General features: G+C 69.3%; 42 protein-coding genes and 1 pseudogene (1 of these 43 running past the window's edge). 28 read left to right on the top strand and 15 right to left on the bottom strand.

What is annotated here, in order from left to right; all coding sequences use genetic code 11:
- A protein-coding gene (locus OP79_RS36175) for a hypothetical protein (RefSeq protein WP_033326469.1) crosses the window boundary here: on the top strand, positions 1–587 show its 3' portion. The gene continues 187 nt to the left of window position 1, outside the view; 587 of the gene's 774 nt are visible here — the last part of the coding sequence; its start codon lies beyond the left edge, outside the window; the stop codon is at positions 585–587.
- Between the two features lie 211 nt (positions 588–798).
- On the opposite strand, the gene OP79_RS36170 is transcribed toward OP79_RS36175, so the two are convergent.
- A complete protein-coding gene (locus OP79_RS36170; RefSeq protein WP_425428655.1) occupies positions 799–1,683 on the bottom strand; it encodes a GntR family transcriptional regulator in 885 nt (294 codons plus the stop codon).
- Positions 1,684–1,837: 154 nt separating this feature from the next.
- On the opposite strand from OP79_RS36170, the gene OP79_RS36165 reads away from it, so the two are divergent.
- Positions 1,838–2,713: a (2Fe-2S)-binding protein gene (locus OP79_RS36165; protein ID WP_033326380.1), complete on the top strand. Its 876-nt coding sequence runs from the start codon at positions 1,838–1,840 to the stop codon at positions 2,711–2,713.
- Between the two features lie 322 nt (positions 2,714–3,035).
- Positions 3,036–4,085, top strand: coding sequence for a DUF2637 domain-containing protein (locus tag OP79_RS36160; RefSeq protein ID WP_033326378.1), 1,050 nt, complete (start codon positions 3,036–3,038; stop codon positions 4,083–4,085).
- A 69-nt stretch (positions 4,086–4,154) separates the two neighbouring features.
- On the opposite strand, the gene OP79_RS36155 is transcribed toward OP79_RS36160, so the two are convergent.
- Together OP79_RS36155 and OP79_RS36150 are read right to left on the bottom strand one after the other, a co-directional pair.
- Positions 4,155–4,646 (bottom strand): ATP-binding protein, encoded by a 492-nt coding sequence (locus tag OP79_RS36155; protein WP_078492218.1) that lies wholly within the window; start codon positions 4,644–4,646, stop codon positions 4,155–4,157.
- Positions 4,647–4,830: 184 nt separating this feature from the next.
- Positions 4,831–6,444, bottom strand: coding sequence for a protein phosphatase 2C domain-containing protein (locus OP79_RS36150; RefSeq protein WP_033326376.1), 1,614 nt, complete (start codon positions 6,442–6,444; stop codon positions 4,831–4,833).
- A gap of 202 nt (positions 6,445–6,646) precedes the next feature.
- Between OP79_RS36150 and OP79_RS36145 the strand changes: the two genes are divergently transcribed.
- The 3 genes from OP79_RS36145 to OP79_RS36135 all read left to right on the top strand — a co-directional run bounded on the left by OP79_RS36145 (position 6,647) and on the right by OP79_RS36135 (position 10,601).
- A complete protein-coding gene (locus OP79_RS36145) occupies positions 6,647–7,636 on the top strand; it encodes a helix-turn-helix transcriptional regulator (RefSeq protein ID WP_033326374.1) in 990 nt (329 codons plus the stop codon).
- 161 nt (positions 7,637–7,797) lie between these two features.
- Positions 7,798–10,170: a glycosyl hydrolase family 95 catalytic domain-containing protein gene (locus OP79_RS36140; protein ID WP_033326372.1), complete on the top strand. Its 2,373-nt coding sequence runs from the start codon at positions 7,798–7,800 to the stop codon at positions 10,168–10,170.
- Positions 10,171–10,232: 62 nt separating this feature from the next.
- A complete protein-coding gene (locus OP79_RS36135; RefSeq protein ID WP_033326466.1) occupies positions 10,233–10,601 on the top strand; it encodes a PPOX class F420-dependent oxidoreductase in 369 nt (122 codons plus the stop codon).
- A gap of 44 nt (positions 10,602–10,645) precedes the next feature.
- On the opposite strand, the gene OP79_RS36130 is transcribed toward OP79_RS36135, so the two are convergent.
- Both OP79_RS36130 and rsgA read right to left on the bottom strand, forming a co-directional pair.
- Positions 10,646–12,046, bottom strand: coding sequence for a DNA-3-methyladenine glycosylase 2 family protein (locus OP79_RS36130; protein ID WP_051745179.1), 1,401 nt, complete (start codon positions 12,044–12,046; stop codon positions 10,646–10,648).
- A 309-nt stretch (positions 12,047–12,355) separates the two neighbouring features.
- Entirely contained in the window at positions 12,356–13,519 is a 1,164-nt protein-coding gene (rsgA, locus tag OP79_RS36125) for a ribosome small subunit-dependent GTPase A (RefSeq protein WP_033326368.1), read from the bottom strand.
- 570 nt (positions 13,520–14,089) lie between these two features.
- Here rsgA and OP79_RS36120 point away from each other — a divergent pair.
- A complete protein-coding gene (locus OP79_RS36120; RefSeq protein ID WP_033326366.1) occupies positions 14,090–15,133 on the top strand; it encodes an alpha/beta fold hydrolase in 1,044 nt (347 codons plus the stop codon).
- 375 nt (positions 15,134–15,508) lie between these two features.
- On the top strand, positions 15,509–15,829 hold the full coding sequence (locus OP79_RS49965; protein WP_245685572.1) for a VOC family protein: 321 nt from the start codon (positions 15,509–15,511) through the stop codon (positions 15,827–15,829).
- A gap of 170 nt (positions 15,830–15,999) precedes the next feature.
- On the opposite strand, the pseudogene OP79_RS57365 reads toward OP79_RS49965, so the two are convergent.
- A pseudogene (locus OP79_RS57365) lies at positions 16,000–16,170 on the bottom strand (glycoside hydrolase family 43 protein); the annotation flags it as partial.
- Here OP79_RS57365 and OP79_RS36105 point away from each other — a divergent pair.
- From OP79_RS36105 to cas6, 10 genes are all read left to right on the top strand, one after another.
- A complete protein-coding gene (locus OP79_RS36105; protein WP_078492217.1) occupies positions 16,157–17,149 on the top strand; it encodes a serine hydrolase in 993 nt (330 codons plus the stop codon). The pseudogene OP79_RS57365 and the gene OP79_RS36105 overlap by 14 nt on opposite strands.
- A gap of 285 nt (positions 17,150–17,434) precedes the next feature.
- The gene (locus OP79_RS36100) at positions 17,435–18,688 is read left to right on the top strand and encodes an MFS transporter (RefSeq protein WP_033326362.1); all 1,254 of its coding nucleotides are present in this window, start codon (positions 17,435–17,437) and stop codon (positions 18,686–18,688) included.
- 981 nt (positions 18,689–19,669) lie between these two features.
- Positions 19,670–21,100 (top strand): hypothetical protein, encoded by a 1,431-nt coding sequence (locus OP79_RS36095; RefSeq protein ID WP_157857413.1) that lies wholly within the window; start codon positions 19,670–19,672, stop codon positions 21,098–21,100.
- Between the two features lie 272 nt (positions 21,101–21,372).
- Entirely contained in the window at positions 21,373–23,511 is a 2,139-nt protein-coding gene (locus OP79_RS36090; protein WP_033326359.1) for a TIGR03986 family type III CRISPR-associated RAMP protein, read from the top strand.
- A complete protein-coding gene (locus tag OP79_RS36085; RefSeq protein WP_033326357.1) occupies positions 23,508–24,986 on the top strand; it encodes a Cas10/Cmr2 second palm domain-containing protein in 1,479 nt (492 codons plus the stop codon). Before OP79_RS36090 ends, OP79_RS36085 begins: the two co-directional genes overlap by 4 nt.
- Positions 24,977–25,567: an RAMP superfamily CRISPR-associated protein gene (locus OP79_RS55505; RefSeq protein ID WP_051745177.1), complete on the top strand. Its 591-nt coding sequence runs from the start codon at positions 24,977–24,979 to the stop codon at positions 25,565–25,567. The genes OP79_RS36085 and OP79_RS55505 overlap by 10 nt, the downstream gene beginning before the upstream one ends.
- Positions 25,560–26,921, top strand: coding sequence for a type III-B CRISPR module-associated Cmr3 family protein (locus OP79_RS36075; protein ID WP_033326355.1), 1,362 nt, complete (start codon positions 25,560–25,562; stop codon positions 26,919–26,921). The genes OP79_RS55505 and OP79_RS36075 overlap by 8 nt, the downstream gene beginning before the upstream one ends.
- Positions 26,918–28,345, top strand: coding sequence for an RAMP superfamily CRISPR-associated protein (locus OP79_RS36070; RefSeq protein WP_033326353.1), 1,428 nt, complete (start codon positions 26,918–26,920; stop codon positions 28,343–28,345). The genes OP79_RS36075 and OP79_RS36070 overlap by 4 nt, the downstream gene beginning before the upstream one ends.
- Positions 28,342–28,794, top strand: coding sequence for a hypothetical protein (locus tag OP79_RS36065; RefSeq protein WP_033326351.1), 453 nt, complete (start codon positions 28,342–28,344; stop codon positions 28,792–28,794). The genes OP79_RS36070 and OP79_RS36065 overlap by 4 nt, the downstream gene beginning before the upstream one ends.
- Positions 28,795–28,859: 65 nt before the next feature.
- A complete protein-coding gene (gene cas6, locus OP79_RS36060; protein WP_051745176.1) occupies positions 28,860–29,600 on the top strand; it encodes a CRISPR system precrRNA processing endoribonuclease RAMP protein Cas6 in 741 nt (246 codons plus the stop codon).
- A gap of 526 nt (positions 29,601–30,126) precedes the next feature.
- Here the strand turns inward: cas6 and OP79_RS36055 are convergent.
- The 9 genes from OP79_RS36055 to OP79_RS56165 form a co-directional block, all read right to left on the bottom strand.
- A complete protein-coding gene (locus OP79_RS36055) occupies positions 30,127–31,599 on the bottom strand; it encodes an AAA family ATPase (protein WP_033326349.1) in 1,473 nt (490 codons plus the stop codon).
- Between the two features lie 804 nt (positions 31,600–32,403).
- Entirely contained in the window at positions 32,404–33,240 is an 837-nt protein-coding gene (locus tag OP79_RS36050) for an endonuclease/exonuclease/phosphatase family protein (RefSeq protein ID WP_033326348.1), read from the bottom strand.
- 72 nt (positions 33,241–33,312) lie between these two features.
- Positions 33,313–34,839 (bottom strand): cellulose-binding domain-containing protein, encoded by a 1,527-nt coding sequence (locus OP79_RS36045; protein ID WP_033326346.1) that lies wholly within the window; start codon positions 34,837–34,839, stop codon positions 33,313–33,315.
- 272 nt (positions 34,840–35,111) lie between these two features.
- The gene (locus OP79_RS36040) at positions 35,112–36,434 is read right to left on the bottom strand and encodes a radical SAM protein (protein ID WP_033326344.1); all 1,323 of its coding nucleotides are present in this window, start codon (positions 36,432–36,434) and stop codon (positions 35,112–35,114) included.
- A 108-nt stretch (positions 36,435–36,542) separates the two neighbouring features.
- Positions 36,543–41,021 carry a galactose-binding domain-containing protein gene (locus OP79_RS36035; protein WP_033326342.1) on the bottom strand — a complete coding sequence of 1,493 codons (4,479 nt, stop codon included), beginning with the start codon at positions 41,019–41,021 and terminating at the stop codon, positions 36,543–36,545.
- A gap of 261 nt (positions 41,022–41,282) precedes the next feature.
- Positions 41,283–42,368: a LacI family DNA-binding transcriptional regulator gene (locus tag OP79_RS36030; RefSeq protein ID WP_051745175.1), complete on the bottom strand. Its 1,086-nt coding sequence runs from the start codon at positions 42,366–42,368 to the stop codon at positions 41,283–41,285.
- A gap of 61 nt (positions 42,369–42,429) precedes the next feature.
- The gene (locus tag OP79_RS36025; protein ID WP_051745174.1) at positions 42,430–43,410 is read right to left on the bottom strand and encodes a hydroxyacid dehydrogenase; all 981 of its coding nucleotides are present in this window, start codon (positions 43,408–43,410) and stop codon (positions 42,430–42,432) included.
- Between the two features lie 413 nt (positions 43,411–43,823).
- Positions 43,824–45,593, bottom strand: a complete 1,770-nt coding sequence (locus tag OP79_RS36020) for a GMC oxidoreductase (RefSeq protein ID WP_033326337.1) — start codon at positions 45,591–45,593, stop codon at positions 43,824–43,826.
- A gap of 159 nt (positions 45,594–45,752) precedes the next feature.
- The gene (locus OP79_RS56165) at positions 45,753–46,526 is read right to left on the bottom strand and encodes a matrixin family metalloprotease (protein WP_169786237.1); all 774 of its coding nucleotides are present in this window, start codon (positions 46,524–46,526) and stop codon (positions 45,753–45,755) included.
- Positions 46,527–46,802: 276 nt separating this feature from the next.
- Here OP79_RS56165 and OP79_RS56160 point away from each other — a divergent pair, with 276 nt between their 5' ends.
- From OP79_RS56160 to OP79_RS35965, 10 genes are all read left to right on the top strand, one after another.
- Positions 46,803–47,711: a lipase family protein gene (locus tag OP79_RS56160; protein ID WP_033326335.1), complete on the top strand. Its 909-nt coding sequence runs from the start codon at positions 46,803–46,805 to the stop codon at positions 47,709–47,711.
- A 538-nt stretch (positions 47,712–48,249) separates the two neighbouring features.
- On the top strand, positions 48,250–49,533 hold the full coding sequence (locus tag OP79_RS36005) for a DUF7224 domain-containing protein (RefSeq protein WP_033326333.1): 1,284 nt from the start codon (positions 48,250–48,252) through the stop codon (positions 49,531–49,533).
- Between the two features lie 2 nt (positions 49,534–49,535).
- Positions 49,536–50,123, top strand: a complete 588-nt coding sequence (locus OP79_RS36000; protein WP_033326331.1) for a hypothetical protein — start codon at positions 49,536–49,538, stop codon at positions 50,121–50,123.
- Positions 50,120–50,869 carry an ATP-binding cassette domain-containing protein gene (locus tag OP79_RS35995; RefSeq protein ID WP_033326329.1) on the top strand — a complete coding sequence of 250 codons (750 nt, stop codon included), beginning with the start codon at positions 50,120–50,122 and terminating at the stop codon, positions 50,867–50,869. The genes OP79_RS36000 and OP79_RS35995 overlap by 4 nt, the downstream gene beginning before the upstream one ends.
- Positions 50,870–51,093: 224 nt before the next feature.
- Positions 51,094–52,338, top strand: a complete 1,245-nt coding sequence (locus OP79_RS35990) for an FAD-binding protein (protein WP_033326327.1) — start codon at positions 51,094–51,096, stop codon at positions 52,336–52,338.
- A 238-nt stretch (positions 52,339–52,576) separates the two neighbouring features.
- Positions 52,577–53,815, top strand: coding sequence for an ROK family transcriptional regulator (locus OP79_RS35985; RefSeq protein ID WP_033326457.1), 1,239 nt, complete (start codon positions 52,577–52,579; stop codon positions 53,813–53,815).
- Positions 53,816–54,003: 188 nt separating this feature from the next.
- On the top strand, positions 54,004–55,266 hold the full coding sequence (locus OP79_RS35980; protein ID WP_033326325.1) for an ABC transporter substrate-binding protein: 1,263 nt from the start codon (positions 54,004–54,006) through the stop codon (positions 55,264–55,266).
- A 20-nt stretch (positions 55,267–55,286) separates the two neighbouring features.
- Complete coding sequence (locus tag OP79_RS35975; RefSeq protein WP_033326323.1) at positions 55,287–56,249, top strand: carbohydrate ABC transporter permease; 963 nt, start codon at positions 55,287–55,289, stop codon at positions 56,247–56,249.
- A complete protein-coding gene (locus OP79_RS35970; protein ID WP_033326321.1) occupies positions 56,246–57,145 on the top strand; it encodes a carbohydrate ABC transporter permease in 900 nt (299 codons plus the stop codon). Before OP79_RS35975 ends, OP79_RS35970 begins: the two co-directional genes overlap by 4 nt.
- Positions 57,146–57,173: 28 nt before the next feature.
- Positions 57,174–57,671, top strand: a 498-nt coding sequence (locus OP79_RS35965) for a sugar-binding domain-containing protein (protein WP_033326319.1), incomplete at its 3' end; no start/stop codon positions are given.

Genomic DNA, 57,671 nt, shown 5'->3' with positions numbered 1-57,671 from the left:
GCTGGGCGGAGGCCGAGGACGCGCTGCGTACGGCGGAGGCGCTGGCACGCAGTGACGACGAGCGGGGTGCGGCGGCCTGCGAGCGCGGGCAGCTGGCGTACGCGGCCACGCTGCTCGGCGTACGCGACCGGGCGGACGAGGCGCGGGCCGCGCTCGGCCGGGCGGCGGCGCTGATCGCGCCGGGCGCTCCGGGCCGGGCCCTGCTCGACTTCCGGCGCGGGCTCCTCGCCGAGAACCTCGCGCACTCCCCGCAGGCGGCCCGCGCCGCATACCGTCGCGCCCACGCCGGCGCGACCGCTCAGGACGACGCGCTGCTGCTCTCCTTCACCTGGCGCCACCTCGCCGGACTCGCCCTGCGGGAAGGGGAGTTGGCGGAGGCCCGACACGGCTTCACCGAATCGCTGCGGATCCGCGAGGAGCTGGGCTACCTGGTCGGCACGGCGCCCGCGCTGGCCTCCCTCGCCGACGCCGAGATCGAGCCGGAAGCGTCCCGGCTGCGAGCCGAGGCGGCGCGCCTGTTCCGGCTCCTCGGGGGCGTACCGACGTGGCTGGCACCACGGTTGGCACCGCCGGCGGCTACGGCGTGAGGGTGCCGGGCTGCGCGCCCCTGAAAGGAGGCCGCAGGCCCTCCTTTCAGGGGCGCGGGACTGTGCCAATATGCGGCTCCGCCGCGTGGGCGCGACCAGCCACGACGAACCCGCAGCTTCGAACGCACCCCAGGCCACTCAGGGGCGCGAGGAACTGCGCGACCAGCCCCCACCGGCCCGCAGCCGAATCACTGCACCCCCAGCGGAGCGCCTACGTGCACGTGAAGTGATCCCGCACGAGGGACTGCGTCGTCGCCAAGTCCCTGTCGATCAACGCGCTGAGGAGCGCAGCGTGTTCGGCGGCGTTCGCCGTCAGGGCGGCCCGGCGGCGGGAGCCGGGGCCGGTGACGAGGGGCCACTGGGCGCGGCGGTGCAGGTCGTCGGCGATCCGTACCAGCTGCTCGTTGCCCGAGAGGGCGAGCACGGCGCGGTGGAAGGCGCGGTCGGACTCGACGTAGGTGGCCCGGCAGCCGGTCGAGGCGGCCCGTGCCGTCGCCTCGGCGAGCGGGCGCAACTCCGCCCAGCGCTCGGCGGGCACGCTCCGAGCCAGCCGCTGCATCACGGGCGCTTCGAGCAGCACCCGGATCTCGGCAAGCTCGGCCAACTCCCGCGCCCCACGCTCGACAACGCGGAACCCTCGGTTCGGCACCACCTCCACGGCCCCCTCGACCGCAAGCTGCTGCATGGCTTCGCGTACGGGCGTCGCGGAGACCCCGAAGCGCTCACCGAGCAGGGGGGCGGAGTAGACCTCACCAGGCACGAGCTCTCCGCCCATGAGGGCGACGCGGAGGGCATCGAGGATCTGCCCTCGGACGGAGGACCGCTGGACGACGGGGCGGGGGGCTGCCGCCCGGGGGGACGGGATCGGGATCTCGCTGTGGGTGTGCTCGCCTCGGGCGGAGTCCGAGCGTGCGGCAGCGTCCCGTGGCGTGTCCTGGCGACCGCCCTCACGCTCCCGGTCCGCATCCGCCGCCCCCTGCTGCGGGGGCACCCTGGCCGCCCCCGTCCTCGGGCGGGCGTCCGCCGCCGGGTGCGCCTGAGCCGACGTATCCCCCGCTTCCCCGGCGGAGCCGTCACGCTGGCCGGCCTGGTTCACGGGGGCCTCCTCCGGAGTTGGCGGTACTTGTGGTCATTGCGGGTGATGTGGCCGTACGTCCTGCACGATAGGCGGAGCGAGCGGCAGTTCAAACCTCGAACACATCGGCTAAGGTAAGCCTTACCTGTAAACGAGCGTGATCGGTGGTCTTTATATGTCCGTTCCCGCCCAGGCCGCAGCCTCGCCCGGCGCCCCCGCAAGCCCGACGCACTCAGTTGTCACGGAGGCGTACGACCGCCTGACCAAGGCGTATCCCTACCTGGGCATCACGGAACTCGGCCCCGAGGAACCGGCCCCGCAGGGCAACGGCTGGGTCACCGTCGACGGGCTCGCGGCGGGCGGAGAAGACCTCGACGCGTTCCTCGCGTGGGACGAGGCACAGACGCTCAGGGACTACGGACAGCAGGCCCGCCCCGACGTCATCGCCAGCTTCGGCCTGCACCGGTACGCCTGGCCGGCCTGCCTGCTGTTCACGTTGCCGTGGTTCCTGCTGCGCCGCGTGCCCCGTTTCCCCCTGGAGAACGTCTCCTACCAGCGCGAGCTCGGCCGCATGGCGGTGCGGGTCGGCGAGTTCGCCTGCCTGCCGGACGACCCGGCGGCCACGCTGCCCGGCGCCCGTGTCGTACCGGACGAGGAGGCGCTGCGCGAGGAGGTACGGGCGGCCGTCGCCGAGCACCTGGAACCGGTACTCGGCGGCTTCGGCCCCCGGATGCGCCGCCGTGGCCGCGCCCTGTGGGGCACGGTGACCGACGACCTGGTCGAGAGCCTCCACTACATCGGTCAGCAACTCGGCGAGGAGCCGCGCGTGATGGCCGAGTTGGAGCGGCTGCTCCCGGGCACGACCCGCCCGTACGTCGGCACGCCCGCGTTCCGCGAACTGACCGGCCCGTGCGGCGAGTCGCTGTCCACCCGCGACCGGGCCAGCTGCTGCTTCTTCTACACCCTGGTCCCCGAGGACACCTGCGCCAACTGCCCCCGCAACAGCGACGAGCTCCGCATCGAGAAGCTGACGGCGGCAGCGGCCGGCTGACGGCCCGCACGGTGCCTGGGCGGCGGCAATTCGGCTGCCGCCACGGCCGGTCGAGAGCCACCGAAGGCTGAAAACCACCCCGCGGGTTACAGGCGATTCACAACTTCCTCACTTGTCGCAGGAACTATCCGTGGAACCACCGATACGGGTAGTCTTATTCGCACTCAACCCTCGCCCCTCGCTCGAAAGTTCGAGCAGAACGTCGCCCTGCGCATCCCCTTGCACTCCCTTGGCGGCCTCTTGCGCCGAAACCCTCTGAGGGCCGACGGGATTGGGCCAATATGGCGGGCGTTACGCCCTATCCCAATGCAAGGGACCCCAGATGAGACTGACCGACATATCGCTTAACTGGCTGCTTCCGGGCGCCGTACTGCTCCTGGGCATGCTGGCGGCGGTTGCGGTGCTCGCGCGCGGCAAGCGTGCCGGGGAGAAAGCAGCAGAAGCGGACGACTCCTGGGAACGCAGCGAAGAGCGACGCCGGCGCAAGGAGGCCATCTACGGCACCGCCTCCTATGTGCTGCTGTTCTGCTGCGCCGCGGTCGCCGCAGCGCTCTCCTTCCACGGCCTGGTCGGCTTCGGCGAGCAGAACCTGAATCTCTCCGGCGGCTGGCAGTACCTCGTTCCGTTCGGCCTGGACGGCGCCGCGATGTTCTGCTCGGTGCTCGCGGTACGCGAGGCCAGCCACGGCGACGCGGCGCTTGGTTCCCGGATACTTGTGTGGACGTTCGCGGCCGCTGCCGCCTGGTTCAACTGGGTGCACGCCCCCCGGGGCATCGACCATGCGGGCGCCCCGCACTTCTTCGCGGGCATGTCGCTGTCGGCCGCGGTGCTGTTCGACCGGGCACTGAAGCAGACCCGCCGGGCGGCGCTGCGCGAGCAGGGCCTGGTGCCCCGCCCGCTGCCGCAGATCCGGATCGTCCGCTGGCTGCGTGCTCCCCGTGAGACCTACAGCGCCTGGTCGCTGATGCTCCTCGAAGGTGTGCGCAGCCTGGACGAGGCCGTCGAGGAAGTGCGCGAGGACAAGCGGCAGAAGGAGACGAACCGGCAGCGCCGGCGCGACCAGGAGCGGCTGGACCGGGCCCGTATCAAGGCGCTCACCCGTGGCCACCGCGGACTGATCGGGCGCGGCGGCCGGCAGGTCGAGGTGCAGGCTGTGCAGGCCGCCGCGGCCCCCGCCCAGGTGACCGCGGAGCCTGCCATATCGACGCCGGAACCACTGCCCATGCGCGCCGCCCGTCCCTCCCTCGCCCCCGCTAGAAGCGGCGCCGAGCCGGTCACCGTCGACCTCACGGCCGAGGACGACACGATGGCTCTGCCTCGGCTGGACTCCTTGGAGCGCAAGCTCAAGGACCTGGAGCAGCAGTTCGGCTGAGAACTGATCTCCCTTTAGGGTCTCCCCCACCTCGTGGCCTTATTTCGTACGGCGGCGTGGCCTGCTCAACTAGGCCGCGCCGCCGTTCAGTTCGAACCACACCGACTTGCCCACGTCGTGCGGCCGTACGCCCCACTCGTCCGCGAGTGACTGCACGAGCAGCAGGCCCCGGCCATGCGTACTCTCTTCGGCGTTCGCCGACCGCAGACTCGGCTTGCGGCCCAGGAAGTCCCTTACCTCCACCCGGAGTCCGCGCGGGCCGACGGTGGCCGTGAGCACCGCGTCGCTGTCGGTGTGGACGAGGGCGTTGGTGACGAGTTCGCTGGTCAGCAGTTCCGCTATCTCGGACCTTCCGGGCCTTCCCCAGCGGGAGAGCAACTCCCGCAGCGCTCTGCGCACTTCGGGCACGGCCCGCAGATCGGCCCGCCGCAGCCTGCGCCTGAGCTGCGGACCGTCCTGCCGACCCGTCGCGCTGTCCGCCGGTTCCTCCGCCGCCTTCACCGTCTTCGCCGAGAAGGCCCCGGATACCACGGGACCGCCTCCTCGTACCTGCCTCTTCATGACCCCCGCCCGCACGTCGTTGTCGCCCCCTCCGGCTCGAACACATTCACGGAATGCATGCCCGGCACGGAGTGCGCCAGTCATGTCGAATGGTCAACTACCTGCGATAGGCCACGAGTTCCCCGCACCGAAGGGGACATTCCGACAAAATTCGGCCACCCCCAGTTCGCTCCGCGCGGAGTCGTCACTCCTCCCAGACCGCCGCTGCTGTGCGGTCGTCGGCGTATCCCTTGACCCTCACCTGGATGTCGGCGAGGAAGGCCGCCAGGCCCGGTGGCTCGGTGTCCGTCCAGCGGTCCGTCAGGTGGTGGGCGAGTTCGGGTTCGCCGCGGAGCGGTTCAGCCAGGCCGCCTGTGCACAGGAGCAGTGCATCGCCGGGGCGGGCGACGGAGGCGCGGAAGCGGAAGGGCGGCCGGGGCGGTCGGGGGGCGGGTTCGTAGGGGCTCGGGGGTGTCGTGATGCCGAGGTCCATGGTGAGCCGGTCGCCCTCGGGGGTCTCGGAGGGCGGCGAGCCGAAGCCGACCACGGCCTCGCCGGTGGTCTCGGCGACCCGTGGCTCGATGTCCTGGAACTCACCGTCACGCAGCCGGAACAGACCGCCCTCTCCGACGCCGAAGAAGACGCGCGTACGGCACTCGGGGTCGGCGGGGAGCAGCAGGCAGCGCAGGCTCGCCGTGTACTCCTCCGGGTCGATGCCCTGCTCGGCGGCGGTGGCCCGGAGTTTGCCCAGGCTGCGGTCGGTGAGCCGGTGCAGCCCTGACTTGAGGTCGCCGCGCCGGGCCGCCCTGATGTCCTCGACCAACCGCGCGTGGCTGCGGCCCACGGCCCGCCCGATCCACTGGCAGGCCTCGGCGGCGGCCCGATGCGCACCGGGAGTGGCCCGCGCTCCGGTCGCCATGGCGACCAGTACCAGCGCCTGCTCCCCCGTCCCGAACCGCGCGGTCAGCAACGAGTCGCGTCGCGGTTCGCCCCGGTACCGCGCGGAGTCCCCGCGCACGGAAGCGGCCCGCAGCGTGGAGGTCCCGTAGTGCGCCCCGTCCAGCACGGTGTCGGCGACCAGGTCGTCGAGATCGTCGGGGTCCGCGGGCGGCAGGGCGGTGGGTTCGGGGTCGTAGGTGGGCGGGCCGGAGCCTACGTGGTCGACGGTGGGTCGGGCGGGGGTGTGAGGGGCGTACGGCGTGTCCGTGAAGGTCGCTGACGGGGCATCGGACGGAATGTCGTCGGATGGGGTGCCCTCGGGCGGGGTGCCTGAAGGGGCGTCGATCAATGTGGCGGGGCCGCCGGCCGGCGACTCAGCCCCCTGGTCGTACGGGACATCCGCCGAGGTCTCGGCCTGCTCGGCCGCGGCGGAGGCGGAGGCGGAGGCCGAAGCGGAAGCGGAAGCGGCCGGCGTCGCCCCCGGCGTCTGAGTGGACGTATCGCCGCCGGAAACCTCCGTACGGAACCCCGACGGCTTGGGACCCGGTGGAAAGGAGGCCGGCCCCGGCGGTTCAGGAGGCGGCGCCTCCCAGGGCGCCCGCTGCCGCTGGAGCCCACTGCGCCGCAACGCGTCGGCGCCCGGCGGCACCGAGGACTGCGGCATCGCGGACGGCGGCCCCGAGGCCGGCGGTTTCGCGGGGGCGCCCCCGCTGGACGGCCCCTGTCGCGGAACAGCTCCGACCGTTCCCGCCGCCGAGGCGAACCGGTCGTCGAGGGAGTCGGCCGCGGCCGCCGGTCCCGTGTCCTCGGTGGAGTCGTCGTACAACTGCCGCCACCAGTCGTCGTCTTGACCGGTGGGCGTCTCCCCCTGCTGGCTCATGCCCTCAATTGTCCACTGGACGGGCCGGATGAAAACGGTGCATCCGGAAAAACCGGCCCATGGCGCGGATGCCGTACGGCGGTTGACGCCACAGTGACGCAAGCATGGTAGAGAGGCTGGTGGTACGAGAATATGTGCGGCGGCAGGTTTACGCCGTGGCTGTTTTCCGCCACGGCCGGTCATCGAGGAGGGGCGTCGCCGGATGCTGGGAGCGATCGGCCTGGACGAGACGCATGAGTCGGCGTACCGGGCGCTGGTGTCCGTGGGCGCCGCCGACGTGCCGGACCTCGCGCGGCGGCTCACGCTCGGCGAGCACGACACGGAGCGGGCGCTGCGCCGACTGGAGCGACATGGTCTCGCGGCCAAGTCCTCGGCCCGGCCGGGGCGTTGGGTGGCGGCGCCGCCCGGGGTCGCCCTCGGCGCGCTGCTCACCCAGCGGCGTCAGGAGCTGGAGAAGGCGGAGCTGGCGGCGGCGCGGCTCGCCGAGGAGTACCGCACGCAGGCCGCCGAGCCCGCCGGGCACGACCTGGTCGAGGTGGTGACGGGCGCGGCATCGGTCTCGCAGCGGCTGCTGCAACTCCGGCTCGGTGCACGCGAGGAGGTGTGCGTGCTGGCCACCGCCGACGCGTCCTTCGTCACCGGGGCCGGGAACGACACGAAGGAGAAGGCCACCCGCTACCGCGTGGTCGCCGAGCGCGCCGTGCTGCACCGGCCCACCGGCATCGCCGAACTGTCCGAACTGTCCGAGGCGCTCGGCCGCGACGAACGAATACGGGTCGTGGACAAGGTGCCGACCCAGCTCGTGATCGCCGACCGGACGCTCGCCATGGTGCCGTTGGCCTCGGGCGCCCTCGAACCCGCCGCACTCGTGGTGCACGCGAGCGGGCTGCTCACCTCGCTGTCGGCGTTGTTCGAGTCGGTGTGGCGGGACGCGCTCCCGCTGCGCCTCGGCGCGGCCGGCACGCTCACCGAGCAGGAGCCGGACGGACCCGACACCGCCGACCTGGAGATCCTCTCCCTGCTCCTCGCCGGTCTGACCGACGCGAGCGTCGCCAAGCAACTCGACCTGGGCCTGCGAACCGTACAACGCCGGGTGAAACGCCTCATGGAACTGACGGGCGTGACCACGCGACTCCAGCTCGGCTGGCATGCGTACGAGCGGGGCTGGGTCGCCCGGGAGCGCGAGGACTGACCGCCCCTGACACACCGCCTCCAACACAGCGGCTAACACATCGGATCTCTCCCGACTTATTGACGATCTCACGCGTCATCTCTAACTTGCGCACTGGGATAGCTCCGATGAATCCATGAATCCCTCGCATCCCTGTGCCATGCGAGCCGCCAGGAGGCGCCATGCCCAACCCGTCCAGCCGTCGTTCCCGCCACCCGTCCAGACGTACCGTGCTCGCCACCGGCTCCGCGCTCGGCGGGACACTGCTCGCGGGCGGCCTGCCCGCACCGGCCACGGCAGCCACGGCGGCTTCCGGCACAGCGGCTTCCGGAGCCGACCCATACCACTCCTCCGACCCCTGGCGTACCGTCCTCGACGACGCCGACCTGGTCTGGCAGCGGATGCCGAAGACCTGGTACGAGGGCCCGTTCCTGGGCAACGGCTTCCTGGGATCCGGCATCTACGCCGAACCGGGCAGGGAGACCGAGGCCGTCCGCTTCAATGTGCAGCACTCCGAAGTCCAGGACCACCGCCCGGAGTTCGGCTCGCTCTTCGGGCTCGCGCGGCTGCCGATCGGCCACTTCACCCTGGAACCGGTGGGCACGATCACCGGCCTGGACTGGCGCCTCGGCCTGCGCGACGCCGAGCTGACCGGCACCCTCACCACCGACAAGGGCACGCTCACGATCCGCGCCCTGGTACACAACTCCCGCTCCATATTGGCCATAGAGGTGACGCCGAGCGAGGGCGAGCGCGACTTCAAGTGGGTCTTCCACCCGGCGGAGGCGATCAGCCCGCGCGCCGCGTTCCGGCCACTGCCGGAGGGGTACGCGGCCAACCCGCCCGCCGAGACCGGGGAACACGACGGCATCTCCACCGCCGTACAACCGCTGCTGTCCGGCGGTCAGCATGTCACCGCGTGGCGGGAGCGCACCCGGGGCCGTACGCGGACGCTGTACGCGCATGTCGCGCACTCGTACCCGAAGTCGACGGCGCTCGGGCGGGCGACAGCCGCCGTCCGCAACGCCTCACTCCTCTCGTACGATCTCCTGGCGGTGGCGCATCGTACCTGGTGGCGGGCCTTCTACCGGAAGGGTTTTCTCTCGCTGCCCGACGCGCGCATCCAGCGTTTCTACTGGATCCAGCTCTACAAGACGGCGTCCGCGGCCCGCCGCGACGCGCCTGTGATGGCCACGTGCGGCCCCTGGGTCGAGTCCACTCCGTGGCCGGCGACCTGGTGGAACCTGAACGTGCAGTTGGAGTACTGGCTGATCCACGGCTCCAACCATCTCGAACTCGACGCGGTGACAAGGGCGTTGAGCGAGTTCCGCGACAACCTCACCGCCGAGATGGCGCCTGCGTACCGCGCCGACTCCCTCGGCATCCCGCGCACCACCGACGCCTCACTCGTCAACGGCGGCGCCACGAACCCCGTACTGGGCTACGGCGTCGGCATCCCGGGCCAGGACCCGCCGACTCCCGAGGTCGGCAACCTCACCTGGGCCCTGCACAACGTCTGGCTCAGCTACCGCCACACCATGGACGAGTCGATCCTCCGCGACGTCCTCTTCCCCCTCCTCCGCAAGGCCATCAACTACTACCTGCACTTCCTGGAGCCGGGCGCGGACGGCAAGCTGCATCTGCCGGCCACCTTCTCACCGGAGTACGGCGGCAACTCGAGGGACTGCAACTACGACCTGATGCTGCTGACATGGGGCTGTCGTACGTTGCTGGAGTCGGCCGAACTCCTCGGCATCGACGACGAGTTGGCACCGCGCTGGCGCGAGGTGCTGGCCAGACGGGCGGCGTATCCGACCGACGAGAACGGCTTCATGATCGGCGCGGACATCCCCTTCGCGAAGTCGCACCGCCACTACTCGCATCTGCTCGCGGTGTACCCGCTGTACGAACTGACGGGCCGTACGCCTGACGAAAAGGCTCTGATCGAGAGGTCGTTGGCCCACTGGGTCGGCTTCGAGGGCGCTCTCCAGGGCTATACGTTCACGGGCGCGGCCTCGATATCGGCCCTGCTCGGCAAGGGCGAGGACGCGCTCACATACCTCGGCCAGCTCATGTCCCGCTTCATCCAGCCCAACACCATGTACAAGGAGACCGGCCCGGTCATCGAGACCCCGCTGTCGGCCGCCCAGTCCCTGCACGACATGGTCTGCCAGTCCTGGGGCGGCATCATCCACGTCTTCCCCGCGCTCCCCGCTGCATGGGCAGACCTGACGGTCCACAACTTCCGTACGCAGGGCGCGTTCCTGCTCAGCGCGATACGCGAGGACGGGGCGACCCGCTGGGTCCGGCTGGTCAGCGAGGCGGGCGCCCCCTGCGTCGTACGGCATGGCATTGCGGGCGCGATCGACGTACGGGACGGCCGGGGACGCCCGCTGCGATACGAGCCGGTGGGGGACGGCGTGATCCAAGTCCCCCTGCGTAAGGGCGAGTCGGCGCTCATCACCGCCAAGGGTGACCGTCCGGACCTGCGGATCGCCCCCGTCGAGCCGAACGAGGAGGCACCGCGCTGGGGGCTGCCCGCGACCGCGATGTAGGTCTCCAGCCGTAGGGCAAGGATCCGATGCGTACGGCATAGTGCCCGTGTTTGGCTGCTGCCATGACCGAATTCAGCGAGGCCGAACGCGCGTATCTCAAGTCGCAGCGGCTGGGCCGGCTGGCCACCGTCGACCAGCACGGCCAGCCGCAGGCGAACCCCGTCGGCTTCTTTCCGCAGGACGACGGGACGATCCTGATCGGCGGTTACGCCATGGGGACCACGAAGAAGTGGCGCAACCTGCGGAAGAACCCGAAGGTCGCCCTCGTCGTCGACGACATCGTCAGCCTCCGGCCCTGGAAGGTACGCGGCGTGGACATCCGCGGCGAGGCCGAACTCCTCACCGGACCACATGAGTTGGGCCCTCACTTCAGCGAGGAGCTGATCCGCGTCCATCCGAGGCGGATCCACAGCTGGGGCTTGGAGGACTGACCCGTACCCTCTGCCCGGCCGTGGACGTCCGACTCGGTTGCGGTTCAGGGGACTTGTCGGCTGACTGCCTGTGCTGCCTGCAGGTGCCGCAGGGCGTAGGAGCGCCAGGGTCGCCAGGTGTCGGGAACGGGTTCGCCCGGCGGGGCCACGTCCGGGTCGCCGAGGGCGCGGACGCGGATGGCAGCCACGGTGCGGGGATCCATACCGGGCAGCGCGAACAGGGCCTGGTACGCGTCGTCGCGATCGGCACCCGCGTCGAGCCGCAGGCGGCCGTCGGCGAGAGCGGCGGCAAGGGCGCCGAGGGTGCCGTCCGGTTCGGCCCCGGCGAGGGCGGCCGGCTCGGGAAAGACATGCGTGAGCGTTCCGCAGGGCGCGTCCAGCGCCTTCCCGTACGCCCGCACCAGCCGCTCGGCCTCGTCCCGGCCCACCACCGCGCGCACCGCCAGCTCCTCCGGATCGGCGGCACCGGGCGAGCGCAGCCCCGGCCGAGCGGCCACCAGCGGTGCCAGGAGGGGATCGGCGGCGAGCCGTTCGTCGACGGCGTACGGATCGGCATCGAGATCGAAGAGGCGGCGCAACCGCTGTACGGCGGTGGTGAGGTCGCGGAGGTCGGTGAGGTGGAGCCGGGCGTCCAGCCAGCCGCCGGGGCGGGACTTGGTGGGTCGGGACTCGCTGACGGCGACGATTCCGGTGCCGTACGGGAGGCGCAGGGTGCGGCGGTAGGTACGGTCGCCCGGGGCTCCGGCGACCTCCTCGACGCCGGGTACGGTCTCGGCCGCCAGCAGGTCGAAGACGGCGGCGGCCTGGTACGGGCCGCGGTGCGCGAGGCGCAGCGGGATGCCGGCGGACGGGGTGGCGGCCGCCCTGCGGGAGGCGGCCCCGCGTCCGCGGGGCGCGGCGGCGCGCAGTTCGCTGGGCGTCGAGGCGTACACCGTACGGATCGTGTCGTTGAACTGCCGCACGCTCGCGAACCCGGCCGCGAAGGCGATCTCCGTGATCGGCAGCTCCGTGGTCTGCAGCAGCACCCGCGCGGTGTGCGCCCGCTGGGCCCGCGCCAGTGCCACCGGGCCCGCGCCCAGCTCCGCGGTGAGCTGCCGCTGCACCTGCCGCGCGCTGTACCCGAGCCGCACGGCGAGCCCGGCGACACCTTCGCGGTCCACGACCCCGTCCCCGATCATGCGCATGGCCCGCCCCACGACGTCCGCGCGCACATTCCACTCCGCGGAACCGGGCACGGCATCGGGCCGACACCTCCGGCACGCCCGAAAACCCTCGCCCTGCGCCGCGGCGGCCGTCGCGTAGAACCGCACGTTCCGCCGCTTGGGCGTCACCGCCGGGCAACTGGGCCGACAGTAGATCCCGGTCGTCTCGACGGCGAAGAAGAACTCCCCGTCAAACCGAGCGTCCCGACTTCGTACGGCTTCGTAGCGGGTCTCGTCATCCACACCTCCAGTGTGCGGGGGCACCGACTGTTGGACTGGCGGGATTCGGACGCCATGCGCAAGTACGGGTGCGTGGAGACGCAGGCTTTTGCTTTTCAGGGGGCGCGGGGCTGTATCCGATTTGCGGCTCCGCCGCGTGGGCGCGACCAGCCACGACGGGCCCGCAGTCGCGACACAACGTGTCACCCCCACCCCCTGGCGGGGGGCCTGGGGGCGCAGCCCCCTCACGCGGCGGGGCCGCAAATTGATACAGCCGGGAAGGGGCCGGCCTGGGGAAAGAACCCCCTTCCCCACGCCTCCACCCGCCAAGGCTCAGCGCCAGCGCCCCCGCTTCACCTCCATCGCGGCCCGCCCCTCGGCCCCCCGCCGCTTCCACTCCTTCCGAAGCTCCGTCCGAGCCCGCGCATCCGTCTTGGCAACGATCCGCTGGTTCTCGCGCACCAGCTTGCGATAGCTGTCGAGACGGCGCTCCGGCAGCACACCCGACTCCGCGGCCTCCAACACCGCACACCCCGGCTCAGCCACATGCGCACAGTCATGAAAGCGGCAGCGCGCGGCAAGCTCCTCGATCTCCGAGAACACCTGCCCGACCCCGGCCTCGGCATCGAAAAGCCCCACACCCCGCAGCCCGGGCGTATCGATGAGAACGCCACCGCCGGGCAGCACGAGGAGGTTGCGGGTCGTGGTCGTATGCCGCCCCTTCCCGTCCACGTCACGCGCGGCCTGGACCGACATCACCTCTTCCCCGAGGAGGGCGTTGGCGAGGGTCGACTTACCGGTGCCCGACTGCCCGAGCAGCACGGACGTACCCCCGGAGACCACCGCGGCGAGGACATCGAGACCGTCCCCCACGGTGGAACTGACCGGCAGCACCGCCACACCCGGCGCGGTGGTCTCCACGTCCTGCACCAGATGCGACAGCGTCGCACCATCGGGCACGAGATCCGCCTTGGTCAGCACGACCAGCGGCTGCGCCCCAGACTCCCAGGAGAGTGCCGACGTATGCAGCGGTGCCTCACCACCCGAACCGGACATGGCCAGCGCCAGGAACCGCTCGATCCGCCCGAGGTCCAGTTCGACCGCGAGCGACACACAGATGACGACGAAATCGATGTTGGTGGCCAGCACCTGGCCCTCGGAACGCTTGGACGACGTCGAGCGTACGAAGGCGGTGCGGCGCGGCAGCAGCGTCCGCACGTAGCGCGGATCGCCGCCATCAGGATCGACGGCGACCCAGTCCCCCGTGCACACGACCTTCATCGGGTCACGGGGAACGACGAACTCGGTGTCGGCACGGACGGTGCCGGCCGGGGTGACGACGTCGCACAGGCCGCGGTCGACACGTACGACACGACCGGGCAGCAGACCCTGCCCGGCATATGGGGCGAACTCGGCCTCCCAGTCCGCATCCCAGCCGTACGGCACGAGCGGATGCGAGGAAGACGAGGGCGAACCCAGGAGAGAAGAGAAAGACAAGGGGTGACCCTTCACAAGGGTGGCCCCGGCACCGCGCTCACAGGCACGGGAGAAGAAAGGTCAGCCGGAGGCCACGGAAGTGGACTTGATGAACTTCCGGATGCGGGCAGCGCCCATCTCAAAGACAGCCATCGGTCACACCTCCTGCTCTTCACTCGGCCGACAGCGGCAGCCACCGGCTACCGCGCGATTCGCACCCACCATAGAGGCGTACGCCCTCGGGCGCCACGGAATATGGATCCCCTCGCCCGCATCGCGGGACTGATATCGAAGATGCCATTGGTGGAGTGGTGTATCGACGACCACCGCCTGGCTCGTGCCAGGGCCTCAGTTGGTGAGATCGGCGGGCCGCCACGGTGCCTGTGCTGACGCGCGCAGGCTCAGGCCGAGCAGCTCGTCGCGGCCTTCGTGAACGAGGCGGAGAACCTCACAATGCCCTTTCCGTACGTGTCGGTTCGCCCGGTTAGCGGAGGCGAAACCTCACGGAAATCCCTTGTGGGACAAGGGCCCTACGCTGGAACCGAGCGCTTGGAGCCGCATTTTCTGCGGCCCGGAACGGGAGGTGAGCCGGTGGTCGACGTCCCACGACAGCGCCCGCGGCGCATCAAGCGGCTGCGCCCGGTGGGCGACGGAGAACTACGGATGCACCACCACGTCGTGCACGGCTACCGCCGTGCCTACCGCATGGCCGGCCAGGGCCCGGTACTCGTCCTGATCCACGGCATCGGCGACTCCTCGGCGACCTGGGCCGAGCTCATCCCCGACCTCGCCCGCACCCACACGGTGATCGCCCCCGACCTGCTCGGCCACGGCGCCTCGGACAAGCCCCGGGCCGACTACTCGGTCGCCGCGTACGCGAACGGGGTGCGCGACCTGCTGTCCACGCTCGACATCGAACAGGCCACGCTGGTCGGGCACTCGCTCGGCGGCGGCGTCGCCATGCAGTTCGCGTACCAGTTCCCGGAGCGCACGGAGCGGCTGATCCTGGTCAGTGCGGGCGGCGTGGGCCGCGAGGTGAATCCGGTCCTGCGGGCGGTGTCGCTGCCCGGCGCCCATCTGATGCTCTCCGCGCTGCGCCTGCCCGGCATGGGTGTGCAAGCACGCCTGTTCGCCCACCTGATGCGACTCCTCGACACCGATCTGGGCCAGGACGCACCGGAGTTGCTCACCCTCGTGGACGCGCTTCCCGACGCGACCTCGCGCAGCGCCTTCATCCGTACCCTGCGCGCCGTGGTCGACTGGCGCGGCCAGGTGGTGACCATGCTCGACCGCTGCTACCTCACCGAGGGCATGCCCACGATGCTGATATGGGGCGACCGGGACAGCGTGGTGCCCGTACGGCACGCGTACGGGGCGCACGAGGCGATGCCCGGCAGCCGCCTGGAGATCTTCGAGGGGGCCGGGCACTTCCCGTTCCACACCGACCCCGGGCGGTTCCTCTCCCTCGTCGAGGAGTTCACGAGTACCACCGGCCCGGCCGACTGGAGCCGGGAGAACTGGCGCGGACTGCTCCGCGCCGGACGTCCGGGCAGCGCGGCGGGACAGCCGGACACCGCGCAGAACCGGGCCGTGGAGCGGGACATGAGAGAGGCGAGCGAGCGCAGCGCGACGTGATGCCGCGCGACCCGGTCTCCTCGGAGGGCGTTCTCCTCGAGAGGTGGGTGTTTCCTGACGCCTCGCGTCAGCCCTCCCGTCTTCCCGACGGTTCCGGCGCACCGAGGACCGCGTCCCGTTCCTCGTTCGTCAGGGGCGGCTCGGTCAGTGGGCCGGCGCGGGCGCTCAGCTCGCCCACGAGGGGATGCCTGACGTCGCGCGCGAACGTTTCGAACTCCTCGGCGGAGCCAGGAAGATCTCGGATCTGTCGGACGGGCGGCATACTCTGAGCCCCGTCCGCACTATCTGGGGGGGAGAGTCATGACAAACAGGTTCACCGAGTTGGCCGTTGACTGCCATGATCCGGAGATGCTCGCGGCCTTCTGGTGCTAGGTCCTGGACTTCCAGGTGATCGACCGGAGCGAGGGCAAGGTCGAGATCGGCTCCTGGGTGCCGACCGTCGAGGATGTTCGGGCTCGCCAGATGCCGCCCACCCTGCTGTTCATCCAGGTGCCCGAGGGCAAGACCGTGAAGAACCGGCTTCACCTCGACGTCAGCCCGATCGACGGCAGCACCGAGGACGAGGTGACCAGATTGCTCGGCCTCGGCGCCACCAAGACGGATGTGGGCCAGGGCTCAGACCGAAACTGGGTGGTCATGGCAGACCCCGAGGGCAACGAGTTCGACGTCCTGCGCACCCTGGCACCGCAGAACTAGGCCGCGAGCGGGCACCCGTACCCCGTCACACACCGCAACTATCACGTTGCCGAGAAGACCTCACTGAATAATCGGGGTTAGGCGACAGCACGTCAGAACCCTCGCTGACCAGCGACGCCACGCCTAGGAGCGACGCCGGCAGCAGACCACCAACGATTCAGAGACCCTTACCAGAGCCGACGCGGCGAACCCAACGTCTTCCCGGTGTGGGGATCGATGCGGACCTGTGCAACTGCGGCCGTGGTGCACCAGCAGTTGCCGTCGCCTCTCACATTCGTGACGATCAGTCAGAAGCGGCCGTCGTGGTAGCGGAGCGTGGGCGCATAGATCCCTGTCGTAGACCTGTCGTACGGAGGCCCTCAGGATGCCCGGTACCTGTTGTTCTCCGTCTCCAAAGGCGTCTCGGCGATCGCCGCCCAGCACGCGCACGCCGACGGACGGCTCGACCTCGATGCCCCGCTCTGCGATGTCTGGCCCGCCATGCGGCGGACAGCGACCCGACGCATCACCACCCGCCACGTGCTCAGCCATCAGGCGGGGCTGCCCCTGGTCGACCAGGAGCTCACCGTGGAAGACCACCTGGCCGGCAAGCTCGAAACCGCCCTGGAGCGGCAGGAACCCTACTGGGAACCGGGGACGAAGCACGGCTACCACGCCATCACCTACGGAGCCCTGCTCGACGGCGTCTTCCAGCGGGCCCTGGGCATCAGCGTCGCCGAGTACATCCACGCACACATCCGGCAACCGCTCGGTCTCGGGGTTCCGCCGTCGGACAACCACGACGTGCTGCCGCTGCGAACACGCCCCCCGATGCGCACCCCGCTGCAGTTGGCCCGCCCCGGGCTGCTCTTCGACTCCGTCGGCCTCGGACTGCTCGAAGACCCCTCGGTCTTCAACCAGCCGGATGTTCTCGCAGCGCCCTGGCCCGCGACCAATCTGGTCGCCGGTGCCCGCGACCTGGCACGGCTGTATGCCGCGGCCGTCGGACCGGTTGACGATGTGCGCCTGCTGGACACCGAGAGCAGCGCCGCGCTCGCCCGCACCCGCTCGATCGGGCTCGACGAGGTCCTCGGCGAGCCGTCCCACTTCGGGTCCGGAGTCCAAAGGCCCACGGCTCGTCTTCCCCTTCTCGGCCCGGCCTCGTACGGACATGACGGACACGCCGGCTCGCTCGCGCTGGCCGATCCTCGGTTCTCCGTCGGCATGGCCTTCACCACCAACGTCAGCCCGCCCGTCGGCGGAGCGAGTGCCGCAGCCCTCACACTCGTCGCGGCAGCGAGGCACTGTCTGAACGCATCCGGCCGCAGCACGACCGAATGATCGGCTCAGGCGCTGTCGACCGGCACGATCACGCCGGTCCGGCCCATACCAGTGCTTGCGGCCGGTGACGGCTACTCATAGCTGGCTGAACTGCTGTCGCTGTGCGGTCCGGAGGGGTATGTACGCGAATTACGGCACACCCCGGAGTGCCGTACACGGCCAACGACCGTACTGGACAGGCCAGGGGCGGCACGCCACCTTTGGAAGGATGGGCTTACCAGGGAACGGCAAGGGAAGCAGAGCGTCCCGTGAGGTGCCTGTCCGGTACACCCGGCAGTTGCAGCGATGAGCGAACGTCTCGCGTCGCCGGCCGCCACGCGGCCGTTGTGGCGCAACCGGGACTTCATGCTGCTGTGGAGCGGTCAGGTCGTCTCGACCGTGGGGATGCGGGTCACCACGCTCGCGTATCCGCTGCTGGTGCTCGCGCTGACGGGTTCACCGTTTCAGGCCGGGCTTGTGGGGTTCGCCCAGACGCTGCCGTTTCTGGTGCTGTATCTACCGGCCGGGGCGCTGGTGGACCGCTGGGACCGCAAGCGGGTGATGCTGGCCGCCGACGGCGTTCGGGTGGTGCTCCTGGGGCTTGTGGTGCTGGCGCTGGCGGTCGATCGGGTCAGTGTGGCGGCTCTGCTCGTGGTCGTCTTCCTGGACGGCGCCTGTTTCGTGTTCTTTCAGCTCGCCGAGTCCGCCGCCCTGCCGCACATCGTCCCAGGGCCCCAACTGCCCACCGCACTCGCCCAGAACCAGGCCCGCGAACTGGGCGCGGACCTGGCCGGACGCCCGCTCGGCGGCGCACTGTTCGCCGTCGGCCACACGCTGCCGTTCGTGTTCGACCTCTTCTCCTACGTGCTCGGCTTTCTCACCATGCTGTTCGTACGGCCCGGGTTGCAGGAACGGCGTGCGGAGGAACCACGTCGGGGACTGCTCACCGACATCGCCGAAGGCCTGGCGTGGCTGTGGCGCCAGCACCTGTTGCGGTCCCTGGTGGCCCTGACCGGCGCGGTCAATCTCGTCCTCGCCTCACTGACGCTCGTACTGATCGTGCGAGCCCAGCAGTTGGGTGCATCCGCGTCGCTGATCGGCATGATGCTGGCGCTGCCTGGCGGCGCGGCGATCGCCGGCGCGTTCGCCGCTCCCTGGCTGCAACGCCGCCTCACTCCACGGCTGGTGGTGCTCGGGTCGCTCTGGCTGTGGGCCGGCGGCATGGTGGCGCTGGTGTGGCTGCCCTCGCCGCTGGCGCTCGGCGCGGTAGTGGCGGTGACCGCACTGCCCGAGCCGGCCTTCAACGTGGTCCTCACGTCGTACCGTTACGCGCTCGCGCCCGACCGTCTCCAGGCCAGAACCGTCGGCGTCGCCCGGCTGATCATCTGGGGGGCGATCCCTCTCGGGTCGCTGGCCGCCGGCAGCCTGCTCCAGGCCCTCGGCGCGCGGGGGACGCTGGTGACCTACGCCGTATTCATGATCGCGCTGGCCGCTCTGGCCACGAGCGTCCGTACGATCCGGCGAGCCCCACGGTTCGAAGAGATATCGCGTCCGGAGTGATCCGGCAGCCTGACCGGCGTCACGTATCCTCGTCCGGCTCCTCTTGAACGAGAAGAGAAAGACAATGGGGTGGCCCTTCGAAGGGTGGCCCCGGGGGATGTCAGCCGGTGGCCACAGAGGTGTACTTGATGAACTTCCGGATGCGGGCAGCGCCCATCACGAAGACAGCCATCGGTCACACCTCCCTTTCTCACTCAGCCGACAGCGGCAGCGAACAACTGTCGCACGAGGCCCACTCACGATAGATGCGCGCCCACTCGGGCGCCATCGATTTATCTCACGCGGGAGGGCCGGGGAGCGTCACCTCGCCCTGAGCCTCCGCGTGGCCAGGCAGGAACGTCCTGCGGCCGTCTGCCAGTTGGCCCCGGTCCGTGAACAACAGCGGGGCCGCGGCCACCAGATGACTTAAGGACGTGCTGGACCTCGTTTCTATGCCCTTCAACCGAGCGTTATTTGGGAACCGGCCGAAATTCACCAACGAACAACAAGAGGACCGACGTGTTTCTATGCCCGTCAGTCGGGCGTTGTTGGGAAACACTGTCGGACTCGGCTGGAACCCCCGGACCACCACGTTTCCATGCCCTTTGGGCGGGCGTTTTTGGGAAACCTCCGAGGACCTCGTCCCCACCGGCAACGTGTCGGCGTTTCTATGCCCTTCAGCCGGGCGTTGTTCGGAAACCCTTCCCCAGATCCCCCAGCCGTGACCTGAGCCAACGATGCCCGTTGCGCGGGAACGCCCGCCACCTCCCCCACGCAAAGTGGTCCACGTCACACTTCTGCTTGCCGCTGACTGACGTGCGGAAACGCCCCGCGCAGAAACGGCCTCAGGCCGACCTCCAGGATCTGCCAGGATTCTCCGGAGCCGTCCGTGTTCCGGTGGCCTCGGTGCTACGGTCACCGATCAGTTGATCCACGGCTGACTCCGGTATGGGGCTGGACACCGGACTTCAGTAAGAGGACGAAGACGGGGGCGTACTTCGGATGAGGCGGAGGCGGAGCAAGTCCTGGCTGTGGACGTTTCTGTTGTCCCGCGAGGGGATGTGGTCGCTGCTCGCCACGACGGCCGCCGCGCTGGCGCTGGGGTTGTTGCCCGATCTCGTGCAGGCCGTTCCTCGTGTCGGGAACTCCCTCTACTGGATGAGCGCCGTGGCCCTGGTCGCCGTGCTGCTGGTCGCCTGGGCCACGCATGCGTTGCGTACCAAGGAAGGGGTCGGCATCGTCATCTACCTCGGGGCTGGATCGACCTGGGACCGTACGCGGCTGCGGGAGATGCAGGACGACGCTCTCAGGCGGCACGCGGCCTGTTTCGTCGTCGAGCCGGACGCGCTCCTCGGCGGTGTCCGGGGCATCGACCGGGTCGCCTTCGCGTACCGGGTGATGCAGGCCAGGCTCGAAGAGGAGTCCTCCGGGGACACGGGGGCGCCCGAGTCGGTGTCGTTCTACGTGACGGCCCGGCATGCGGACGCCTTCCGGCTGGGCGGTCTGCTCCGCGCCCAACTGCACGACAACGTAAGCATCTTCGCCGAGGCTCCCGCTTATCAGCCTCCCTCCGGAGAGCCGGACGGGCAGCGAGGGCCGGACGAGCCCGGCATCCGCCAGCCAGCGCCCAGGCGCCGGATCGCGGCGCGTCTCATGGGGCAGTCCGAGGAACGCGGACGGGCTTCCTTCCCGGCCCTGCACCTGGACAGTGCCCTGAAACGGCCACCGGACGCGGACGATCTGCGACGCCTGCGCGATGTGCTGGAAAACCCGGAACAGGCACCCGTCTGGCACTCGTTCAACGGTGGGGCCGAGCGGCCCGGACCCAAGCGGATCGCGCTGGTCGTGGCGCTCGCGGACAACCCGGGGCTGGTACGGGACGCGCTGTCGGCCGCCGAGCAGGGCGAAAGCGACGTCTACGCGTTCCCGGACCCCCAGGGGCAGCGGAGTCAGCCGGGCCGTCAGGACCAGCGAACCGACCCGCCCAGCAGTCAAGGCCGGCCGGGCCACCGGGTCCAGCCCGACAGTCCAGGTCGGCAGAGTGAGCAGAGTGATCCGGCGGGCAACCGCTGCGTCGGCGCCCTGGTCATCCGTACCCGCCCGGGGAACGTCTCCGACACGGCCGAGCACCACGAGGCGCTCGTCCGCTACGTCGTCCACCACTGGCGCCGTACTGTCGAGGAACAGGGCACGGACGGAACCTGCTGGCTGTTCACGGACGGACCCTCCACCTTCGTCCTCGCGCTCGGGGCCCTCGTGGGCAGGCGGACCGCGCTGGTACCGGTCGCCGAGCACCGGCCGGCCCTTGTGCCGCCGCAACGGCCGCGCCTGCCGGAGCCGTCACAGCGGCCGCAGTCGCTGCGTCGGCAGCGTCCTCCCCGTCTTCGTTCCCCCAGGGCCCGCCGTCTTCCTCCCGCCGGAACGTCCTCCTGAGGCACAGCTCCCTGGGAGACATCTCGGCGGCAGGGCCACCTCACGCAAGAGCCTCGCGAGGGCCTCGCGCTCCGGCCCGGCCCCCTCGGTGCCGCCGACCGCCGCCCGTTGTCGTCAACGCCTGGCGCGCACATGCGCTTATCCGTCGTACCGCGAAGCTGTCAACTCTCCTGCCAGAGCTCCTTGTTCCCCTTGCCCCCAGTGTGCATTCGGGTACTTAATGTGCTTCACGTTTCCACGATGGATCACCATCGTCTCGGGGGAGGAATCGGGTGTCCGACGGCAAGGGCGCGGGGCGGGACACATTCGTCAATCCGTACACCTTCGTGTCCGTGCCGAAGGGGACGCCGGAGGAGGGTTGGCGGGCGGCGCCTCCGGGACACGGCATGCTCGATCCGCTTGCGGAGGGGCGCTGCTCGGGGGTTCTCGAGGTTGAGCTGACGGCCCGCAGTCCGCTGCTGCTGCGCCATGTGTACGACGATGACGACGGGGTCTTCCCCCGGCGGGTGGTGGCCGGTTTCGAGGAGCGGGTGCCGTATCTTCCGGGGTCGTCGCTGGCGGGTGCGGTGCGGTCGCTGCACGAGACGCTGGCGGGAGGGTGCCTGCGGATCTTCAACGGTGACTTCCGGCCCGGCTACCGGGACCAGGTGCGCAGCCGCCCACCGGCCTGGCGGCTGGCCCGGGTCGACGAGGTGGACGAGGACGGCAGGCCGACGCGGATGCAGCTGTGTCCGCAGGCTCCGGTGTGGGTGGAGTCCGCGGCGCTGCACCGTGCGCTGGGCGGGGCGGAGAATCTTCGGACCGGGGCGCGGGTGACGCTGCTGGGCCGGGGCGAGGAGGCCCTGGGGCGCCGGCAGTTGGAGGCGCCCGACCTGGTGCGCGAGGGCGGGGACTGGGTGGTGCTGGTCACCGACGCGCGAACTCGGCGGAAGGACCGCAGGAACCCTGGCGGCGGTGCGCGGCTGCGCGGGCGCTACTTCTGTGCCACCGGCGAGCTTGAGGACACCGTCCGTGCCGTGGAGTTCGGTGACGGGGTGTGGGAGAGCTTCCTGGACTCGGTCGACGACACCAACGACATGCGGGAGTTCCGCCAGGACCCGGCCCAGGGCGACTCCCAACCGCTCTGGAAGCCCGTACAACATCCCAAGGACAGCGGCCTTCTGGGCAGACGTATCGCCGCCCGGCGACGGCTGTATGCGGAGCAGGTCGTGTGGGTGCTGCCCGAGGTGACGGGCGGGGCGCTGGTGGTGAAGGACGTCGCGCTGGCGGTGGTGTGGCGGCACGCGGGAGGCGTGGACAAGGCCCGGCAGCGGGTTCCCGCGCATGCGCTGGCGTGCACCGATCCTCAATACCTGTGCCCGAGTTGCCGCGTCTTCGGGTCGGCCGACACGGAGACCGAGGGCGGGCGGGGGCGGGCGGAGCAGAACGCCTATCGCGGCCATGTCCGCTTCGGTGACGCCGTTCCGCGTGAGGCGTATGAGCCGCGGCAGGAATGGCTGCCGCCGATGAGTGCGCCGAAGCCGGGCGCCGGCCAGTTCTACCTGAACCGCGACCAGGGCTCCGAGGGCAGGACGTCCGTCGGTGAGAACGCCCGGCCGCTGCGTGAGTGGGGCTCGGAGGGCGACGGCAAGGGACGGCGGGGGCTGCGCGGCCGCAAGCAGTACTGGCTGACGGGGACGCCCGGCGATCGCCCGTACTTCCGGGCCGGCGCGGCGAAGCCGAGAGTGTTCCACGAGGACCTGTACGAGCCGGACAACAGGATGCTCGCCCAGGCCGAGTCCGTACCGGCGGGTGCGGTGTTCACCACGCGGGTGCACTTCGAGAACCTCACCGCCGCCGACCTCGGCGGGCTGCTGTGCGCGCTGGATCCCGCCCTGCTCCTCCACCCCTACGACGACGAGAACGCCGACGGCGGACGTGCCGAGTACGGCTGGGCCGTGGGCGGCGGACGCCCGCTCGGCTTCGGCACCGTGACCTCCCGGGTCACCGTCGCCGCCCTGGACGATGCGGTGAGCCGCTACCTCGGCGAGACGGCTCCGCCGCTCGGGGTGGCGGACGCTGTGGCTGCGTTCCGCCGCACAGCGTCCAGGGAGCTGAAGGACATCTGGAAGCGGCAGCTGACGAAGGTGCTGCGGCTGGACTGGGCCCCGCCGCACCAGGTGTGGTACCCGCCCGCGGGCCAACTGCCCGAGCCGGACCAGCCGTTGCATCCGCAGGCGCTGCTGCCGTCCTTCACGTTCTGGAAGGAGACGACGGGCGGCGCGTCCTGGACCTGGACGGAGAAGGGCGGCTGGAAGAAGGGTGCCGAGTTCTCCTACCGGCAGCTGCCCGCGTCCGCGGCCCCGAGCCCTGAGATAGAGGCCATCCCGCAGGAGAAGCAGGGCCCCGGGAACAAGGGGGAGCAACGGTGACCGACGCGTACGTATACGTCGACTTCGGCGCCGTACGGATCCAGCAGTATCTGACCCGCACTGCGGGGCTGCGCGGGCACCGGGCCGCGAGCAACCGACTGGCGCAGGCCACCGCCGACGCATCGATCGAGCGGGTGGTCGGACGCCTGGCGGAGGTCAACCCGGAGGCAGGCAAGGCGGACGGTGTGGTCGGCCTCCGCTTTCCCGCGCCCACCGGGGACGATGTGGGCGAGCGGGTCCGGCGGGTTCAGAACGGTGTCTTCGCGCACCTGCGGCGGGCGTTGCCCGGTGCGGAGTTCCACTCGGTATGGGGGCAGGGAGAGTCGTATCTCGCCGTCCACGCGCATGAGTTGCAGCCGAAACTGCGGCACGGGCGGGTGCGGCACGACCTGCCGCCGGTGGCGGAGTTCCCGCTGGCCGTGCCGTGCCGGATGTGCCACACCGATCCGGCGGCGGGCACCGAAGGTGTGCTGGACGGAGTGCTGGCGCTGTGTCTGGACTGCTCGATGCGCAATGTGTCCCGCCGCGAGGCGGTGGCGGATCCGCGCAGCCCCGAGGGGCGGCTGCTGGAAGAGATCGGCCTGAAGCCCGCGCCGGAGGACTTCGCCGGACTCGCCGCACTGGGCAGCGCGGCCTCGGGGCGCAACCATCTGGCGACCGTGGCCGTGGACGGCAACGCGTTCGGGGCGTTCTTCACGGCTCTGGCCGACGAGAGCAGCCGCGACTCGGAACTGCGGAAGTCGAAGGCCACGATCTCCGCGGCATTGTCGGCCGCCACCCGCGAGGCGCTGGCCCATGCCGCGCTGGAGCTGTCACTGGCGATGGACCTCGAACGGCTGTGTCTCGTGCCGCACGTGGTCGGCGGGGACGACGTGCTGGTGAGTCTCCCGGCCGATCAGGCATGGAAGTTCACGCTGACGTTCCTGGAGGAGTTCGGGAGCCGGGTGCACAAGGCGACGGCCGAGACACTGGGCAGGCTGAACCGGCTGCGCGCCGACCGGGGACTGTCCGAGCTTCAGCCGCCGACTGCCTCGGCCGGTGTCGTGATCGCCCACGCCTCCCATCCGCTGAACCTGCTGGTGGAGTCGGCGGGGCAGCGGCTGTCGGAGGCGAAGCGGGCGTTCGGCGGGCAGCGGGCGTCGGTGCAGTGGCTGGACTTCACCGCCGACGGCCCCGAGGCTCCCGCGCACCCGCCGCTGGCCCTGTCGGTACTGCGGACCGAGGGTGGCGGCGAGACCACCGCGAGCGAGGCACTGTCGCGGCTGGTGAGAGTACCGGCCAGCCACCGGGCCCGGCTCACGGAGGCACTGCGCGGCAGCGGCCTGCTCACGGCGGCGGCCCTCGCCGACCGGGTGGGCCATCTCGACGCCGTACGGCCCTTCCTTCCTCCCCTCGACCGGCTCGAGCAGCCGCCCACCTGCGGGGTCGGGCTGGGCGCGGCCCTCAATCTCGCCCGGTGGTGGCCATGCGCGTGACAATCACCTTCCACGGCCCGTTCCGGGTCGCCACCGGCAACGGCCGGCCCGGCATCGACGCGGTCGTCGACCGGGACAACCTGCTGCCCGCCTCCACCCTCAAGGGGCTGATGCGGGATTCCGCGGAGCGCCTCCTGCCGGGCCTGCCACGCCTGGTGGAGGCCGTCTTCGGCGGCCCGCACCACCCCACTCCATGGGGCTGGGAGGCGGCCCGTTTCCAGGACGGCGATCCCGAGGGGCAGCCCGTGGTGGCCGTACGGGCACGGGTGCGCCTGGACGAGGACGCGGGTGCCGCGCTACGCGACCACCTGCTGTACGGGGAGGAAGTGTGGGCGCACAGCGCCGAGTTCACGGTCAGCCAGCATGGGCCGCTGCCCGAGACCGGCGGCCCTCTTCTGGACCGGGACGGTCACCTGGCGGTCCTGGCGTGTGCCGCCGCCGGTGTGCACAGTCTGGGCGCGGAGCGACGTCGGGGCCTGGGCTGGGTCCAGTGCGCGCCCGCCGACCCTGTCGTCGACGAGACACTGCTCAGCCGCTTCACTGCGCTCGCCGACCAGTGGAGGAGCCACCCGCGTGCTTGACATCCAGGTGACCGCTCACCAGCCCCTCGCCCTCGGCGTCCATCCCGCCGGCACCGCACCGGTACCCACCCGCCTCCACGTCCCCGGCTCGGTAGTACGTGGGGCGCTGGCCGCCGCGTGGATCGCCGAGCACGGTCTGCCCACCAAGGTGCCTGCCGCCAAGCGCCGCGAGTTCCTCACCCTGTTCGAGGATGAGGTCTGCTACGGGCCGCTGTTCGCGACCGGCTCGCAGGTGGTGCCTTTGTCGGTGCTGCGCTGCAAGTACCGGAACTGCGCCACCGTCGTCGACGAGGCCTTCGTCGGCACCGGAGACGAGAACCAGGGCGAGCCGTCGTGCACGCACGGGCCGCTGGCGTCCGGGCGGGGCGAGGTCGAGTTCACCGGCGCCGCGTCGGGACCATACGTCACACAGAGCACTCATCTGCAGATCGACGACGCACGCCAAGTCGCGGAAGAGCGCCTGCTGTTCACCCGCCGCGCCCTGACCCACCGCGACGCCGAAGGTGCCGAACGCACCTTCCACGGCCGTATCGCCCTGGGCTCCCGGCTGTCCGACGAGTCAGCAGCGTGGCTGAGCCGCTCCCGACGGCTACGTCTGGGCGGGCGCCGCGGCACCTCCGGAGCCGTCACCTACACCCCCTCCCCCGCCGCAACCCTCGTCCCGCCCACGACAGGGCACCGGATCGCACTGCGTCTGATCGCACCCGCGATCCTCACCGATCCCTCAGGGCTGCCCCTCGACCTCGCCGACCCCCAGGCTCTGCGCGCCGCGCTCGACGCGGAACTCTCCTCACTGCTCGGCGGCGCACACGTCACCGACGTGGAACGGGTGTGGGCGCGGCGGGAACGGGTCGGCGGCTGGCACGCCGCCTCCCGGCTGCCCAAACCGGTCGAACTGGCCGTCAGCGCCGGCTCCGTCCTCCTCCTCGGCTTCAACCGGCCACCCGCTCCCGATGGGCTGCTCGCCCTGGCGGGGCGTGGCATCGGACTACGTCGCAACGAGGGCTTCGGCGCTCTGGAGACCGCCACCACCGCCTGGGAACAGGTTCCCGGGCCGGAACCCGTCGCCACGGGTCAGGACCGGGCGCCGGACCCGGCCGAGGCGTACGCGCGCATGATCCTGGACACCGGGCACGGCGCGTGGTTCGCCGACAACCTGCGCTCCCACATCCAGGGGCCCACCGCGCAGCGGATCGGGCTGCTGGAACGTCCCCGGATGCGGAGGCTGACCCCGGACCAGCGGCGTGCCCTCACCCGCATGCTGCTGGACGCTCCCGCCGATGTCCTCGACCGCACCCTGGGCATCCTCAGCGCCCTCAACCGGCTGATGGAGAGGCAGACCCCGAGGTCATGAGCATCGTCCACATCCTCCAGGCCGAGCTGGAACTCACCGGACCCGGCGCGGTCACCGCCCCCGAGGCCCACACCGTCGCCTCCGTCCTGCGTCCCGACCTGCCGCTGGCCCGCGACGGCTGGGGCAACCCGTACCTGCCCGGCACCTCCCTGACCGGGTCGCTACGGCACCAGACCCCGCCGGACCGGCGGCGGGCCCTCTTCGGCGACGTCTTCAAGGACCCGGACAACACCTCCCGCAACGGCCGGGAGGAGACCACCGCGATCGCCTCCCCCGTCCGGGTCCTTGGCACCCGGCTCACCCTGCCCGACACACCTGTGACGCATCGCCGCCATACAGCCGTCGACCGGCACCGCGCCGCCGCCAAGGCCACCACCCTCCACGACCGCGAACTCCTCCCGCCCGGCACCGAACTGACCCTCTGGCTGCGCATCGACAGCGAAACCACCGTCTCCCCCTTGGTCGACGAGGTCCTCGAACTGCTCCGCGGCTGGCGGCCGCGTATCGGCGGCGGACGTACCACCGGCTACGGCCGCGCCGAACTCATCACCGTCCGCCACCGCGTCATCGACCTGTCCACCCCTGCCGGCCTGCACCACTGGCTCACCACCGGCGGCCCCGGCCTCGTCGACGACCAGGCCACCGTCGTCCACGACCGCGCGCAGCGGGCAGGCGGCGCCCCGGACGAGCCGTACGTGTTCGGCAGGGCCCTTCAGTTCCGTATCGCCGACGCCGTCCACATCGGCACCGGCACCTCCGCCGAGCGCTCCGGACGCCGAGGCGGTGTCGCCAAGATCCTGCGGGATCACGAGAACGTACCGGTCATCCCCGGCAGCACCTGGAAGGGCGTCCTGCGTGCCCGCGTCGAGTTCATCCTGCGGTCGGTCGGCATCGGCGACGTGTGCGCCTCCGTCGAGGACAACACCTCGGGCAGCTGCGGCACTTGCGTGGTCTGCGAGGCCTTCGGCTGGAGCGAACGCCCCGGCCGGGCGGCGAACGGCGCCGAGCCGTCGAAGACGGTCGGCGCCCGCGGACGGCTCCTGTTCGCCGACTCCCCCGTACGGGGAGGCGAGGTCCGGGTGCGCAACCACGTCGCCATCGACCGCGTCTTCGGCGGCGCCCGCGACGAGGCCCTCTACTCGGAAGAGACCGTCGAAGACGGCCACTTGACCCTGCACATCCGCCACGACAAAGCAGTACCCGACCTGATACGCGCCGCCCTGGTCCTCGCCCTGAAGGACCTGGCGGACGGAGCCATCGGCATCGGCGGCGGCACCACCCGCGGCTACGGCACTCTCACCGCACAACCCACAACAGCTGACTGGCTCACAGCCGAACGCACGTCGGCCATGGACACCCTGCGGGCCCACCACCGACCGACGAGCCCGGCGCCCGCCCAGGCCACCGAGGAGGCCCCGGCATGACGGCCAGCGTGCCCACCACCCAGCCCGAGCCCGAGCACACCGCACTGCCCACCGCCGCCCGCTTGGCCCGCCACGGCCGTCTCGACTGGACCGAGGCACGCTCCCTGCTGGCCGGCACCACATGCGCCTGGGCCGACTTGGACGGCTTCCACGTCACCGGCGCGGACCGGTTGCCCGCACACCCTCCCCCATCCACCCACCTGTGGGCCTGGGGCCAGAACCGCTGCCTGCGCCTGCGCATCGACGGCCCGTACGCCCTGACCGCCGCCCTCCACCCCGGCCAGGACGGCGGCGAACAGGTCCGCGTCCACATCCGCCCCGGCACGCCCTGGGCCGCGGACGACAAACAGGTCGGCCCCCTGCCGCCCGAGGCCCACGCCCTGGCCTTCGAACTCCTCGAACTACCCGGCCCCGCCCCCGCCACCTTCGTCCGCGCCACAGCCCACTGAACGCCACAGCACGCTGAACCAGGAGCCCCGCACATGCACACGCCCCGACACCGGCAGCTCCGCTGATGCCGACCCGCTGGACACTCGCACTCACCGCAGACCGCCCGGACGCCGAACAGCCCGTCACACCCGCCCAGTTGCACGGCCTCGCCGCTCTGCTGCTCGAGGGCACCGGCGCGGACCACCACGCCCAGCACAAGCCCTACACCGTCTCCCCACTCCTGGCGACGCCCTCACCCCAGAGCGGCAGGCCAGGCGCCCTCCTCCGCCTCGGCTGGCTGCCGGACACACCCCGCCCGGACCTCACGCGCCTGACCGGCCGAACAGTCCGGCTCGGCTCCCAGCACTTCACCGTGACCACCGCCCACGAGGAGTTCACCCCGTACGCGGCCCTGTCCCAACTACCCCCCGCTTCCCGCGCGATCATCCAATTCCGCTCCGCTACCTACTTCTCCCGCAACGGCCGCTGGCACCCGCTCCCGGACCCCGTACTGCTGTACGGAGGCCTCATCCGACGCTGGAACCTCTTCGCCCCCGAAACCGCGCGCCTGACAGACGTGGAAGGGAAAGAACTCCTGGGAGCGGTGGCCCTCTCGGCCCACGAGATCTCCTCGCTCCCCGTGGACCTCGGCTCCGGCACCCGCATCGGCTTCACCGGAACCGCCGCCTTCCGACTCCTCGGCCGCTACGAACCACACGAACGCGTCCCTCAACTCTTCCCCGCCCTCTCCCTGTTCGCCATAACAGCTGGGGCGGGGGCCCAGACAACCCATGGTCTGGGCTCAGTTGAGGTCGACCTCGAATGACGATCACCGCAGGGCACCACGGGCGCGCCCGTTCCTCCTTGACCGGCATCCCGGTGGCCTGGGCGTCACCGGCTACGACCGGATAGGCCAGCAACGGCGATTCCCGCGCGGCTCATTCCAGCAGGTCATAGCCGTGATCCATCGATATGTGACTCGCGTCACCACCCAAGGGGCGCCCTTGCGGCCGTTCCTGCGCAACGGGCATCATCATCGCGGGTCAGACGGCTCGGAATCGTCGAAGGGTTTCCCAAAGAACGCCCGCCTGAAGGGCATAGAAACGTTCCAGAACGTCGTCTGTATCTCGTAGCCGTCGTACGTTTCCAGAGAACGCCCACCTGAAGGGCATAGAAACCAGCCGTTATGCGGCCACGGGTAGGGATCGGAACTGGTTTCCAAAGAACGCCCGCTTAAAGGGCATAGAAATGGCATCATCCGGCGACAATTGGCGCCGGAATAGCGATCGGCGCACAGGTTCACGCCCCTGGGCGTCCAGGATTTCTGGAACCTTCGCGTTTTACGCTGGCCGTCACGCCATGCCGTACAGCGCCTCCAGGCCGACCAGTTGGACATCGGGGCCAGCCTGTGCGGCCGCGTACGCCTTGTCGTTGAAGCCCGCGCCGCTGAGGCACATGAGTCGGGTGCCGGTGGTGTCGTAACGTCCGGACTGGGCGATGAGGTCTCGGATGTGCTGGAGGCGCTCGATGTGGGCGATGCCCATCGTGTCGTTCCACTTGGCCTCGCCGATGGCAAGGAGCGGTGGCCTGGAGCCGTCGGCGATGCCGATGACCGCCACATCCACTTCGTGGCCGACACGGGCTTTGGGATCGTGCACCACGCCGTGTCCGACCCGCGCGGGCAGACCGCCGAACAGCTCCGGGTCGGCGTGGTGCAGTGCCCAGTCGCGGCAGACCTGTTCGAAGTGAGGGCCGAGGACGTTGCTGGTGAAGCGGCGTCGGCTGGCCTGCCAGACCCGGGCCGCGCTGCCGGGGCGTTCCAACTGGTCCCAGACCGGCCGCATGATGGCGTGGTAGAAGCCGATCAGCGGTTCGGCGATGCGGTAGGTGGGACGGTTGGCGCGGAAGGCGTCGGCATCCCGGTGCAGCAGGCCGGCGTCCTCAAGGACGTTGATGGGGTGCGCGATGTCCGTGGCCTTGCGCTCCAGGTACCCGGCCATGCCCCCGCGGGTGGCATTGCCGTCGGCGACCGCCGCCAGCACGGACAGGTACAGGGCGGTGTCCCGCAGGTCGGGCTCTTCCGCGAGCAGATACCGGGCTTCCCGGAACAGCGGGGTCTCTGGGTTGAGGACGGTGCGGACGACCCAGTCGTCGAAGTCGTCGGCTCCGTCCGGGGTGTCGCCGCGGGCGAATTCCCGTCGATACGCAGGGGTACCGCCCACGATGGCGTTGACCTGCAGGGCCAGGCGCGGGTCAGTGATGTTCCAGAACTCGGCGGCCAGGCGGTGGTCAAGAGGGCGGACGACCAACTCCAGCCCTGCCCGGCCTCGCAGGGGAGCGTTGCCGGACAGCAGCCTCCCCATGAACGACAGCGCCGAGCCGCACAGCAGCAGCCGGGTACGGGATCCGCTGCGCTGGTCGCGCAGGGTTCGCAGCGCCTCCTGGATGATCGACGGGAGCTCTGGATTCGCCTTGGCGAGGTACGGGAACTCGTCGATCACGACGGGCACGGGCCGCTCCGTACCCAGCGCGAGGAGCGCGTCGACGGCCTCGGCCCAGTCGGAGAAGTGGTACGGACTGGCAGGGCGCACATGCGCGGTGAGCGCGGCACTCATTCGCCGCAGGGACTCGGCATCGGTGGCCTCGGTCGCCCCGAAGTAGAACCCGCCTGCGGCACGGCAGGCCGCATCGAGCAGGAAGGTCTTGCCCTGTCGGCGCCGTCCGGAGACCACCCCGAGCGTCGCGCCAGGCTGTTCATCCTCGATGAACCGCGTCAGCGCCGACCATTCGTAGTCGCGGTCGAACATCTCGACGGGCTTGTCCATGCCTCTCCGACCCACACCTCTCCGACGTGCAGAACATAGAACTACACCTCTATAAACTGTACCCCTACATCAGGCTCAGCCGCGCAGCGCGACCGCGAAGCTCCGTCCGTACGCATGGCGGGTGTCGAAGTCCAGCCGGGTTCCGGGGAACAGGGGCGGACACCCCGGCCGCCCGGACCGCCCCACCAAGCCTGGGGCTCTCCTCGGGTTCCGGGGCCGATACCTCGTGCAGGTCCGTACTCGAGCGGCTGAGCCCCGACCTTGACCGGCACCCCCGGCGATCTGGGCGTCACCGGCCTACGGGCCGGACAGGCCAGGATCGGCGATTCCCGCGCGGCTCGTTCCAGCAGGTCACGGCCGTGATCCATCGAGATGTGACTCACGTCACCACCCAAGGGGTGCCCTTGCGGCCGTTCCTGCGCAACGGGCATCATCGTCGCGGGCCAGACGGCTCGGAGTCATCGAAGGGTTTCCAGAGAACGCCCGCCTGAAGGGCATAGAAACTCTGTGCCGTGCTCCTTCAGGAGCTTCTTGACCTGGTTTCCAGAGAACGCCCGCCTGAAGGGCATAGAAACGGAAATGCGAGCGTCTGGTCCATGATGCGCTCCGCGAGGGTTTCCAAAGAACGCCCGCCTAAAGGGCATAGAAACCCCGTGTCCTTGTCGACACAGTAGACATAGCCACTTCCGAAAGAACGCCCGACCAAAGGGCTTCGTGTGCAACCCGTTTGCAAGAGGCGACGGAATAGCGATCCGCGTGCAGGCTCGCGCCCTGGGCATCCAGGATTTCTGGACCCCACGCGTTTTACGCCGCGGGCCCGGGAAGCGTCACCTCGACCCTGAGCCCCGCGTGGTCGGACAGGAACGTGCTGCGCCCGTCCGCCAGTTGGACCCGGTCCGTGAACAACAGCGAGGTCGCGGTCACCGGAGGACGTTCGGGATCGCCCGCGACCAGCACGTAGTCGATGCGGTGCGCCCGCTTGCCGCTGGGCAGGAGTTCGGGGTGGTAGGTCGGCCGGTCATCCCCGGCGAACGCGTCCCGCCATGTGTCTCCGTCCACCACCAACGGGTAGAGCGGACTGTCGCTGGAGACGTTGAAGTCGCCGCTGGCGACCGCGAGTTCCGTATCGGGTCGACGGGCCCGCCGGAGTGTTCGGTGGAACATCTGCAGTTGTGTTCGCTGGAAGGCCTGGTGCCGGTTGCCGGCGGTCCAGTCACCGTCCCTGTTGGCGCTCAGATGGACGTTCCCGAGGACGGTCCGACGTCCCGTCAGTTCGAAGGTCAGCACTCCCTGGAGGCTGCTTCCGATCGCCACGGCGCTCCGGAAGAGCACTCCGCCCGCCCGAGGGCGTGCGCCGCGGAACGACACGTACGACACCGACCGGACAGGCAGCCGCGAGAACGACACCAGTCCCCCGGCCGGCTGACTGGCCACGCCGCCCCTGACGGCGACGAACGGGTACGACCGCAACCGGCTGCGCAGCACCCGAAGCAGACCAGGAGTCCAGACCTCCTGGAAGTTCACGATGCCGGCGTCCGAAGCTTCGAGCACCGAGCAGAACTCGACCGCCCGCTCCTTCACCGACGGCAGCGAGGACGACAGCCCGCAGCACACATTGAGCGATATCACTCCGGTCGTCACTGGGCCTCCGTTCCTTCCTCGCCCAGGGTGCGCCTCACGTCCAGGCCCGGGGCTCGCCCCGAAGCGAGCCCCTCAGCTCGCCTCCGTACAGCCGTGCCCGTTCAGCGTGACGTCGTACGGCGCCGAGTTCTCGCCCTCCCACGAGGCGAGGAAGCCGACCGCGAGCTTGCCGCCGGCGGGTACGGACTTGTTGTAGTCGGCGGCGGTGGCGGTCACCCGGGAGCCGTCCTGGTCGACGGTGCCGTCCCACATCTGGGTGATGCGCTGGCCGTCGCGGAACTTCCAGCCGACGCGCCAGCCGTCGAGGGCCTTGGTGGAGGTGACGGTGACGGTGGCCTGGAAGCCGTCCGGCCACTGGTTGACCAGGTCGTAACTGGCCTTGCAGTAGGCGGGCTTCGTGGGCTCGGAGTCAGATTCGGGTTCGTCGGAGGCCGTCGCCTCGCCCTGGGGCTTCTTGCCCGGCTGCTTGTCCCCGTCCCCGTCCCCGTCCTCGTCGGCGTCCGAGCCCGACCCGGGGTCGGAGGGGTCGGATTCCGAGGGCTTCGGAGCGGGGGACGTGGTGGCGGACGGCAGGAGGTCCGCCGGGGGCACCTGGCCCCCCACCGGCTGACGGTCCGACGTCGGCCCGTCCTGTGCGACGGGGTCGCTGTCGGAGTCGAAGGCGCCCAGCGAGACCACGAGCGCGAGCAGGGACACGATGACGGCCGCGACCAGCAGCCCGGCGCGCCCGATCCTGGCCTTGGCCGCCTCCTCTGGTTCCGGCGCCGTCACCTCGTCCAGGTCCGTACTCGACGACCGGCTGAGCCCCGACTCCACGGCCCTGCGCCGCCGTTCCAGATACGCGCGCCCGCCCCAGCCGAGCACGCCGGCCGCGAGGGCCGCGGGCAGCCCGGCGCCGCCGCCGAGCCGCAGACAGGCGGCGGCCTCCGCGCACTGGACGCAGCGCGCGAGGTGGCGGGAGAGGTCGGCGGGGGCGTCGGCGACGGGCGAGCGGGTGACCGCGTCGAGGAGCCGGGCATAGCTGCGGCACTCCGCTTCGAGCGGGGTGTCGAGGTGGTTGCGGTGGCAGCGGTCGCGGAACACGCCTCGCACCTGGGCGAGTTCCTCGGCGGCACCCTCCGGATCGAGGCCGAGTTTTCTGGCCACGGCGGGCAGCGGTATCGCCTCGACCTCGGCCAGCCAGAGCAGCGCCGCGTCCGCTTCCTGCATGTCCCTGAGCGCGCGGAGCGCGAGCGGACGTTGCAGTGGCGGTCCCGAATAACGCTCCGCCTTCTCGGAGTTGAGCCACAGCCGCAGGTCGGGGTCGAGGCGGTCTCCCTGGCCCTTCGATTCCCAGCCTGCGGCCGTCTGGCGTACGGAGGTCAGTAACAGCGGTATTCGGGGCAGCCGGGGCGTCCGCAACCGGCGCCCGAAGCTCTTGCCGCCACTGTCCTCGGTGGCGCGCACCTCACGTATCCCATGGGAGAACGCCTCGGAGGCCAGCTGTCGGGCACCGGCGGAACCGGCGGTGCACAGATCGGCGTACGACAGCACCGCGTCCCAGCATTCCGAGAACAGCGCGGCTTCGGCGGCGTCTTGAGGGGTCGGCAGGTCAGGCATGAGCGGGACTTCACCTGCATCCGGAAAAGGGGGAGTCAACTCACCAGGGCAATACGACAGTTGAGCGGGGACAACTCAACGGGGAGCAGAGTTTTCCACGCTTCCCACACAACTGACAAGCGTCACATGCATATGCGCTTAGCTCTGGTACCTCACGAGCCCCATCCCCCTCAGCCCCAATCTCGTCCCCACCAGCACAAACAGGACCCCCGAACCAGCCCGCACAGGCCCCCAGACAGGACCCGCAGCGCGCCCCTCAGACCGCGCGCCCCTCAGACCGCCCGTGCCTCCTCGTTCGCCGGCAGACTGTCCATGAACGAGCTCACCGAGAAGACCGCGTTCCCCGGCCCGGGCGGACCGTATCCGGGCGGCGAGGAGAGCCCGAAGTCCTCCATGGTCGAGCGGTACGCCTCCAGCAGCCGGATGTGGTACTCCAGCGGAGCGCCCTGCGGATTGGCCTTGCCGAGCGGCGTCGTCACCTCGGGGCACCACGTGGTGAACCGGGGCGTGATGCCGTGCGACATGAAGAACCGCAGGCCCTCGGTCGTCGACTCGATCGCCTCGTCGACCGTCGTGAAGCCGAAGGGTTCGGCCATCTCGACGCCGGCGACGAAGTTGGGGATGACGTTGCGCGCGCCGAAGATCTCCGCCGAGTCGAGGATGCGCTTGTGCCACTCGTCGCGGCCGACGTAGCGCTCCTTGCCGGGGCAGTACAGCTCGAAGAGACGGCGGTCCCACACCTCGTAGTTGGGGTGGTAGATCTGCACGCCGTAGTCCTTGAAGCGCTGTACGTCGTCACGCGGCAGCGCCTGCGCGACGACCTTGCCGATCCACCGCCCCGGGAAGCGCTCCTCGATGGCCTTGGCGTAGTGCCCGTAGAAGTCGGCCTCGTCGCGCCCGGCGACCTTCGAGGTGATGGCGCCGCCGGTGAGGGTGTACGCGGTGGACACCTTCGCCGTGTCGTACCGGTCGATGATCTCCAGCGCCTCGAGGACCTCCTCGACGTCCTTCACACCCGTGTACGGGCGGCCCGCCGCCTTGTGCTGGCGCCAGTTGTGGTTGATGTCGCAGTACTGGCACTCCTCCTTGGCACCGAAGTACTGGCAGACCCGGAAGACGGTCAGGTAGATGAGATACCCCCACTGGATCGTCGGGGCCACCTCCATCACGGACTTCCCGTTGGCGAGGGTGTGCCGGTAGTACTCCGGCATCGGCGGCACCCCGACGTCCGAGATCCGCTTCCCGTCGAGATAGAGCCCGAGCATGCCGTCCTCGTCGGAGGCCACCCGGTAGGGCGAGGACGGATTGACGCGTACGGAGACGACGGTCCGCCGCAGGTCGTACGGGCCTCCGGTGAGGATGATCTCCTCGGGCGGGCGCCGGAGAGCCGCCTCTCCCAGCTCGGGCAGGGTCCCGTGGTCGAAGGAGAAGATGAAGTACGACTTCGGCTTGACGTCACCGCCCTCGTTGTCGCTGAGCGCCGAGTCGTCGAAGGCCACTCCCCCACGCAGCAGGTCCTCCTTGAAGACGGCCTCCCGCGGCACATGCGGGAACCGCTCCATCAGATCCTCGACCAGTGCGGTACGGCTGCCCATCCCGACCTCCTCGCTCCCGTGCACTTCTGGCTCCCGTGCTCGAACTCTCACGGTATGCCTCTGCTTGCGGAGCTGCGGGGCCGGGGCCCCTCGCGGGGCCCACGGCTCTCACTCCTCATCCGGCAGCTGGTACCAGAACTCCACCTCCGCGATGTTGCAGCGGCCATTGTGGCCGTCGTACACGCGAATCCGCTGGTACGAGGCACGCTCAGGCAGCTTGAACTCGTACCACTCGGCAGCGTTGACCCCGCTGACCGTGTGGAAGTCCGTCCAAGTGCCCCCGTCGTCATTCGAGCCCCGGAAAACCGTCCCATTGGCGCGGCTCAGCTGCCCGACACGCGGATACAGCCGGACACGGTCCACGGTGATCGGCCCGGAGGCTCCCGCATCGATGTCGATCCAGCTCTCCGCGGCGAGCGTGTCGGTATACGTCGCCGTGTCACCGTCGAAGGCCCGCCACCCGTTCGACGCCGTCGTCCCCGTGCCCGGCCACGCGACGGTCGACGCCTGCACCATCGACGGCGTGACCTCGAACTTCCGCAGCAGCGTCTCGATGGAGACGAGAAGCTCGTAAGCCGCGTACACCTGGTCGATACGGGTGTCCTCGTCCTCCCCCGCCCCCTTCTCGATGCGATCGAGTTCGGCGACAAAGGCCGCGTACGACTTCTTCGTCCACTCGGAGGCGTCCACCTTCCGGGCGCGGGCGATGACCTGGGCCAAGGTCTCGGCGGAGACGACCACGGGGTCGGTCGTCTCACGCGTGCCACCACCGACGAGTTGGGCGGCAACCTTGTAGTAGCGCCTCCCGTGGCGCAGCCCCTCGTCCTTGTACGTGTACGAGCGGGTGCCCTTCTCCAGCACCTCCCACTGCGTACCGTCCGTCGAGCGGGACAACGTGAACGCCACCGCGTCCTCTGGCTTGTTCCAGCGAACAACCGCGGTATCGGCATCCCGCTCGACCGAGACGACAACCGCGCCGGCCGCGAGCACATCGACCGCGACCTTCGTGAACGTGGCGTCCCCGGTGGCCGCCACGCCCGCATGGACGGCGTACGGGAAAGGCGTGAACAGCGAGCCGACCGTCAGCCACACCGAACCGTCGGCCGACACCTGGGCGAGCACGCGGTGTGTCGCGAAGTCCCGGACCAGCCGGAGCCAGGGGGTGGCGGCGAGGGTCTGGCCCTCGGGCTTTCGGGTGATGGGCGAGCGCAGGTCGTCCTGCCAGTCGTGGCGGCTGTCGCGGGTGCGGTTGTGGAAGACGAGGTTGCCGTCCGCGTCGGCGCCGAAGTAGACGTGGCGGGTGTCGGGGTCGAGCTTGTCGCGGAGCATCAGCCCGGTCAGCGGACCTCGGGCGGTGTCGAGGCGAGCGGTCAGCGTGAAGCTGCCGGGCAACGGGCGGCTGACGAAGTGGAGTTCGTCCTCGATGGTGCGCTTCAGGAGCTGGTAGTCGTCGCCCTCGCCGAGCCCGTCGCCCTTGGCGCCCAGCACGCGCACGGTCGATCCGCGTACGGCCGCGCCGCCCGAGCGGGCGGTGCCCAGGGCGTCGTCGCGCCAGCCGGACCTCGCGAGACCCGGCGAGACGGAGGCGGGGAGCTTGGCGCGGATCGTATGTGAACTCGCCCCGGAACCAACCCCGTTGACGGCCGTGACCGTGTAGTAGTACGTCTCGCCGGTACGCACCTTCGGGTCCGTGAAGTGTCTGCCCGTCACCTTCTCGGCGATCAGGGCGTACGGTCCGGGCCGGCGCGTGGCCCGCCTGACCTCGTAATGAGTGGCACCGGCCGTGGTCTGCCAGGTGACGGTGACCGCGCCGTCGCCCGGCAGGGTGTGCACGAAGTCGACGTGGGCGGGCGGCAGTTGGGGAATGTCGGCCGACGACAGCTTCAGCACCACACCGGTCTTCGCCGGTACGGTCACCCTGCCGCCCCGTATCGCCAGCTCCTTGCCGCTGACCAGGTCGAGGACCGTGGAGCCCGAGTGGCCCGCCGGGATCTTCACGTCGTACGCGCGCTCGTTGCCGTACACCTTGCGCGTCGTGTTGAAGACGAAGCAGTAGCGGCCGTAGCGGGCGGTCAGCAGGTCCGGGTAGCCCGAGTAGGCATGGTCGGCCTCGAAGTTCTCGCGACGGACCGTGCCGACGCCGGGCTGGTAGGTGATGGGGGCGATCTCACCGGCGAGGGCCTGGGGCGCCCCGCCGTCCGCCGTCTGCTGGTCCTCCATGAAGTCGACGTCGATGTTGTCCATCCGGGCCCAGTAGTCCTCGTACTGGAAGAGCCCGTCGGAGCCCAGCTGCACGAGGTGATCGCGGTTGGCGTACCGGGCGTGCAGTCGGCCGTTGCGGGCGAACCCCCGCTGGCGTTCGTTGAGTTGGCCCCAAAGGTGCAGATCGCCGTCGCGCAGTGACACGAACATGCAGTCCACGTCGACCCAGGCGAAGCGCTCGTACTCGCTCTTCTTGACGGCGAGCGCGGCGAGTTCGGCGGCGGTGTAGCAGTCGAAGTCGGTGTGGGGGTGGACGATGCCGGTCGGCTCGTGTGCCTTGAGGTAGGCGTAGGTCTCGGCGAGCTTGAGGTCGTACTTGTTCTTGGCCTTCACCGAGGCGAAGGTGTTGAAGTACTGGTGGTCGGCGAGCTGTTGCTGGGCGAAGCCGACGGTCTCGCGGGCGTGGGCGCGGACCTGCTTCCACTCCTCGCCGGCGTAGCGGTCGGGGTGCTGGGCGATGTGGTGGGCCAGGGAGACGTAGTTGAGGATCTTGCCCTCGGAGATACGGAGCACATAGCCGGGGAATCCCGGGTAGTTGGTGTTGCGCTCGTCGATCACCATCTCCATGCGCATGGTGCGCTTGAGGTTGTCGTCGAGGTCCGTCATCCGGGCGTGGGAGCGGGCGTGCAGATTACGCAGCGCCAACTCCAGGATGTGGTCGTTGAGTTCCTCGTCGCCCTTGTGTCCCCATGTGCGGTGGAACCACTCGGGGAGGTAGTTGGTGGACTCGCCGTAGTTGGCGACGTAGCCGTTCTCGCGGGTGTGACCGGCCTCGGTGATGCCGGTGAAGTGCCTGCCGAGCGGAAGCCGTCGCACCACGTTTCCGTCCTTGTCGAGCTTGGACTTGGCGAGGCCCTTGATGACGTACTTGATGTAGTCGTCGGTCCAGCGGGCCGTGGTGTCGTGGTAGAAGAGCGAATGGAAGAGGTCCAGTTCCTGGCCGTCCGGGCCGACGAGCACCTCTTCACCGAGGAAGGGCAGCCAGCCGAGCGCCTCGCCCGCGATGCGATGGCTGCGCGCCTTGCCCTCGTAGAACTTGGAGCCGATGACGCGCAGCCCTTCATGGGCTTCCCAGGCACCCTCGTACGTGTACATCACCTGGTTGTAGATGTACGAGAGCCGGGAGCGCGCGTAGTCGAAGTTGGCTTTCAGCACCCGGCCCCAGGCGGCGCGGCGGGTCAGCGGCGAGCCATCGAAGTCGACGTCCTTGAGGGAGGTCTCGCCGTCGCTCGTGCCGGTGGTGAAGGGCTCGTCGAGGAACGCCTCGAAGGCCTCACGTCCGTAGACATCGTTGTCGGCGATCAGGTTCTCCACGACGTACAGGGCCTCGCCGAGCGCCCCGTAGTACCCGCCCCAGTCGCCCTGGTGGCCGCCGCGGGCAAGCAGCTTCGTGTTGCCGTAGTAGTCCTTGGTGTGGTTGTCGACGCATTTGAAGACGCGCAGCAGGGCGGCCTTCTTGTCGGCGGCGGACTTGGCCGGGCACCAGGCGGCCTGGGTCAAGGCGGTGGCGTAGAAGCGGAGTTCGTCCTGGTAACGGACGATGGAGAGGCGGGCCGTGGCCGAGGCGTCGATCCTCGCCGAGCAGTCGCTGAAGAGCTTCACCTGGCTCGCCACGTAGTCGTCGACCAGGGCCTGCTTCTGCTCCTCGGACAGGTCCGTGACGGTGTCCGTGGGCGGGGTGTAGTCGGCCTGCGGTTCGTCGCTCACGTCGAGATACGCGCTGGTGTGGGTGTAAGCCCGGTAGTAGCCACGGGAGTTGGCGGTGACCTTGGCGTTGAAGGCGTTGTCGTACGTCCGCAGGGTGATCTCGGCGGTCTCCTGCCCTCGGGTGTGCTCCAGGGGGAGCATCGTCGTGGCGTAGAAGAAGCGGCCGGGCAGGGGGCGGTTGGTGCCGGTGTTCAGGGCCTCGTAGTCGCCGGAGCGGCGGTAGCCGATCTGCTCACCGTTGATGTACGCGATCGTCTTGTACATCGAGGTGTCGCTGCCCCAGAACTTGACGGTGAGGTAGTTCTGGTGGACCGGGTCGACCTTCATGGTGAACCGGAGGTCGCCGGCCTTGATGTCGGCGGGGTCGAGGGGCCGCGCGACGCGGGCCTTGTCCCCCGCGTTGCCGTCCACGACTGCGGTGTTGTCGGTGGTGAGGTCGTGGACGGACTCGGAATCCGGGTCGCCGAAGTCGAGAAGGTCGAGGCGGCGAGCGCCCTCGGCTGCCGCCGCCTCGACGGCTGGGGCCTGGCCGACGGCCGCCGTGGACCAGCCACTCAGGGCGAGCACGCCGGTCCCGGCGGCGGCACCGGCCAGGACGGATCTTCTGGTGACGGGCATACGGATTCCTTACGGGGATGCGGTGAGCAAGGGAGAGCCACCGCTCGGGGCGCATCCGAGGGCCGCTATAGAAATCGGTCTCTATGGAAGCTAAGAGGGACCACAGGAAGTGGCAAGAGATCGTGCACGAAAAAGTGCCGCACGGCTCAACTTGGGCAGTTACGCACGATATTACGAACCAGTAGCGAACGGAATGGCAACCGTGATCTTAGAGACCGGTTGTCCAAGAGAGTCGAACTCAGGGGCTTGACCGAGGCGTGCTCAACGGCCGGGCCGACGGGTCGAGTCGCGCAGTACCACATGCGTGCCGAGCACCAGGTGCTGGCTGTCCGGGAGTTCGTCCCGGTGCAGCGCCAGCCGCACGGCGGCCCGGCCCAGCTCCTCCTGCGGAACGTTGACGGTGGTGAGCGAGGGAAAGACGTCCCTGGCCACAGGAATGTCGTCGTATCCCGCGACGGCGACATCCTCCGGAATACGCCGCCCACCCTCCCGCAGGGCCTGGATCACCCCGGCCGCAACCATGTCCGTGGCCGCAAAGACCGCCGTGAACTCCCGTCCAGCCGCGAGGAGTTGACGCGCCAGCTGATAGCCGACCGACCGCGAGAAAGCACCGTCCACGATCAGCTCAGGATCAGGCGTGAGACCGAGCAGTTCATGGGCCCGGGTGAAGCCGCTGAGCCGCTGGCCGCTGGTGGACAGGCCGGGCATCCGGCCCACGTACGCGATGCGCCGGTGCCCCGACGACAGCAGGTGCGTGGTCATGGCGAAGGCGCCGCCCTCGTTGTCGTACTCGACGACCGTGGCCGGTATGCCAGGGCCGAGCGGCGGCCTGCCGACCAGCACGAGCCGCGAACCCACCCGGTCCAGGGCGTGCGCGAAGTGCGTCATCCGGTCCTGGTACGCCTTGTCCTCCCAGGCGCCGCCGACCACGATCACGGCGTCGGCCCGCTGCTCACGCATGGTCTCGACGACCGTGAGCACCCGCTTCGGGTCGCCGTGCGTGGTGCACAGCATGCACAGCCGGCCCTCCTCGGAGGCCTGTTCCTCCACCCCGCGCGCGATATGGGCGTAGAAGGGCCCGGTCACATCGTCGACCACGAACGCGACCGTCTTGTTCGTCGAGCCGCCGAGCGCGCGGGCGTGCGCGTTGACCACGTAGTCCAGCTCGCGCATGGCCTTGAGCACCCGCGCGCGCGTGGCCGCGGCGACGGGGTAGGTGCCGCCGAGGACACGCGAGACCGTCGACGCGGAGACCCCCGCCCGTGCGGCGACGTCCCGGACCGTGGACGCGTCCCTGTTTGCCTCGGGCTCCGTCTTCTTGGCCACCGCTCGGCCCCCTCCCCGCATTGGTGCACGTCACCCTACGAGACGCGGCACGGGCGCCGACGACCACTCCTTGCGGCGATGATCATGCGACGCGTCCCAGCTCCGAGTGGTCGATACGGTGCGCGAGTCCGCGCCCGGCGAGCAGCCGCTCCACCTCTTCGACGACGGTGAGCCCGAGACGCGCCACCTCGTTGCCCTGCGAGCCGGCGAGATGCGGGGTGATGAACGCGTTCGGGAGGTCGAAGAGCGGTGAATCGACGGGCAGCGGCTCCGGGTCCGTGACGTCGAGGATCGCGCTGATCCGCTCGGTGCGCAGTTCGTCGATCAGCGCGTCGTGGTCGAGGAGCGCGCCGCGCGCGGTGTTGATGAGGACGGATCCGTCCGGCATCAGGGCGAGTTCGCGGCGACCGATCAGGTGGCGGGTCTCAGGTGTGTCCGGGGCGTGGACGGTGACGATGTCGCTGGACCGCAGCAGGTCGTCGAGCGGCAACAGGGGTACGCCGAGTGCGGCGGCCCCGTCCTCGTCGACGTACGGATCGGTGAGGCTCGGCCGCAGGTCGAAGGGGCGCAGCAACTCGATGAGGCGGCGGCCGATGCGGGAGGCGCCGATGACACCGACGCGTCGGCCGTAGTTGCCGATACCGGGAACGATCCCCCAGCCGGGGTGAGCCCGTTCGGCTCTGAGGCGCTCCCTGCTCGTGAAGAGGTCCTTGCCGGCGAGCAGGATCATGGCGAGCGTGTACTCGGCGACGGGCAGCGCGTTCGCGCCGGCGGCCGAGGAGACGGCGATCCCGCGCTCCCACACGGCGGGGGTGGTGAAGCCCTTCACCGAGCCCGCGGCGTGCAGGATCGCCCGCAGCTTCGGCGCCGCGTCGAGCACCGCCTTGTCGATACAGGGGCAGCCCCAGCCGGTGACGAGGACCTCGGTCCTGGCGAGCACGTCCCGTACGCGCGGGTCGGCGAAGCTGTTCTCGACCACCAGAGTGGGATCGATTTCTACGGCCTCACGCAGACGGGCCAGCACCTCCGACGGAAAGACCTGCGACAGGTTCTCGGCGCTCATCGCGAACAGCGCGACGGGACACTCACGTTGGGGTGAGGAGCTCCCCGGTGAATGCTCGGGCAACGAACTGGCCTCCAGCTCGGTGAGGTGGGTATGGCGAACGGTCTATGACAACCGGTCTCTACGGTATGGGTCTGCGAGCGAGGGGGTCAATGGACATGAAAGCGCTTTCTGGCGCCTGGCAGCGCGCAGACCTCCGGCCAGGGCTGCGCACGGGTGGCGCGTAAGGCCAAGGGCCGATCAGGCGGCATCCGTAGTGAGACTCATGCATCGTGAAGTTTGCTGGTCACGGGTCTGGTGTCACGACCAGCCCGAGATCCCCGCACACCAGACCCATGACCCGCAACTTCACGATGCACACCGCTCACTGAGTTGCCGACAGGTGCTTGGTCTGCCACCGCCGGTCCGCGGTCTCATCCCGTCGGTGTCAGGTGTTCCGCCAGGCGCAGTGCGAGTGCGGTCAGTGTCAGGGACGGGTTCGCGGCCGGGGACGTGGGGAACACCGAGTTGTCGCAGGCGTAGACGTTGTCGTAGCCGAGGAACCGCAGGTTGCTGTCGACGACACCGCCGATGCGCAGGGTGCCGACCTCATGGGCCACTCCGCCCAGCGACGCCGTCTTCAGCGACAGGTCCTCGAATCCGACCCGCTGCGCGTCGAAGGCGGCGAAGACCGATTGTTGGACCTGCTCGATCTGCTCCTGGACCTCCTGCGCGACGGAAGCGGGCCGGACTTGGACGGTCACGGGGGCATCCGGTGAGCCGCCGAGTTCGACGCGGTTGTCGTTCTGCAGATCCGCGTGGAGCAGGAAGACGAGTTCGCACAGCACCGAGTCGGCCTTGTCCTTGCGGTGCTGCGCGAGGTTGTCGGGATCGGCGTAGCGGCCCTGGTTGAAGTCCGCGCCCAGTTCCAGCACCACGTTGTAGGGGTGGTCATTGGCCGTGGCGTGGCGGTACCGGGACAGCACCTTGGCACTGGAGGCGGGCACGGCGTGCGGCGAGGCGAAGGGGAGGGAGAAGTGGGTGTAGAGGATCGGATGGTCGGTGATGCCACGTCCGATCAGCTGGTTGGGGTCCTTCAGCCGGGACTGGAGGGCGATTTTCGCCGACTCGATGGTCCCCGCGGCCAGCACGATGTTCCGGCCCCGGTAGCGGCGTTCCCGCCAGTTGAGGAGGTCGAAGCAGCGCACGCCGCTGGCCTGGCGGTCTCCGTCGGTGAGCACCTCGCGGACCGCGTGGTTGAGGTTGACGGTGAGCCTGCCTGGTGGCGGGGTGTTGTCCTGGACCAACAGACTCTCCAGTAGCAGGTCGGCGGTGGAGAACATTCCCCCGGGCATCGACGCCGAGGTGTAGCCCTGGTACTGGACCGCCACCGGTGCGTCGAGGTGCTCGTGGTCGGGCAGTGTGGTGGTCAGCAGCCGTTTGGTGTCCTCCTGGTAGGCCGAGGCGACCGGGGTGGTCCGGTTGAGGGCGTCCTGCGCGCGCCGGTAGCCCATGTCGAGGAGGTGATCGCGGATTTCCTGGGGCCAGCCGGCGAGTTCCCAGGCACTCATTGCGGGGATCAGACCGCCCCAGAAGACAGACCGTCCGCCAAGGTTGAATCCCTGGGCGCCCTGGAAGTCGGATCCCGGGCCATTGGTGTAGTTGACCGTGCGGAAGTCCTGCCACAGCCCCCATACATGCTTGTCGAAGACTCCGGTGCGCAGTCGGCGGGGAAGATTGGCGACATGGGTGGGGAACAGATAGGACCCGAGTTCCAGTACGAGTACGTCCGCGCCCCGGTCGCCGAGCTGATCGGCGAGGATCCCGCCGCCGAAGCCGGAGCCGACGACTATGACGTCGTAGATGTGGTTTTCGTCGTACTCGGGTTGGACGAGAGCTCGTTGCACCCGGCCGGATTCCGCGACCACCTTCCCCTCGGCGGCGAAGGCAACCTCGGCGTCCGTGTAACGGTGGGTTACGCCGGGCGCTGTCGCCACGATCAGGTTGGGCCCTGCCATCCAGGCGGTGCGGTCCAGCACGAGCTTGAACTCCAACTGACCCTCGTAGTCGCGCTCGTCGAGCGTGAAGACCCACTGCCCGTCCGAGAACCAGCCAGGGATGTCCGCATTCCAGTTCTTCGAGGTACGAAGAGAAACCACATGCCCGGGCGCGGCCGTCCGGGTCTCGAGGACAACGGTGAACACAGGAACTCCCTGGGGACTCAACGATCACTATGTGTAGCGACCCACGAACCGGACAAGCAGGAGATGGCCAGGACCGCCGGCGTCACCTCGAGCGGAGCGCTTCTTACGGCCCTGGGTTCCGGCATTCACGGTCTGCCCGTGTGGCCGGCGTACAAGAGGTCACGATCGGGCGGGAGCACGGGACCATCGGCCTGGGAAAACAGCGAAACAGCGGATTCCGGCACGGTCGTCCGCCGCCGGGACCGACGGCGTCGGACAGAAGGGGTTCATCGTCGAACTCGGCACCGAGGTGTGCGCCAGGCCCAGTGAGTGACCGAATTCGTGCACCATGACCGTCAGCAGGTCGAAGCCTTGGGCGGTGAATCCCTCCTGCCATGTCTCGTCCTCGTCGAAATGTGCGTCTCCGGCCAGATCCCCGGCATTAGGCGGCGGGAAGAACGCATGTGCCAGTACACCTTGGGGTCCGTCGAACGGGAAATTGTCGCCGTAGTTGAGGGCGCCGAAGAGAATTTCGATGTCGGGTGCCTCTGTGGTCTCTTGGAACACCAAGGGAACCACCGCTGCCCAGCGATCCCAGGCCACGGCTATAAGGCTGCGTTGCCGATCGCTGTCCAAGTCGGGGGAGAGATTATTTACGCGGTACGTGAGGACCGCGTGATCCCCTACGGTGCCGAAGGCAACGAAGGTGCCGATGCCGGCCTCAAGGGCACCCTGCCGGTCCGGGAACCCGCAGCGCGGCCGTTCGGACACTTTCTCTGTCTCGGCGTCGACTTCCCCGGTGGCCGGAAGCAGGGCCATGGCCTGGCACGCCCGGACGGCCGCCGCGCCCTGGGGAGAGTCGAGGGCGGCTTCGTCCGGGAGGTAGCCGAACTGCCGCAGATAATCGAGCGCACGTTTGCCGTCGGGCATGCTGGTCACTTCTCCCTGGCTCACGCCTGTGAGTTTCGCAGCGTCCCGCGGATACAGGACTTTGGCTAGCCCCGGGGCGCGGGAATCTCGTCTCCCACTTTTCGTCGTCGCCGCGAGATCAATCGGGCTGCCCGTCAGCGATGATTCATTCCTTGCTTCCGCAGGAATCAAGAGCGCGTCGAACGGGCAACCGCGTCTGCCTGTACCAATATTTTGTGGCGGGTTGACCGGAAGCCGCTGGAGCAGGATGCTCCCCGCGACCGCGCTCCGCAGCGGGAAATCGGAAGGGAGATTTCCGCTATGGAATTCAATGCGAACTCCGCCACGTTCATCTATGTGCATGGCGCTGGCAATAAACCGCCGGAGTCCGACCTGAAGCGCGCCTGGGACGAGGACTTGTTCGGACGGGACATGAGAGAGCGCACCCGGATGGTCTACTACGCCGACCTGCTGCACGACCGGCCTGCCGCGATCGCAGCCGATGCGTGCGGCGCGACCGGTGCCCTGGCAGCGCTCGTGTCCGACGCGTTTGCCGATACCGCACTCCTCGAGGACGCCGAAGCCCGCGAAGCGTTTGGCGAGATGGACTCGAACGGGCAGGAGTTTGCCCTCTCCCTGGCGATCAGTATGGCGGCCCGCGCCGCGAGCCCGACGGGCCTCGCCCCGACCACAGACGTCCGCCCCGCCGCCGGTGTCGTCGAGCTGCTGCCGCTGCCCGGACCGCTGCGCCGCTTCTTGCTGCGGCAACTGCTGCGGCATCTCATCCCGGACGCCAACGGGTACTTCTTCACCAGAACTCAGGACAGGATCAGGGACCGACTGCGCACGGTCCTCGACGCCGTGGCCGGACCCGTCGTGGTGGTCAGCCACAGCCTTGGCACTGTCGTTGCCTACGACGTGCTCAGCGAGGCCGACTTTGCTCAGAAGGACGTCCCGCTGTTCATCACGCTGGGCTCGCCTCTGGGCTACACCGAGATCCAGGACGTCATCACCCGGCCCCTGCGCATTCCCGCCCCGGTACGATTGTGGACGAACTTTGCCGACCCGCTTGACCTCGTCACGCTGGACACCACCTTGGCCGACGACTTCAGGGGCGCGGCGAAGGTGATCGCCGACATCAGGGTGGACAACCCCTCGCCGAACAACCATGCGTCCTGCGGCTATCTGCGATCCCGCCACGTGCGTGACGCTGTGACTGCGGCAGCGTGACGATCCACGTCCGCACCTCCTGCAGTCGCTTGGCCAACTCCTCGGCGAGCACGTTCAGTTCACTGCGGCGCGCCGTGATCCGCTCCAGCTCCTGCATCCCCGCGCCCTCCCACGTTCTCCCGGCGTACCGGCCCGGTGACGGATCGTAGGAGCAGCATCGCGGCGGGCGCGGCAGAACCTGGGAAGGACTCCGGCCGACAGGTCGGACGATCTTCACCGTGGACACCGGCCCCGCCTTCACCTCCGGCTCGGCCGGGAATGGCGTTCTGGCCTGCAGATACGCGCCGATCGCCGCGTCCAGCCCGTCACCGATCTGATCGTTGCTCAGGCGGAGGGGCGGTGCTACGTTCACCCAGCCTTTCGGTCCCCAGTTCGAGGGGAGGGCCTCGACCCTCGAAATCACCAAGCTCGGTTCGGGGTGCGGCGCTTGCACGGGTGCCGCCGACAAAGTCAGCGTAGACACGACCCTGGCTGACTAATCCTGCCGGGCCGCCGCACTGCATGCGGCGGCCCGGGCTTGTTCTCCATACGAGGGTTCATGCGCTTCTCCTCCGCTCTTCGCACACATCCAGCTGTGCTGGCCTTCCCCGTGATCGGCCTCTTCTTCACCTACGTCTTCCTCACGACCACCCGGAACATCGAGTCGCTCATTGCAGCGCCGTGGCCCGCACAGGTCGCGTCGTACGCCGTGCATGCCCCGGTCCCGATGGCCGCCGCGGCCGTGGCAGCCCTGGCCGCGGTGGAGGCGACACGACTGCGAGCCCTCGGTACCTGGGAGTTGGGGGCCGCGCGCTCCACTTGGCGCATCGCCGTCCAGCCCATCCTCATCGCCGTGCTCTCCCTGTCGGTCCTCACCGCCGGCGTCGCGGCCGGTGGGCTGTGGGTGGTCGGGGTCCTTCCCGATCTGTATGTGTGGCAACTGATGGGGATCGTCGTCGTCCTGCTCACCGCACACGCTGTCATCGGATTCGTCATAGGGCGCCGATTCCATGCGCTGTACGCCGCGCCGCTCGTAGCCGTGACGGTATTCATCGGGGTCAGCTTCCCGCTGGGGACGGACAGTTACTGGGCGCACCATGTCACCGGGTCCATCGCCTGGGTGGGGTTCGGTGAGACGTACTCGCCGGCCATGACGGCAGCCGCAGTTCTGCCGACGGTCTGCCTGGCCCTTGCCTGCGTTGTACTGGCACGGCACGGGCGTATCCGCGTCGCCTCTGTCACCACATCCCTTGTGATCGCAGTCGGTGGCCTGCTCGGCGCATACAGCATCACCAAGGACTGGCCTTCGATCGCTCCTACCACGAAGGGCTTGGCCCCCATCACCTGTGAGGGGGACGTGCCTGAGGTCTGCCTGCCGTCAGCCGGCTCCGAGCACATCGGGGAGATTCAGGCCGAACTCCACAAGATGACAGGCCAACTGCAGGACAAGGGCATCATCAGGAAGAAGCCCACTCGCATCACCGACCTCACCGTGGCCGATGTCCGGCGACTCGACGCCGAGGGAGAGCACTGGTCACTCGACCTCGTGCCCGGCAACGCGGAACAGGTCCTTCGGGAGAACATCGCCATTTCCGTCGTCGGAATGCCCTGCGCGAATCCGGACTGGAACACTTTGCACTACAACACCCTCTGGGCCGCCCGGACCATAGGTGTGGAGAGTGAGTACCTCGCCTGGCTGTCCCACGAGACCCAGCAGTTCACACAAGGGCAGAGCCGAGAGCAGCTCCTCGCCGAGATGGCCAGAGTGGACAAGCTCCCAGCGCAAGAGCAGAAGACCTGGTACGCCGAGCAGCTTCGGCATGCCTGCCGGGCAGGTCGCTGAACATGATCTGGTGGCTGCGCCAGCGGGGAGCCCTGGACCTGCTGCCCGGTGCCCTGGTGGCCTTCGCCCTGAGCATCGGGCTCACCCTGGATGTGGTCCTCGTTTTCCCGGCACTCCTGGGGTACTACGCCGTACCAACAGAGCTCGGCAACTTCCTCTGCCTCATCCCCTCCGTCGCTTTGGTCGTCTGCCTGGAACGGCGACTGCCCTCCATGGAACGGTCTGCCGTCCGCAGGCTCGACGCGAGGGACATCACCCTGGTCTCCGGCTTCGCCGTGCTCGCAACCGTCGTGGCCATGGCGATGTCTCCACTCGACCCAGAAGCGATGTGGACAGCGGCGCGCAACAACCTGCTCTTCTGCGGACTCGCCCTGGGCGCCTGGCCACTGCTCGGACACAGGGCGACCCTGCTCCCTGCCTTCTGGATGATTCACTCCATGTTCCTCGGAGGCCGGAGTCGCAACGACCCCTACCCCTGGGTGATCGTCACAGAGCAAGCCCATGTCGCACATGCCGCCGCAGGCGCCGGCGCTGTCTTTCTGGCCGGAGTTCTCTCCCTCGTCTGCTTCGCACCAAGGACCGCCCGATGACTCTGCTGCTCGACCGTGTGACCTTCAGCTACCACCGCTGGATTCGCCCTGTCCTGTCCCGCTTCACCTACGAGGTCCCTGAGCAAGGGCTGACGATCCTGCTCGGCCCCAACGGAGCGGGCAAGTCCACCACGATGGCTCTGCTCGCCGGCACGGTCACGCCGAAGGCGGGCAGAGTCCTGCTCAGCGGCACGGACCTCACCTCCGCCAGCCGTGAATACCGCCGCCACGTGGCCTGGCTGCCTCAACGGGTGCCCACCTCACGGCAGTTGACTGCCCGAGAGTACGTGGCATACGTCGCCTGGCTGAAGGGTGAGAGCCGCTCCCGTGCATGGGAGCGCGCCGGAGCCGCCCTCGACCAGGTCGGCCTGGCCGAGCAGGCCGGCCAAAAGACGGCAAGGGTCTCCGGGGGACAACTCCGCCGTGTCGGCATCGCCTGCGCCCTCGCCCACGACGCGCGCGTCATCTTGCTGGACGAGCCCACGGCCGGACTCGACCCCCACCAGCGCATGGTCTTCCGTGACGTGCTGCGGGAGGTCGCGGCGAAGACCCCGGTGCTCATGTCGACGCATGACATCGCCGACCTGGCCGACGAAGCCGACACCGTCACCCTTCTGGATGGCGGCCGGGTTCGCCACCACGGCGGGACTCAGAGCTTCCTGGACCACGCACGCCCTGACGCCGCACCGGCGCGCCGGGCCGAGTCGGCGTACTCCGTCCTCATGCGACTGGACGGCTCGCGGTGAGGGAGGTCCGGCAGCATCGGTCGATGCGCCCGCGCTGCGTGCCGCACCGGAAGCCGACTGAGAACCCCGGAGGTTTCCGCGACGGGCACACCGAACGGCTGGCACAGAGCGAACCACGGGCACAGCGAACACCGCCGCCCTACCCGCCGAGGGCACCCAGCCGCCCGTCAAGGTAGCTTCCACCTACAACAGAGGGCTTCCTGGGGAGGGACGACATGGCAGGGATGGCAGAGCCCGTCACCAACTGGGCGGGCAACATCACCTACTCCGCCAAGGAGCTGCACCGCCCGCACTCGCTCGACGCGCTGCGCGCGCTCGTCGCGCAGAGTGCGCGAGTGCGGGTGCTCGGCAGCGGGCACTCGTTCAACGCGATCGCCGACCCGGGCAGCGAGGGTGTGTTGGTCTCGCTGACCGCGCTGCCGCCGTCGGTCGAGGTGGACACGGCGGCCCGTACGGTGCGGGTGGCGGGCGGGGTCCGGTACGCGGAGCTGGCCCGGCGCGTCCATGAGCACGGGCTCGCCCTGCACAACATGGCCTCGCTGCCGCACATTTCGGTCGCGGGCTCGGTGGCGACCGGCACGCACGGCTCCGGGAACGGCAACGGCTCGCTGGCCTCGGCCGTACGCGAGGTCGAACTGGTCACCGCCGACAGCTCGTTGCTGACGATCACCCGCGGCGACGCCCGCTTCGACGGCGCCGTGACCTCCCTGGGCGCGCTCGGCGTGGTCACCGCGCTCACCCTCGACCTGGAGCCGGACTTCGAGATCGCCCAGCAGGTGTACGGCCAACTCCCCCTCGCCGGACTGGACTTCGAGACGGTGTCGGCAGCGGCGTACAGCGTGAGCCTGTTCACCGACTGGCAGCGGTCCGGCTTCGTACAGGCCTGGGTCAAGCGTCGGACCGACCAGCCGCTGCACGACTTCCCGTGGGCCGCGCCCGCCACCGAGGCCATGCACCCCGTGCCGGGCATGCCCGCCGGGAACTGCACGCAGCAGTTCGGTGTGCCGGGCCCCTGGCATGAGCGACTGCCGCATTTCCGCGCCGAGTTCACCCCGAGCAGTGGCGCCGAGCTCCAGTCGGAGTACCTGCTCGCGCGCCCGTACGCTCTCGACGCCCTGCACGCTCTCGACGCGATCCGCGAGACGATCGCGCCGGTCCTGCAGATCTGCGAGGTCCGCACGGTCGCCGCCGACAGCCAGTGGCTGAGCCCCGCGTACGGGCGGGACACCGTGGCGTTCCACTTCACCTGGGTCGAGGACACGGCGGCCGTACTGCCGGTGGTGCGGCGCGTCGAGGAGGCACTCGCTCCCTTCGATCCGCGCCCGCACTGGGGCAAGGTGTTCACCACTCCACCGGCCGCGCTGCGCGAACGCTATCCGCGGATCGACACGTTCACGGCCCTGGCCGAGGAGCTGGACCCGACCGGCAAGTTCCGGAACACCTTCGTCCGCGAGGTGCTCGGCGTCTGACGTCCAGGCATCCCCCAAGTAAGCCCTGTCTTTCTACAACCCCTTTCCTAACCCCTTGTCGAAACTCCGTCGCAGGCCATAGCCTTGCGCCGCGCCGGGGCCGACGTGGCTCGGCATGGTTCTGAAGGGATCGAGGGGGCCGCCCGGTGCTGTGTTTTCCCGGGGGACAACCCCCGGACCCCCGGCAGGAAAAGCAGGTCCGGATCGCAGCCCGGTGCTGGTCAGTGAGGGGAGTTTCATGAAGCGCGGCACATCACGCGACATACGCACCGCGAACCGCTATGAGGTGCTGCGCCAGATCATCGCCGAGTCGCCCACGTCCCGGCAGGAGCTGGCGGCCGCCACCGGGCTGAGTCTGGCCACGGTGGCCACGCTGGTCGGTGAGCTGCTCGACCTCGGGATGCTCACGGAGGTCGGATTCGAGGACTCGGCGGGTGGCCGCCCGAGGGGCCTCGTGGCCGTCAACGCGTCGGGGGGCGCGTTGATCGGCGTGGACATCGCGGAGACGTACGTACGCGTCGAGCTGTTCGACCTCGCGCTGAACGTGCTGGCCCGTGCGGACGAGGACATGCGCCCCGGTGAGAGCCGCCCGGTGCAGGTCGTCGGACATGTGGCCACGGCTGTCGGCTCGGTGGTCGCGCAGGCCGGGGTCGAGGGCGCGCGTGTTCTCGGGGTCGGGGTCAGCGTGCCGGGGCAGGTGGACCGCGCCACCGGCATCGCGGAGTACGCGCCGAACTGGGACTGGCACGACGTGCCGCTGCTCGATCTGCTCTCCGAGCACATCTCGTATCCGCTGTATCTCGACAATCCGCTGCGCGCCTGCGCGGTCGCCGAGCTGTGGTTCGGCGCGGCCCGCGGGCGGGGGAACGCCGTGGTGGTGAACCTCGGCACCGGGGTGGGCGCCGGACTCGCCTTCGGCGGCGGGCTCCATCGCGGGGTCAGTAACAGCGCGGGCGAATGGGGCCACACCACGCTCGTACTGGACGGGCGGCTCTGTCACTGCGGCAACCACGGATGCGTGGAGACATATGTGGGAGCGCCCGGAATCATGCAGAACCTGCGGGAGTTGAGCCCCCGCAGCCCACTGCACCACCCCGAGGACCAGACGGCAACCATCGACGCCCTGGCCCGTGGAGTCGCCGCCCAGGATCCGGTGGCGGTCAAGGTGGTCCGGGACACGGCCCGTTACCTCGGTGCGGGCATCGCGGACCTGGTGAACCTGCTCAACCCCGAGGTGGTCGTGCTCAGCAGCTGGGTCGCGGCCGCCCTCGGCGAACCTCTGCTCGAGGAGGTGCGCGAGGCGGTGGCCCGGCACGCGCTGAAGCGGCCACTGGCCGCCACCGAGATCGTCCTGTCCCCCATTCCCACCGATCCGGTGTGCCTCGGCGCGGCGACGTTCGCGCTCGAGGGCGCCCTGTCCTCGGTCACCCAGAAGGCCGGCCAGAGGCCCAACCGGCGCACCTGGTCCAGGCAGTAACCGACCCTGGGGTCACCCTCGCCAGGCCCCACGTTCGGAATTCCGAACCGGACACAACGCTTCGAACAGACTTCGTCCAACCCCTTGCCGAAGCCTTAGCCGAAGGTTAACGTCCCGCCGCAACCCAATTTGAGCTACTGGGCGCTGAGCCGTAGAGCCGCAGCCGTACAAGAGACAAGGACGTCAGCATGTCGGCAATGAGCAACAACTGGGACCGCCGATCCATACTCCGGGCCACCATGGGCCTGGCCGCCGCCGGCGGGCTGGCCGCGTGCGGTGGCAACACCGGCCGCTCCGAGGGAGGCGCCTCGGGCAAGGCCCTGACGCAGTACTTCCACGCGTACGGTGAGGCCGGCACGCAGGAGGCCATCAAGCGTTACGCGAAGGACTTCGACGGCGCCAACGTGGCCACGCAGTGGATCACCGGCTCCAACTTCGAGAGCAAGCTGTTCTCGGCCCTGCTCACCGAGAACGCGCCCGACGTCTTCGAGTTCCACCCGCAGCTCCAGCTCATCGAGAGCGGCCAGGTCGCGGACCTGAGCGACCTCGTCAACCCGGTCAAGGACGACTTCAACCCCGCCGACCTCAAGTCGCACACCATCGACGGGAAGATATGGGGCGTCCGCATGATCGACGACCCGCAGTTCTTCTACTACCGCAAGTCGGTGCTGGAAAAGGCGGGCGTCGGCGTGCCGCAGACGCTCGACGAGCTCGTCGAGGCCGCCGCCAAGCTCACCACCGACAAGGTCAAGGGCCTGTTCATCGGCAACGACATGGTCCAGACGAACTACTGCCTGATGTGGTCCTCGGGCGCGGACCAGCTCACCGCCGACAACCAGATCGCGTACCACACGGACGCGGTGGCCGAGAACCTGGCGAAGTACCGCAAGATGTTCAAGGCCGGCCATCTGCTGACCGGAGCGCCCGCCGACTCCTGGGACCCCTCCGCCCTGATCCAGGGCCTCTGCGCGATCCAGTGGAGCGGCATGTGGGCCATGCCGGCGCTGCAGAAGGCGCTCGGCGACGACCTCGGCATCTTCCCCTACCCCGTCGCCGCGGACGGGGCCAAGCCGTCCGTCTTCAACGGCGGTTGGTCGATGTTCGTGAACGCCAAGGGCAAGAACGTCGACCTGGCCAAGGAATACGTGAAGTGGCTGTGGATCGACCAGAAGGAGCACCAGGAGGACTGGGCGCTCAGCTACGGTTTCCACGTCCCGCCGCGCAAGTCGATCGCCGAGTCCGCCGACAAGCTCAAGACGGGTCTGCCGGCTGAGGGCGTCAAGTTCTTCAACGAGTACGGGCGGTTCGAGAACCCGCACTGGACGCAGGCGATGATCACCTCGTTCGAAGAGGCGGTCGCCGACGTCGTACGCAAGGGCGTGGAGCCGGAGAAGGCCCTCGACACCACGGATGCGAAGGTCAACCGCGAACTCAAGAAGCTCTTCGGATAGGCCGCCGGACAGGTAACGACATGTCGACCACGACTACGCGTGATGCCACGCGCCCCGCCCCGGCCAAGGTCTCCAAGACCAAGCCGCGGCGGGGTGTGCGGGGCACCACGTTCAACTTCTGGCTCTTCACCGGACCGTTCCTCATCGGTCTGCTGATCTTCGTCTACATCCCCATCCTCTGGAGCGCCTGGCTCAGCTTCTACGAAGCGCGCTACACGGTCACGCCGGACAAGTTCGTCGGCTTCGACAACTACGAGTACATGCTGACGAACGGCGACTTCGTCGGGTCACTGGGGACCTTCACCGTCTTCGCCGCGATCGTCGTGCCGATCACCTGGGCGCTGTCGCTGGGCCTGGCGCTGATGGTGCACCGACTGCGCTTCATGAAGGCGTTCTTCCGGTCGGTCTTCTTCCTGCCGACGGCAGTCAGCTTCGTCGCCGCCTCGCTGATCTGGAAGATGTCCATCTTCAGCGGCGTGCGCTTCGGGCTGATGAACACCGTCCTCGGCTGGTTCGGCATCGAGAACGTCGCCTGGCTGGCCGACCCCAATCCGCCCTGGTACTGGCTGGTCATCGTCACTCTGCGACTGTGGCTGCAAGCCGGCTTCTACATGATCCTGTTCCTGGCGGCACTGCAGAACATCCCGCCGTCGCTGTACGAGGCCGCCGCCATCGACGGCGCCAAGCCGGGCTGGCAGACCTTCTGGTACATCACGCTGCCCCAGCTGCGGGCGACGTCAACGGCCGTGATCCTGCTGCTCCTTGTGGCCGCGTATCAAGCCTTCGACGAGTTCTTCAACCTGATCACGAAGACGACATGGGGCCGACCACCACTCGTGGAGCTGTACTACACGGCTCTGGGTGAGAGCCAGGACTACGGCGCCGGCAGCGCGGGCGCGATGATCCTCACCGTCCTGATCTGCACGGTGACGCTGCTGCAGGGCAGGATCATGGGCTTCGGAAGGGGTGACGAGAACAAGTGACCACCACCACGCCTCCGATCAAGGAGACCGCGCCCCGGGTGAGCAAGAGCAAGCCGCAACGCATCAGGCGCGGCAGCGTCATCAGCTCCACCGGCCTCTACATAGCCACCGGCGTCGCGGCCTTCCTCTTCCTGGTCCCCTTCTATCTGATCGTCCGCAACGCCCTGTCCACGGACGCCGAGATCACCGGTGAGGAGTGGAAGTTCTTCCCCACCGACATCCAGTGGGGCAACATCAGCGAGCTGTTCAGCGACAACACCGTGCCGTTCGCGACGTCCCTGTGGAACTCCACGATCGTCGGCGTCGCGCACACCGTGGGCGTCCTGCTGATCTGTTCGCTGGCGGGCTACGGACTGGCGCGCATCCCGTACAAGCACGCCAACAAGATCTTCTACCTGGTCCTGGTGACCCTGATGGTGCCGGCCGCCGTCACCTTCGTACCGAGCTTCGTGCTGGTCTCGTCGCTCGGCTGGGTCTCGAGTTTCCGCGGTCTCATCATTCCGGGGCTTTTCAGTGGTTTCACCTGCTTCCTGTTCCGGCAGTACTTCCTGGGGTTCCCCAAGGAGCTGGAGGAGGCGGCGCGTGTGGACGGGCTCGGGTACTGGGGCGCGTACTGGCGCGTCGTCGTGCCCAACTCGCTGAACTTCTTCGCGGCCATCGCCACCATCACCTTCATCCAGGGCTGGAACGCCTTCCTGTGGCCCCTGGTCATCGGCCAGGACCAGGAGGCGTGGACGGTCCAGGTGGCGCTCTCCTCGTACATGACCAACCAGACCGTCAACTTCCATCTGATCTTCATGGCCACCGCCATCTCGATCCTGCCCCTGGTGCTCGTGTTCCTCTTCCTCCAGCGCTGGCTGGTGCAGGGGGTCGCACAGACAGGCATCAAGGGCTGACACCTTCTCTCAGGAACGCTGGAGACCGATGTCATTGCGCACCACAACTTCCGTCGACTACGTCGAGGACGTCTCACCCGGGCGCGGGGCGCTGCCGCCCCGCGCCTGGTACGCGTCCTCCGACGCTGCCTCCCTTTCGCTGAACGGGAGTTGGCGCTTCCGACTGTCGGCGACCGCCGACGCCGAAGACGACTCCTTCGCCGCGGAGGGGTACGACGCCGGGAACTGGGCCGAGGTGCGGGTCCCCGGCCACTGGGTCCTTCAGGGCCACGGCTCGCCCATCTACACCAACCACCTCTACCCGTTCCCGGTCGACCCGCCGCGTGTGCCGACCGAGAACCCGACCGGTGACCATCTGCGGGTCTTCGACCTGCCGGACGAGTGGCCGGCGGATGGCGGGGCCGTGCTCCGTTTCGACGGCGTCGAATCCTGCGCCCGCGTCTGGCTGAACGGCACCGACATCGGCGAGTTCAAGGGCTCCCGGCTGCCGCACGAGTTCGCGGTCGGCCATCTGCTGAAGCCGACG

This window comes from Streptomyces yerevanensis, from assembly GCF_000716805.1.
Taxonomy (GTDB): Bacteria; Actinomycetota; Actinomycetes; order Streptomycetales; family Streptomycetaceae; genus Streptomyces; species Streptomyces flaveus.
The sequence above is the reverse complement of the archived record's forward strand: the minus strand, read 5'-3'. Positions and strand labels throughout refer to the sequence as shown.

Coding starts and splice junctions, on each gene's coding strand:
- OP79_RS36165 (WP_033326380.1), top strand. CDS start 1,838: ATGTCCGTTCCCGCCCAGGCCGCAGCCTCGCCCGGCGCCCCCGCAAGC.
- OP79_RS36160 (WP_033326378.1), top strand. CDS start 3,036: ATGAGACTGACCGACATATCGCTTAACTGGCTGCTTCCGGGCGCCGTA.
- OP79_RS36155 (WP_078492218.1), bottom strand. CDS start 4,646: ATGAAGAGGCAGGTACGAGGAGGCGGTCCCGTGGTATCCGGGGCCTTC.
- OP79_RS36150 (WP_033326376.1), bottom strand. CDS start 6,444: ATGAGCCAGCAGGGGGAGACGCCCACCGGTCAAGACGACGACTGGTGG.
- OP79_RS36145 (WP_033326374.1), top strand. CDS start 6,647: ATGCTGGGAGCGATCGGCCTGGACGAGACGCATGAGTCGGCGTACCGG.
- OP79_RS36140 (WP_033326372.1), top strand. CDS start 7,798: ATGCCCAACCCGTCCAGCCGTCGTTCCCGCCACCCGTCCAGACGTACC.
- OP79_RS36135 (WP_033326466.1), top strand. CDS start 10,233: ATGACCGAATTCAGCGAGGCCGAACGCGCGTATCTCAAGTCGCAGCGG.
- OP79_RS36100 (WP_033326362.1), top strand. CDS start 17,435: ATGAGCGAACGTCTCGCGTCGCCGGCCGCCACGCGGCCGTTGTGGCGC.
- OP79_RS36095 (WP_157857413.1), top strand. CDS start 19,670: ATGAGGCGGAGGCGGAGCAAGTCCTGGCTGTGGACGTTTCTGTTGTCC.
- OP79_RS55505 (WP_051745177.1), top strand. CDS start 24,977: ATGCGCGTGACAATCACCTTCCACGGCCCGTTCCGGGTCGCCACCGGC.
- OP79_RS36070 (WP_033326353.1), top strand. CDS start 26,918: ATGAGCATCGTCCACATCCTCCAGGCCGAGCTGGAACTCACCGGACCC.
- OP79_RS36065 (WP_033326351.1), top strand. CDS start 28,342: ATGACGGCCAGCGTGCCCACCACCCAGCCCGAGCCCGAGCACACCGCA.
- cas6 (WP_051745176.1), top strand. CDS start 28,860: ATGCCGACCCGCTGGACACTCGCACTCACCGCAGACCGCCCGGACGCC.
- OP79_RS36055 (WP_033326349.1), bottom strand. CDS start 31,599: ATGGACAAGCCCGTCGAGATGTTCGACCGCGACTACGAATGGTCGGCG.
- OP79_RS36045 (WP_033326346.1), bottom strand. CDS start 34,839: ATGCCTGACCTGCCGACCCCTCAAGACGCCGCCGAAGCCGCGCTGTTC.
- OP79_RS36040 (WP_033326344.1), bottom strand. CDS start 36,434: ATGGGCAGCCGTACCGCACTGGTCGAGGATCTGATGGAGCGGTTCCCG.
- OP79_RS36035 (WP_033326342.1), bottom strand. CDS start 41,021: ATGCCCGTCACCAGAAGATCCGTCCTGGCCGGTGCCGCCGCCGGGACC.
- OP79_RS36030 (WP_051745175.1), bottom strand. CDS start 42,368: ATGCGGGGAGGGGGCCGAGCGGTGGCCAAGAAGACGGAGCCCGAGGCA.
- OP79_RS36025 (WP_051745174.1), bottom strand. CDS start 43,410: ATGAGCGCCGAGAACCTGTCGCAGGTCTTTCCGTCGGAGGTGCTGGCC.
- OP79_RS56160 (WP_033326335.1), top strand. CDS start 46,803: ATGGAATTCAATGCGAACTCCGCCACGTTCATCTATGTGCATGGCGCT.
- OP79_RS36005 (WP_033326333.1), top strand. CDS start 48,250: ATGCGCTTCTCCTCCGCTCTTCGCACACATCCAGCTGTGCTGGCCTTC.
- OP79_RS36000 (WP_033326331.1), top strand. CDS start 49,536: ATGATCTGGTGGCTGCGCCAGCGGGGAGCCCTGGACCTGCTGCCCGGT.
- OP79_RS35995 (WP_033326329.1), top strand. CDS start 50,120: ATGACTCTGCTGCTCGACCGTGTGACCTTCAGCTACCACCGCTGGATT.
- OP79_RS35990 (WP_033326327.1), top strand. CDS start 51,094: ATGGCAGAGCCCGTCACCAACTGGGCGGGCAACATCACCTACTCCGCC.
- OP79_RS35985 (WP_033326457.1), top strand. CDS start 52,577: ATGAAGCGCGGCACATCACGCGACATACGCACCGCGAACCGCTATGAG.
- OP79_RS35980 (WP_033326325.1), top strand. CDS start 54,004: ATGTCGGCAATGAGCAACAACTGGGACCGCCGATCCATACTCCGGGCC.
- OP79_RS35975 (WP_033326323.1), top strand. CDS start 55,287: ATGTCGACCACGACTACGCGTGATGCCACGCGCCCCGCCCCGGCCAAG.